The sequence below is a fragment of the Chromobacterium sp. LK11 genome (assembly GCF_001043705.1).
Classification (GTDB): domain Bacteria; phylum Pseudomonadota; class Gammaproteobacteria; order Burkholderiales; family Chromobacteriaceae; genus Chromobacterium; species Chromobacterium alkanivorans.
Genome location: NZ_LDUR01000011.1, coordinates 55,699 through 109,253 on the forward strand (window position 1 = coordinate 55,699; position 53,555 = coordinate 109,253).

General features: G+C 64.1%; 48 protein-coding genes and 1 pseudogene (1 of these 49 running past the window's edge). 23 read left to right on the forward strand and 26 right to left on the reverse strand.

Translation table 11 applies throughout. From position 1 onward, the window contains the following. From VK98_RS07345 to flhB, 7 genes are all read right to left on the reverse strand, one after another. Positions 1-799, reverse strand: the 5' portion of a protein-coding gene (locus VK98_RS07345) for a cytotoxic necrotizing factor Rho-activating domain-containing protein (RefSeq protein ID WP_048413429.1). The gene continues 419 nt to the left of window position 1, outside the view; the window shows 799 of its 1,218 coding nt (coding positions 1-799); the start codon lies at positions 797-799; its stop codon lies beyond the left edge, outside the window. Between the two features lie 226 nt (positions 800-1,025). Beyond that, positions 1,026-1,775 carry a flagellar motor protein gene (locus tag VK98_RS07350; protein ID WP_039756256.1) on the reverse strand — a complete coding sequence of 250 codons (750 nt, stop codon included), beginning with the start codon at positions 1,773-1,775 and terminating at the stop codon, positions 1,026-1,028. A 46-nt stretch (positions 1,776-1,821) separates the two neighbouring features. Then, positions 1,822-2,568 (reverse strand): RNA polymerase sigma factor FliA, encoded by a 747-nt coding sequence (locus VK98_RS07355; protein WP_048413430.1) that lies wholly within the window; start codon positions 2,566-2,568, stop codon positions 1,822-1,824. Continuing rightward, a complete protein-coding gene (locus VK98_RS07360) occupies positions 2,565-3,434 on the reverse strand; it encodes a flagellar synthesis regulator FleN (RefSeq protein WP_048413431.1) in 870 nt (289 codons plus the stop codon). The genes VK98_RS07355 and VK98_RS07360 overlap by 4 nt, the downstream gene beginning before the upstream one ends. A 5-nt stretch (positions 3,435-3,439) precedes the next feature. Then, a complete protein-coding gene (gene flhF / locus VK98_RS07365; protein WP_048413432.1) occupies positions 3,440-4,930 on the reverse strand; it encodes a flagellar biosynthesis protein FlhF in 1,491 nt (496 codons plus the stop codon). A gap of 6 nt (positions 4,931-4,936) precedes the next feature. Then, entirely contained in the window at positions 4,937-7,018 is a 2,082-nt protein-coding gene (gene flhA / locus VK98_RS07370) for a flagellar biosynthesis protein FlhA (RefSeq protein ID WP_048413433.1), read from the reverse strand. A gap of 48 nt (positions 7,019-7,066) precedes the next feature. After that, positions 7,067-8,224 (reverse strand): flagellar biosynthesis protein FlhB, encoded by a 1,158-nt coding sequence (gene flhB, locus VK98_RS07375; protein WP_048413434.1) that lies wholly within the window; start codon positions 8,222-8,224, stop codon positions 7,067-7,069. A gap of 151 nt (positions 8,225-8,375) precedes the next feature. On the opposite strand from flhB, the gene VK98_RS07380 reads away from it, so the two are divergent. Further along, positions 8,376-9,170 (forward strand): thymidylate synthase, encoded by a 795-nt coding sequence (locus tag VK98_RS07380; RefSeq protein ID WP_048413435.1) that lies wholly within the window; start codon positions 8,376-8,378, stop codon positions 9,168-9,170. Next, entirely contained in the window at positions 9,167-9,664 is a 498-nt protein-coding gene (locus VK98_RS07385; protein ID WP_048413436.1) for a dihydrofolate reductase, read from the forward strand. The genes VK98_RS07380 and VK98_RS07385 overlap by 4 nt, the downstream gene beginning before the upstream one ends. Positions 9,665-9,728: 64 nt before the next feature. On the opposite strand, the gene icd is transcribed toward VK98_RS07385, so the two are convergent. After that, positions 9,729-10,973 (reverse strand): NADP-dependent isocitrate dehydrogenase, encoded by a 1,245-nt coding sequence (icd, locus tag VK98_RS07390; RefSeq protein ID WP_048413437.1) that lies wholly within the window; start codon positions 10,971-10,973, stop codon positions 9,729-9,731. Between the two features lie 176 nt (positions 10,974-11,149). Beyond that, positions 11,150-13,387, reverse strand: coding sequence for an NADP-dependent isocitrate dehydrogenase (locus VK98_RS07395; protein WP_048413438.1), 2,238 nt, complete (start codon positions 13,385-13,387; stop codon positions 11,150-11,152). Between the two features lie 330 nt (positions 13,388-13,717). On the opposite strand from VK98_RS07395, the pseudogene VK98_RS07400 reads away from it, so the two are divergent. Further along, positions 13,718-14,260: pseudogene (locus VK98_RS07400) on the forward strand (pseudouridine synthase); the annotation flags it as partial. 147 nt (positions 14,261-14,407) lie between these two features. Then, on the forward strand, positions 14,408-16,198 hold the full coding sequence (aceK, locus tag VK98_RS07405) for a bifunctional isocitrate dehydrogenase kinase/phosphatase (protein ID WP_048413440.1): 1,791 nt from the start codon (positions 14,408-14,410) through the stop codon (positions 16,196-16,198). Positions 16,199-16,271: 73 nt separating this feature from the next. Here the strand turns inward: aceK and VK98_RS07410 are convergent, their stop codons facing one another. Next, on the reverse strand, positions 16,272-16,697 hold the full coding sequence (locus VK98_RS07410) for a hypothetical protein (RefSeq protein WP_048413441.1): 426 nt from the start codon (positions 16,695-16,697) through the stop codon (positions 16,272-16,274). Between the two features lie 66 nt (positions 16,698-16,763). Continuing rightward, on the reverse strand, positions 16,764-19,310 hold the full coding sequence (gene mutS, locus VK98_RS07415) for a DNA mismatch repair protein MutS (protein WP_048413442.1): 2,547 nt from the start codon (positions 19,308-19,310) through the stop codon (positions 16,764-16,766). 317 nt (positions 19,311-19,627) lie between these two features. On the opposite strand from mutS, the gene VK98_RS07420 reads away from it, so the two are divergent. The 4 genes from VK98_RS07420 to ugpQ all read left to right on the forward strand — a co-directional run bounded on the left by VK98_RS07420 (position 19,628) and on the right by ugpQ (position 23,446). Further along, entirely contained in the window at positions 19,628-20,194 is a 567-nt protein-coding gene (locus VK98_RS07420; protein WP_048413443.1) for a GbsR/MarR family transcriptional regulator, read from the forward strand. A gap of 2 nt (positions 20,195-20,196) precedes the next feature. After that, positions 20,197-21,537, forward strand: coding sequence for a cytochrome ubiquinol oxidase subunit I (locus tag VK98_RS07425; protein ID WP_048413444.1), 1,341 nt, complete (start codon positions 20,197-20,199; stop codon positions 21,535-21,537). Next, positions 21,534-22,547, forward strand: coding sequence for a cytochrome d ubiquinol oxidase subunit II (locus VK98_RS07430; RefSeq protein WP_048413445.1), 1,014 nt, complete (start codon positions 21,534-21,536; stop codon positions 22,545-22,547). The genes VK98_RS07425 and VK98_RS07430 overlap by 4 nt, the downstream gene beginning before the upstream one ends. Positions 22,548-22,687: 140 nt before the next feature. Then, the gene (ugpQ, locus tag VK98_RS07435; protein ID WP_048413446.1) at positions 22,688-23,446 is read left to right on the forward strand and encodes a glycerophosphodiester phosphodiesterase; all 759 of its coding nucleotides are present in this window, start codon (positions 22,688-22,690) and stop codon (positions 23,444-23,446) included. Here ugpQ and VK98_RS07440 read toward each other — a convergent pair. Both VK98_RS07440 and VK98_RS07445 read right to left on the reverse strand, forming a co-directional pair. After that, entirely contained in the window at positions 23,433-24,137 is a 705-nt protein-coding gene (locus VK98_RS07440; RefSeq protein ID WP_048413447.1) for an ABC transporter substrate-binding protein, read from the reverse strand. The two genes, ugpQ and VK98_RS07440, sit on opposite strands and share 14 nt — an antisense overlap. Before the next feature lie 5 nt (positions 24,138-24,142). Then, positions 24,143-26,155 (reverse strand): methyl-accepting chemotaxis protein, encoded by a 2,013-nt coding sequence (locus VK98_RS07445; protein WP_156187792.1) that lies wholly within the window; start codon positions 26,153-26,155, stop codon positions 24,143-24,145. Between the two features lie 564 nt (positions 26,156-26,719). Here VK98_RS07445 and VK98_RS07450 point away from each other — a divergent pair. Further along, positions 26,720-28,135: a sodium:alanine symporter family protein gene (locus tag VK98_RS07450; RefSeq protein ID WP_048413449.1), complete on the forward strand. Its 1,416-nt coding sequence runs from the start codon at positions 26,720-26,722 to the stop codon at positions 28,133-28,135. 67 nt (positions 28,136-28,202) lie between these two features. On the opposite strand, the gene hemN is transcribed toward VK98_RS07450, so the two are convergent. Continuing rightward, positions 28,203-29,609, reverse strand: a complete 1,407-nt coding sequence (gene hemN / locus VK98_RS07455; protein ID WP_048413450.1) for an oxygen-independent coproporphyrinogen III oxidase — start codon at positions 29,607-29,609, stop codon at positions 28,203-28,205. A gap of 109 nt (positions 29,610-29,718) precedes the next feature. Between hemN and fnr the strand changes: the two genes are divergently transcribed. Further along, complete coding sequence (gene fnr / locus VK98_RS07460; protein WP_043590811.1) at positions 29,719-30,465, forward strand: fumarate/nitrate reduction transcriptional regulator Fnr; 747 nt, start codon at positions 29,719-29,721, stop codon at positions 30,463-30,465. 47 nt (positions 30,466-30,512) lie between these two features. Here fnr and VK98_RS07465 read toward each other — a convergent pair whose 3' ends face one another. Both VK98_RS07465 and VK98_RS07470 read right to left on the reverse strand, forming a co-directional pair. After that, positions 30,513-31,433 carry a DUF1853 family protein gene (locus VK98_RS07465; RefSeq protein ID WP_048413451.1) on the reverse strand — a complete coding sequence of 307 codons (921 nt, stop codon included), beginning with the start codon at positions 31,431-31,433 and terminating at the stop codon, positions 30,513-30,515. Then, positions 31,423-32,202, reverse strand: coding sequence for an RNA methyltransferase (locus VK98_RS07470; RefSeq protein ID WP_048413452.1), 780 nt, complete (start codon positions 32,200-32,202; stop codon positions 31,423-31,425). The genes VK98_RS07465 and VK98_RS07470 overlap by 11 nt, the downstream gene beginning before the upstream one ends. Before the next feature lie 202 nt (positions 32,203-32,404). Between VK98_RS07470 and VK98_RS07475 the strand changes: the two genes are divergently transcribed. Together VK98_RS07475 and VK98_RS07480 are read left to right on the forward strand one after the other, a co-directional pair. Beyond that, positions 32,405-33,196: an inositol monophosphatase family protein gene (locus VK98_RS07475; protein WP_048411783.1), complete on the forward strand. Its 792-nt coding sequence runs from the start codon at positions 32,405-32,407 to the stop codon at positions 33,194-33,196. Between the two features lie 74 nt (positions 33,197-33,270). Further along, positions 33,271-33,669: a VOC family protein gene (locus tag VK98_RS07480; RefSeq protein WP_048413453.1), complete on the forward strand. Its 399-nt coding sequence runs from the start codon at positions 33,271-33,273 to the stop codon at positions 33,667-33,669. A 349-nt stretch (positions 33,670-34,018) separates the two neighbouring features. Here VK98_RS07480 and udk read toward each other — a convergent pair whose 3' ends face one another. From udk to iscR, 10 genes are all read right to left on the reverse strand, one after another. Further along, positions 34,019-34,639 carry a uridine kinase gene (gene udk / locus VK98_RS07485; RefSeq protein WP_048413454.1) on the reverse strand — a complete coding sequence of 207 codons (621 nt, stop codon included), beginning with the start codon at positions 34,637-34,639 and terminating at the stop codon, positions 34,019-34,021. Positions 34,640-34,734: 95 nt separating this feature from the next. Continuing rightward, positions 34,735-35,367 carry a glutathione S-transferase family protein gene (locus tag VK98_RS07490; RefSeq protein WP_048413455.1) on the reverse strand — a complete coding sequence of 211 codons (633 nt, stop codon included), beginning with the start codon at positions 35,365-35,367 and terminating at the stop codon, positions 34,735-34,737. A gap of 172 nt (positions 35,368-35,539) precedes the next feature. Continuing rightward, positions 35,540-35,734 (reverse strand): Fe-S cluster assembly protein IscX, encoded by a 195-nt coding sequence (iscX, locus tag VK98_RS07495; RefSeq protein ID WP_048413456.1) that lies wholly within the window; start codon positions 35,732-35,734, stop codon positions 35,540-35,542. Between the two features lie 132 nt (positions 35,735-35,866). Next, on the reverse strand, positions 35,867-36,208 hold the full coding sequence (fdx, locus tag VK98_RS07500; RefSeq protein WP_048413457.1) for an ISC system 2Fe-2S type ferredoxin: 342 nt from the start codon (positions 36,206-36,208) through the stop codon (positions 35,867-35,869). A gap of 10 nt (positions 36,209-36,218) precedes the next feature. Then, positions 36,219-38,081, reverse strand: a complete 1,863-nt coding sequence (gene hscA / locus VK98_RS07505) for a Fe-S protein assembly chaperone HscA (protein WP_048413458.1) — start codon at positions 38,079-38,081, stop codon at positions 36,219-36,221. A 109-nt stretch (positions 38,082-38,190) separates the two neighbouring features. Then, positions 38,191-38,724: a Fe-S protein assembly co-chaperone HscB gene (gene hscB / locus VK98_RS07510; RefSeq protein WP_048413459.1), complete on the reverse strand. Its 534-nt coding sequence runs from the start codon at positions 38,722-38,724 to the stop codon at positions 38,191-38,193. A 75-nt stretch (positions 38,725-38,799) separates the two neighbouring features. After that, positions 38,800-39,123 carry an iron-sulfur cluster assembly protein IscA gene (gene iscA / locus VK98_RS07515; protein WP_048413460.1) on the reverse strand — a complete coding sequence of 108 codons (324 nt, stop codon included), beginning with the start codon at positions 39,121-39,123 and terminating at the stop codon, positions 38,800-38,802. Between the two features lie 16 nt (positions 39,124-39,139). Next, complete coding sequence (iscU, locus tag VK98_RS07520; protein ID WP_048413461.1) at positions 39,140-39,523, reverse strand: Fe-S cluster assembly scaffold IscU; 384 nt, start codon at positions 39,521-39,523, stop codon at positions 39,140-39,142. A 61-nt stretch (positions 39,524-39,584) separates the two neighbouring features. Further along, positions 39,585-40,802 (reverse strand): IscS subfamily cysteine desulfurase, encoded by a 1,218-nt coding sequence (locus VK98_RS07525; protein ID WP_019102782.1) that lies wholly within the window; start codon positions 40,800-40,802, stop codon positions 39,585-39,587. A 31-nt stretch (positions 40,803-40,833) separates the two neighbouring features. After that, positions 40,834-41,313 carry a Fe-S cluster assembly transcriptional regulator IscR gene (gene iscR, locus VK98_RS07530; RefSeq protein ID WP_019102781.1) on the reverse strand — a complete coding sequence of 160 codons (480 nt, stop codon included), beginning with the start codon at positions 41,311-41,313 and terminating at the stop codon, positions 40,834-40,836. Positions 41,314-41,742: 429 nt separating this feature from the next. Here iscR and VK98_RS07535 point away from each other — a divergent pair, with 429 nt between their 5' ends. From VK98_RS07535 to VK98_RS07585, 11 genes are all read left to right on the forward strand, one after another. Next, entirely contained in the window at positions 41,743-42,864 is a 1,122-nt protein-coding gene (locus VK98_RS07535) for a beta-ketoacyl-ACP synthase III (RefSeq protein ID WP_048413462.1), read from the forward strand. Between the two features lie 160 nt (positions 42,865-43,024). After that, on the forward strand, positions 43,025-44,623 hold the full coding sequence (locus VK98_RS07540; RefSeq protein WP_048413463.1) for an ABC transporter substrate-binding protein: 1,599 nt from the start codon (positions 43,025-43,027) through the stop codon (positions 44,621-44,623). A 555-nt stretch (positions 44,624-45,178) separates the two neighbouring features. Further along, positions 45,179-46,207 carry an ABC transporter permease subunit gene (locus VK98_RS07545; protein WP_048413464.1) on the forward strand — a complete coding sequence of 343 codons (1,029 nt, stop codon included), beginning with the start codon at positions 45,179-45,181 and terminating at the stop codon, positions 46,205-46,207. Positions 46,208-46,225: 18 nt separating this feature from the next. Further along, complete coding sequence (locus VK98_RS07550; protein WP_048413465.1) at positions 46,226-47,140, forward strand: ABC transporter permease subunit; 915 nt, start codon at positions 46,226-46,228, stop codon at positions 47,138-47,140. Positions 47,141-47,150: 10 nt separating this feature from the next. After that, entirely contained in the window at positions 47,151-48,125 is a 975-nt protein-coding gene (locus VK98_RS07555) for an ABC transporter ATP-binding protein (RefSeq protein ID WP_048413475.1), read from the forward strand. Further along, positions 48,122-49,093 (forward strand): peptide ABC transporter ATP-binding protein, encoded by a 972-nt coding sequence (locus VK98_RS07560; RefSeq protein ID WP_048413466.1) that lies wholly within the window; start codon positions 48,122-48,124, stop codon positions 49,091-49,093. The genes VK98_RS07555 and VK98_RS07560 overlap by 4 nt, the downstream gene beginning before the upstream one ends. A 181-nt stretch (positions 49,094-49,274) precedes the next feature. After that, positions 49,275-49,799 carry a pantetheine-phosphate adenylyltransferase gene (gene coaD / locus VK98_RS07565; RefSeq protein WP_048413467.1) on the forward strand — a complete coding sequence of 175 codons (525 nt, stop codon included), beginning with the start codon at positions 49,275-49,277 and terminating at the stop codon, positions 49,797-49,799. Positions 49,800-49,895: 96 nt separating this feature from the next. After that, positions 49,896-50,840: a class I SAM-dependent methyltransferase gene (locus tag VK98_RS07570; RefSeq protein WP_048413468.1), complete on the forward strand. Its 945-nt coding sequence runs from the start codon at positions 49,896-49,898 to the stop codon at positions 50,838-50,840. A 148-nt stretch (positions 50,841-50,988) separates the two neighbouring features. Then, a complete protein-coding gene (gltS, locus tag VK98_RS07575) occupies positions 50,989-52,191 on the forward strand; it encodes a sodium/glutamate symporter (RefSeq protein WP_048413469.1) in 1,203 nt (400 codons plus the stop codon). A gap of 137 nt (positions 52,192-52,328) precedes the next feature. After that, complete coding sequence (gene trxA / locus VK98_RS07580; RefSeq protein ID WP_048413470.1) at positions 52,329-52,691, forward strand: thioredoxin; 363 nt, start codon at positions 52,329-52,331, stop codon at positions 52,689-52,691. 108 nt (positions 52,692-52,799) lie between these two features. Further along, on the forward strand, positions 52,800-53,345 hold the full coding sequence (locus VK98_RS07585) for a glutathione peroxidase (RefSeq protein ID WP_048413471.1): 546 nt from the start codon (positions 52,800-52,802) through the stop codon (positions 53,343-53,345). The last annotated feature ends 210 nt before the right edge of the window (positions 53,346-53,555 follow it).

Consider the following 53,555-nt stretch of genomic DNA (forward strand, 5'->3'; position numbering starts at 1 on the left):
GATAGGCGTAAAGCATCCCTCCTTTCAGCGCGTAGACCATGGTGCAACCGGAGAGCGCGCCGGCGCTGAACAGGCAGCAATCGCCGTCCTGCATCTTGCCGGTGTCGAATTTCATCCCCACCGTGCCTTGCAGGCCGTTGCCGATTTCGATCAGCCGCAGCGCGTCGCCAAACTGGAATTTATTGTAATGGTTGCCGATCGGCGTGCCGGGAATCAGCTCTTCCGCCTTGGCCTGATCGCCGTGGTAGAACTTGATGAAGTCGGCGGAGACGGCGTCGCCGCCCTTTTTCTCGCCGTCGCGGTCGTAGCGAATGCAGTCGACGACGCCGGCCGGGGCGGCCGCCTGGACGCCGGCTGCGGAGGCGAGCACGCCCTTGCCGATCAGCGGCGCCACGCTGCCGGACAAGACTTGCGCTTTATCCCGCTCGAACAAGAGCTTCTCCTGCGGGGAGGAGGTGGTGACGATTTTGTTCTGTCGGGCGTCCAGCCTGAAATTCGCCGTGGGGTCGCCGTATTGGGCGCGGTCGTGCACCACATGGCTTTGGCTGATCAGCGCTTTCCTGGCGCCGCGAAGATTGGCTTGCGCGGTCGGATCCTGGCAGAGGTGCCGGACGAAAGCTTTGGCGCGTTTGGTCTGGTTCGGGTGCAGCAAGCCGTGCAGCCGGCTGTTGTACACCACCAGGGCGCCGTTCTTGCTCAGACCGAAGCTCGGCTCTTGCGACTTGTCGGGATGTTGGGCCTGGTGCTGCAGCAATTGCGAGTAGATCGATTGGATGGATATCGGGCTCGATATTTTCATCTGTGCTTCCAAGCTGGATTGGGGATGGCGGCGGGCTTGCTCGCGGGGCGGCGCCGATGGGCGGGCGGTCCTGTCGTTTTCCGTTCAGGCCGCGGCAAGTCCGACGCCGGTCATTGCAGCGGAAAAGGATGGGCCCGTCTTTCAAAAAACGGCGACGCGGGGGAAGAAGAGGAGGGCGACGCCGGCTTGGCGTGCGGCGGTGAAGAGCGCGCAGAGCGCGCGCTCATTATTCGTGCATCGCCAGGAAGCCCTTGAGCCGGCTTTCGATGATGCGCGGGTTTTCGCCGTTGGCGATGGAGACCAGGCCTTCCACCACCAGCTCTTTCAAGGCGACTTCCGAGGCGATCAGGTGCTTGAGCTTGTTGGCGATGGGCAGGAACAGCAGGTTGGCGGAGCCGACGCCGTAAACGGTGGCGACGAAGGCGACGGCGATGCCGGCGCCCAGCTTGGACGGGTCGGACAGGTTTTCCATCACGTGGATCAGGCCCAGCACCGCGCCCAGAATGCCCATGGTCGGCGCGTAGCCGCCGGCGGACTCCCAGATCCGCGCCGCCTGTTTGCGCGCGTGCTCGAACATGGAGATCTCCACATCCATCACCGAACGCAGGGTGTCAGGCTCCGCGCCGTCCACCAGCATTTGCAGCGCTTTCTTGATGAAGGGGTCCTTCTGCAGATTGATGTAGCCTTCCAGCGCCAGCAGGCCGCCCTTGCGCGCGGTCTGGCTCCAGTTGATGATCTCGCGGATCATCTTGTCGTGGTCCAGCACCGGCGGCTGGAAAATCCATTTCAGCATGCGCACGCCGGCGGCGAATTGCTTGGGCGTGCTTTGCAGCATCACCGCGCTGACGGTGCCGCCGATGACGATCATGAAGGCGGTCAGCTGCATCAGGGAGCCGATGTTGCCGCCTTCCAGCGCCTGTCCCGCGATAATGGCGGTCAGGCCCATCAGAATGGCTACAATGCTTATCTTATCCACGCGAAGTTCCGGTTTTTAATGTTATGCCGCGTCAGGGCGCGGCGGCTCAGAGCCAGTCCTTGATGCGCGCGCGCAGCCGGGCGATGGCCTGGCTGTGCAGCTGGCTGACTCTCGATTCGGAGACGCCCAGCACCGCGCCGATTTCCTTCAGATTCAATTCCTGCTCGTAATACAGGGACATCACCAGCTGGTCGCGCTCCGGCAACAGCTTGATGCCGTCTATCAGCGCCTGGCGGAAGCCGCCGTCGGCCAGCGCCGCGAGCGGGTCCGGCGAGTCCTCGTCGGCGACATTGGCCACCGCGTCGGGCAGCGCGTCGCCGTCGTCGTTGGAAAAGTCCTCGAAATGCAGCAAGGTCATGCCGCGGCAATCGCCTAGCATGTCCTGATACTGTTCCAGTTCCAGGCCCATCTGCGCGGCGATTTCCGATTCCAGCGGCGCGCGGCCCAACTGGTGCTCCAGCTGGCGCACCGCGTCCTCGATCTGGCGCGAGTGACGGCGCGCCTGGCGCGGCATCCAGTCCTCGCGGCGCAGCTCGTCCAGCATCGCGCCGCGCACCCGCTGGCTGGCGAAGGTTTCGAACATCACGCCCTGGGCCGGGTCGAACTGGCGCGCCGCCTCGATCAGGCCGATGACGCCGACCTGGATCAGGTCGTCGATTTCGACCGAGGCCGGCAGCCGGGCGATCATCATGCCGGCCAGCTTCTTGACCAGCGGCGCGTAGGCCTCCACGTCGATCTCGACGGGAGGCGAGGCGGCGGCGTAGCCGGTGCGGCGTACGGACGGCAAGGTCATAGCGGTTTGACTCCATCCGCCTCGGCCCAATCGCGCGAGGCGGCAATCAACAAATCCATGAATCCGGTGCCGCTGCGCGGCGTTTCCTGGGTGTCCCACTGCGGCAGCACCGCGGCCAGCTGCGAGAAGGCCATCGCGGCCTCGCTGTCCGGAAACGCCTCCATCAGCGGCCGGCGCAGCGTCTGGCTGCGGCGCACCGCGTTGTCCATCGGCACGAAGCCCACCCAGCGCAGCGACACCGACAGGAATTCGCCGGTGGCGGCGGACAGCCGGGTGAACAGCTCGCGCGCTTCCTCCAGGTGGCGCGCGCGGTTGATCAGCACATTGAAGCGCTGGCGGCCGTAGCTGCCGGACAACCTCTTGATATTAGCGTAGGCCGTCGTCAGCGACTCCGCCGCCGGCGTGAGCACTAATACCAAATTGTCGGCCACGCTGGCAGGCACCGGGTCGTGGGCGGGGCTGGGGGCGTCCACCAGCAGCACCGAGGCGTCGCGCTCCAGCGCGGCGAATTCGCTGCCCAGCCGCAGCCACAGCTGGGCGGAGAACAGCGCGCGCTCTTCCGGGCGCGCGTAGAGATTGATCAGCTGAATGCCCTGGCGCGAGCTCACCATCATCTCGTCCAGCCCGCCCAGGGTGATGACCTGGCTTTCCAGCGTGGCGGTGGTGGGCACGCCCAGCCGGCGCGCCTGCACCTGGCCCAGCGTGCAGTCCACCAGCAGCGGCCGCTGGCCGGCGTAGGCCAGGCCCAGCGCCAGTTCGGTGGCGAGGGTGCTGGCGCCGGAACTGGCGGAACCGATGAAGGCGAAGCTGGGCGCGCGCGCGGACCGGGCGCTGAGCAGGCGGAGGCTGGCGGCTTGATCCTGCATCGCGCTTACAACCATCCGGCCTGGGCCGCGTTCATGATGGGCAGTTCGTCGGCCTGAAGGGTGAAGGGGGAGTGCTGTTGCTGCGAGCGCATCGCGCGGTCCACCAGGAAGCCGGCGTGGGCGGCGTGCAGGTCTTCCGGCACGCGCTGGCCGTTGGTGATGTAGAACAGGCGCAGCCGGTTGCGGATGATCACGTCCAGACTGGGGCCCATCGCCACCGATTCGTCTATCTTGGACAGCACGCAGCCGGTCAGGCCGTCGCCGCGGTAGCGGCGCACCACGTCTTCCAGCGTCTGGCCGTCGGCGTTGGAGGCCAGCAGCAGCAGCCGTTCAATCGGCCGGCCGGCGGTGCGGAACATTTCTATCTGCGCCAGCACCCGGGCGTCGCGCTGGCCCATGCCCACGGTGTCGATGAAGACGATGTGGCGGTTGGACAGATCGGCCAGCGTCAGCTGCAGATCGCCCTCGTTCTGGATGGAGAACACCGGGATGCCGAGAATCTTGCCGTAGATGCGCAACTGGTCCTGAGCGCCGATCCGGTAGCTGTCGGTGGTGATCAGCGCCACGTGCTGGGCGCCGAAGCGCATGGTGGCGCGCGCGGCCAGCTTGGCCACGGTGGTGGTCTTGCCGACGCCGGTGGGGCCGACCAGCGCGTAAATGCCGCCGCGGTCCATGATTTCCTTGTCGGAGTCCGCGCACTTCAGATTGTGCATCAGCGCCGAACGCGCCCATTTGACCGCGACGTCGGCCTCGTACTGGGCCGGCATCTTTTCGATCAACTGGCGGATCAGGTGGGCGGAGAAGCCCATCGCCAGCAGGTGCTTGAACAGTTCGAGGCGATTGGGCGCCTTGCCCTCCATGTCGGACCAGGCGAAGCTGGCCAGCTGGCTTTGCAGCAGGCTGCGCAGCAGCTTGATCTCGTCGCCGATCTGCTTCAGCTCCTGCGCCATCACCTCGGGCTCTTCGCCGTTGTTCACGACAGGAGGCGCGGCGGGGCGCGGCGGCGGGGCGCTTGGCGCCGGCGCTTGCGCGCGCGGCGCGGCGGCGGGCTGGGGCGCGGCTTGCGCGTATTGCGGCGGCGGATAGGACGGCTGGGCCGGCCGCGGCGCGGCCTGCGGCTCCGGCGCGAAGGCCGGCTCGATGCGCTGGCGCGGCTGCGGGGCTTCGATGCGCGGCGGAGGCGGGCTGTCCAGCGGCTCCACCGGCATCGCGTAAGTGCGGGCGATGGCACGGTTGACCGCCGCTCCGGCCGGCGTGGGCAGCGGCGACGGCGCGCGGTTGACCACCGGCGGCGCGTTGCGTGGCGGGTGCTTGCTGGAGGAGGTGGCCAGATTGGTGGCGAGGTTGGCGACGTCGGCGTCGGCCACCGCCATGATTTCCACCCCTCCGCCCATGGTGGGGCGGTTGGACAAAATCAGGGCGTCCGCGCCCAGTTCTTCTCGAACTTGTCTGAGCGCGTCACGCGTGGTTTTGCCGAAAAACTTTTTCACCACCATGTTCGATTAGCCCTTGCTTCCCCCAATTACAGCAATTATACGAATTGATTTATTGTCCGGTATCTCATTATGAGAAATAACACGCAGCTGCGGCAACGCGCGGCGCAGGAAGCGCGCCAGCAAGGGCCGCAGCCCCGGCGCGGTCAAGAGTACCGGATTGTACCCTTGAATTTCCACTTGTTCGGTTTCCTGGGCGGCGCTGGCCAGCAGATTTTCCGCCAGGCCCGGTTCCAGGCCGCCGCCGGTCTTGGACTGCACCGCCTGCATCAGCACATTTTCCAATGTCGGCTCCAGGGTCATCAAGGGTAATTCTTGCTCGCCTGGGAATAATTGCTGAACGATGACGCGGGACAGCGCGGTGCGCACGATATTGGTCAGCTCGTCGATGTCCTGGGTGGTGGCCACGTGATCGGCCAGCGTTTCCAGTATGGTGCGGAAATCGCGGATGTGGATGCCTTCGGTCAGCAATTGCTGCAGCACTTTTTGCAGCGTGCCTATCGGCACCACCTTGGGCACCAGATCCTCGATCAGCTTGGGCGATTCCTTGGCCTGGTGGTCGATCAGCGCCTGCACTTCCTCGCGGCCCAGCAGTTCCGCCGCGTGGGTCTGCAGCAGATTGGAGATGTGGGTGGCCACCACGGTGCTGGCGTCTACCACGGTGTAGCCCAGGCTCTGCGCCTCTTCGCGCTTGCCGGCGTCTATCCAGATCGCCGGCAGGCCGAAGGCCGGGTCGGTGGTGGGGGTGCCGGCCAGCTCGCCGTTGACCCGGCCCGGGTTGATGGCCAGATATTGGCCGATGAAGGCTTCGCCGGTGCCCAGTTCCACGCCCTTGAGCAGGATGCGGTAGGCGTTGGGCTTGATTTCCAGGTTGTCGCGGATGTGGACCGGCGGCACCAGGAAGCCCAGCTCCTGCGCGATCTTTTTGCGGATGCCGCGGATGCGGCGCAACAGTTCGCCGTCCTGGCTGCGGTCCACCAGCGGAATCAGCCGATAGCCCACTTCCATGCCCAGTTGGTCCACGTGCTGCACGTCGTTCCAGCTGACTTCGGCCGTGGTGTGCTCCGGCGGCGGCGCCGCCTGTTGCTGCTGCTCGGCCTGCTGCGCCTCGGCCTTCTGGCGCTTCTCCATCATCCGGCCCAGCAGGCCCAGGCTGCCGGCGATCAGCAGGAAGGAGAAGTGAGGCATATTGGGGATCAGACCGACCATGCCGATCACCGCGGCGGTGATGTACAGCACCTGCGGCTTGGTGAACATCTGGCCGATGAGTTGCTCGGACATGTCCTTGTCGGTGCCCACGCGCGACACCACGATGCCGGCGGCGGTGGAGATGATCAGCGCCGGGATCTGCGCCACCAGGCCGTCGCCGATTGTCAGCAGGGTATAGGTCTTGGCGGCGACGCCGGCGTCCAGATCGTGCTGGACCATGCCGACGATCAGGCCGCCGACGATGTTGATGACGATGATCAGAATGCCGGCCATGGCGTCGCCGCGCACGAATTTGGAGGCACCGTCCATCGCGCCGAAGAAGTTGGCTTCCTCGGCGATGGTGACGCGGCGCAGCCTGGCCTCGTCCTCGCCGATCAGGCCGGCGTTGAGGTCGGCGTCGATCGCCATCTGCTTGCCGGGCATCGCGTCCAGGGTGAAGCGGGCGCTCACTTCGGCGATGCGGCCGGCGCCCTTGGTGATCACCACGAAGTTGATGATGGTGATGATGATGAACACCACGATGCCGATGGCGACGTTGTCGCCGATCAGGAAGTGGGCGAAGGATTCGATTACCTTGCCGGCGGCGTCCGGGCCGGAGTGGCCCTCCAGCAGAATCACCCGGCTGGAGGCGACGTTCAGCGACAGCCGCAGCAGGGTGGTGACCAGCAGCACGGTGGGGAAGGCGGAGAAGTCCAGCGGCTTGCGCACATTGATCCCCACCAGCAACACGATCACCGAGACGGCGATGTTGAAGGTGAAGAAGATGTCCAGCAGCACCGGCGGCAGCGGCAGCACCATCATCGCCAGGATCAGGATGATGAGCACGGGGCCGGCCAGCTGGGTGACTTTGAAGCGCTTCAGTATGTCTAGTATGGAGTCCATGCTGGATTTATGGCTCAAGCCGGTCGAATCGTTTCGTCGACCTTGTCATTATGGTGGCGTCGCATCTTGCTGGCGTTTGCTTTGCGGGTCAAGCTCGGCGGGCACCTCCAGTTGATCCGGGAACACCGGCGCCAGGCCGCCGTTGTCCTGATAGCTCTTGAGCTGGAACACATAGGCCAGCACCTGGGCGGCGGCGGCGTAGAGCTTGGCCGGAATGTCCTCTCCCATCTCGGCGTGGAAGTACAGCGCGCGGGCGAAGCTGGGAGAGCGCATCACGATGACGCGGTGCTCCTTGCCGGTGTCTATGATTTTTTCCGCCAGCTTCAGCGAGCCCTTGGCCACCACTTGCGGCGCGCGCATGCCGTCGTCGTACTTGATCGCCACCGCGTAGTGGGTAGGGTTGGTGACGATGACGTTGGCGCTGGGAATCTCCTGCATCATGCGCTTGCGCGCGGCTTCGCGCTGCATCTGGCGGATGCGGCCCTTGACCTCGGGCGAGCCCTCGGCCTCCTTGTATTCCTGCTTGACCTCTTCCTTGGTCATGCGCAGCTTCTTGTGGTAGCTCCACAGCTGGAAGGGCACGTCTATCGCCACCAGCAGAATCATCGCCGAGGTCACCACGAAGAAGGTGGTGATGATCATGTCGGTCATCTTGGCGATGCCGGCGGGCAGGGGCATGGCGATCAGGCCGATGATCTCGGCGCGCTCGCGCCAGATGAACCAGGTGGCGATGCCGCCGATCAGCACGCTCTTGAGAATGGCTTTCAGCGCTTCGGTGGCGGCGTTGACCGAGAACATGCGCTTGACGCCGGGCAGCGGGTTGAGCTTGCTGAATTTGGGCTCGACCGCCTTGAAGGTGAGGTTCCAGCCGCCCACCAGCATGGGCACGAACAGCGCCACCAGCGCCAGTCCGGCCAGGAGCGGCGCCAGGCTCCACAGCGCGTTGAAAATGGTTTCCTTGAAGCGGTTCAGCGCCGGCTCCACACTGTGCACCGTGGTCTGGTCGAAGGTCAGCAGTACGCGCATGGTCTGCGCCAGATTGGTGGCGATGTGGCCGCCCTGGGCCATCAGCAGCGCCACGCCGGCCATGGTGATGGCGAAGGTGGTCAGCTCGCGCGAGCGCGGGATATTGCCGTCTTCTCGGGCGAGGCCCAGCCGTTTCGCGGTGGCGGGTTCGGTGCGTTCTAGGTCGGAATCTTCAGCCATGTCCGGTGTTTCATGCTTCTGTCTTGATTTTAAAGAGAATGGTAGCCGAAGCGGCGAGGCCGGGCCAGCTTTTCCGAGGCGGCTTCAAGTCGAGTCCGAGGCGGGCTTCAAGTCGGGTACAATGGCCGGCGTCAACGATGGAATGAACACAATGCGACAGTATCTCGACCTGATGCGCCATGTGCTGGAACATGGCCACGACAAGTCCGACCGCACCGGCACCGGCACCCGTTCGGTATTCGGCCACCAGATGCGTTTCGACCTGCAACAGGGCTTTCCGCTGATCACCACCAAGAAGTGCCATCTGCGTTCCATCATCCATGAATTGCTGTGGTTCCTGTCCGGCGACACCAATATCCGTTATCTGAAGGAAAACGGCGTGTCGATCTGGGACGAGTGGGCCGACGAAAACGGCGATCTGGGCCCGGTCTACGGCTATCAGTGGCGCAGCTGGCCGGCGCCGGACGGCCGCCATATCGATCAGATTGCCAATGTGGTGGCGATGATCAAGAACAATCCAGATTCGCGCCGCCTGATCGTGTCGGCCTGGAACCCGGCGCTGGTGGACGAGATGGCGCTGCCGCCCTGCCACAGCCTGTTCCAGTTCTACGTGGCCGACGGCAAGCTGTCCTGCCAGCTGTACCAGCGTTCCGCCGACATCTTCCTCGGCGTGCCCTTCAATATCGCCAGCTACGCCTTGCTGACCATGATGATGGCGCAGGTGTGTGGCTTGCAGGCGGGCGAGTTCGTGCACACCCTGGGCGACGCCCACCTGTACAGCAATCATCTGGAACAGACCGCGCTGCAGCTGTCGCGCGAGCCGCGCGTCCTGCCGACGCTGAAGATCAATCCGCAGGTCAAGGACATCTTCGGCTTCAAGTTCGAGGATTTCGAGCTGGAAGGCTACGACCCGCACCCGCACATCAAAGCGGCGGTGGCGGTATGACGGCGGCCGGGAAGCCGCGCTTGACCCTGGTGGCGGCGATGGCGGCCGAGCGGGTGATAGGCATAGACAACCGCCTGCCCTGGCATTTGCCGGAGGACCTCAAGCATTTCAAGGCGGTGACTCTGGGCAAGCCGGTGATCATGGGCCGCAAGACCTGGGACTCCATCGGCCGGCCCTTGCCGGGCCGCCGCAACATCGTGGTGACGCGCCAGGCGGACTGGCGCGCCGACGGCGCGGAGGCCGCGCATTCGCTGGAGCAGGCGCTGGCCCTGGCCGGCGCGGTGGAGGAGGTGTGCCTGATCGGCGGCGCCGAGCTGTACCGCCAGGCGATCGCCAGCGCCGACTGCCTGCGCCTGACCGAGATCGCCGGCGCGTATCCGGGCGACGCCCATTTTCCCGAGGTGTCCGCCGAACTCTGGCGCGAGGACAGCCGCGAGGCCCACGTCAGCGCCGAAGGCCTGGCTTACGCCTTCGTCGATTATCTGCGGCGCTGAGACGTGCTTCCCCCAATCAAAAAGCCCGCGGCAACGCGGGCTTTTTGATTATCTGCACGCTCTTTTACATGCGCGCGATCATCGCGTCGCCGAAGGCGGAGCAGCCGACTTCGACGGCGCCGTCCATCAGGCGGGCGAAGTCGTAGGTCACCTGCTTGTCGGCGATCGCGGCTTCCATCGCCTTGATCACCAGATCGGCTGCCTCCTTCCAGCCCAGGTGGCGCAGCATCATCTCGGCGGACAGGATCAGCGAACCGGGATTGACCTTGTCCTGGCCGGCGTACTTGGGCGCGGTGCCGTGGGTAGCTTCGAACACCGCGTATTGGTCCGAGATGTTGGCGCCGGGCGCGATGCCGATGCCGCCCACCTGCGCGGCCAGCGCATCGGAGATGTAGTCGCCGTTCAGGTTCAGCGTGGCCACCACGTCGTATTCGGCCGGGCGCAGCAGGATCTGCTGCAGGAAGGCGTCGGCGATGGCGTCCTTGACCACGATGTCGCGGCCGGTCTTCGGGTTCTTGAACGCGCACCACGGGCCGCCGTCGACAGGCGTCGCGCCGAACTCCTCCTTGGCCAGCGCGTAGGCCCAGTCGCGGAAGCCGCCCTCGGTGTACTTCATGATGTTGCCCTTGTGCACGATGGTCACGCTCTTGCGGTCGTTGTCTATCGCGTAGCGGATGGCGGCGCGTACCAGGCGTTCGGTGCCGTCCTTGGACACCGGCTTGACGCCGATGCCGGAAGACTCGGGGAAGCGGATCTTCTTCACGCCCATTTCGTCCTGCAGGAAGGCGATGACCTTCTTGGCGGCCTCGCTGCCCGCCTGCCACTCGATGCCGGCGTAGATGTCCTCGGTGTTCTCGCGGAAGATCACCATATCGGTCAGCTCCGGCTGCTTCAGCGGCGAGGGCACGCCCTTGAAGTAGCGCACCGGCCGCACGCACTGGTACAGGTCCAGTTCTTGGCGCAGCGCCACGTTCAGCGAACGGATGCCGCCGCCCACCGGGGTGGTCATCGGGCCCTTGATCGATACCGAATAGGTTTTCAGCGCGTCGAAGGTTTCCTTGGGCAGCCATTCGTCCGGGCCGTAGAGCCGGGTGGATTTTTCGCCGGCGTACACCTCCATCCAGTGGATCTTCTTCCGGCCGCCGTAGGCCTTGGCCACCGCGGCGTCTATCACCTTGATCATCACCGGGGTGATGTCCACGCCTATGCCGTCGCCTTCGATGAAGGGGATGATCGGATGATCGGGCGTCGGCCGGCCGGGGATGATCTTCTCGCCGTCTGCCGGAACCTTGATATGGGTGACGCTCATGCTTTCTCTCCTGAGGGTGGCGCGCGCGGCGCGCGGCCGGACAAGCCTGTGTTTCGATTATCAATGAAACGGTCATGAAAAGCTTGCCGCCGGCGCAGCCGGGACGGCGCAAAAAAAACGCCAAGACATCTGTCTTGGCGTTTTGTCGGGCGGGAAGTTCCCGCCGGGGGAGAGACTTAGCCGAGCACTGCCGCCAGCGCGGCGTTGAAGCTGGCGCTCGGGCGCATCACCGCGCCGCACTTGGCGGTGTCCGGGTGGTAGTAGCCGCCGATGTCGGCCGCCTTGCCCTGCACCGCTTTCAACTCGGCCAGAATCTTCTGCTCGTTGCCGGCCAGGTTCTGGGCGATAGGCGCGAAGCGGGCCTGCAGCTCCTTGTCGTCGGACTGGGCGGCCAGCGCCTGAGCCCAGTACATGGACAGGTAGAACTGGCTGCCGCGGTTGTCCAGTTCACCGGTGCGGCGCGACGGGGACTTGTCCTCGTCCAGCAGCTTGCCGGTGGCCAGGTCCAGCGTCTTGGCCAGAATCTTGGCCTTGGCGTTGCCGGTCTTGATGCCCAGCTCTTCCAAGGACACCGCCAGCGCCAGGAACTCGCCCAGGCTGTCCCAACGCAGATGGTTTTCTTCCAGCAGCTGTTGCACGTGCTTGGGCGCGGAGCCGCCGGCGCCGGTCTCGTACATGCCGCCGCCGGCCATCAGCGGCACGATGGACAGCATCTTGGCCGAGGTGCCCAGCTCCATGATGGGGAACAGGTCGGTCAGATAGTCGCGCAGGATGTTGCCGGTCACCGAGATGGTGTCCAGGCCGCGGGCCACGCGTTCCAGGGTGTAACGCATCGCGCGCACCTGGGACATGATGTGGATTTCCAGGCCGCTGGTGTCGTAATCCTTCAGGTAGGCGTGCACCTTCTTGATCAGCTCGTTTTCGTGCGGGCGGTACGGGTCCAGCCAGAACACCGCCGGCATGCCGGAGTTGCGGGCGCGGGTGACGGCCAGCTTGACCCAGTCGCGGATAGGCGCGTCCTTCACCTGGCACATGCGCCAGATGTCGCCTTGCTCGACGCTCTGCGACAGCAGCACTTCGCCGCTGGCGAGGTCGACGATGTTGGCGACGCCGTCTTCCTGGATTTCATAAGTCTTGTCGTGGGAGCCGTACTCTTCCGCCTTCTGCGCCATCAGGCCGACGTTGGGCACGGTGCCCATGGTCTTGGGATCGAAGTTGCCGTGCCATTTGCAGAAGTTGATCATCTCCTGGTAAATGCGGGCGAAGGTGGATTCCGGCATCACCGCCTTGGCGTCGTAAGGCTTGCCGTCGGCGCCCCACATCTTGCCGCCGGCGCGGATCATCGCCGGCATCGAGGCGTCCACGATCACGTCGTTGGGCGAGTGGAAGTTGGTGATGCCCTTGGCCGAATCCACCATCGCCAGGCGCGGACGGTGCTCCTGGCAGGCGTGGAGGTCGCGGATGATTTCTTCGCGCTTGGAGGCCGGCAGGGTTTCGATCTTCTCGTACAGGGTGGCCATGCCGTTGTTGACGTTGACGCCCAGTTCCTCGAACAGCTTGCCGTGCTTCTCGAAGGCTTCCTTGTAGTAGATCTTGACGCAGTGGCCGAACACGATGGGGTGGGACACCTTCATCATGGTGGCTTTGACGTGCAGGGAGAACAGAATGCCGGATTCGCGGCAGTCTTCCATTTCACGTTCGTAGAACTCGCACAGCGCCTTCTTGCTCATGAACATGGAGTCGATGATCTCGCCGGCCTGCAGCGCGACCTTGGGCTTGAGCACGATGGTCTGGCCGCTCTTGGTGGTCAGCTCCATTTTTACGTCGCGCGCCTTGTCCAGCGTCATCGACTTTTCGCCGTGGTAGAAGTCGCCGTGGTGCATGTGGGAGACGTGGGTCTGCGACCATTGCTTCCATTCGCCCATCGAGTGCGGGTGCTTCTTGGCGTAGTTCTTCACCGCCAGCGGCGCGCGGCGGTCGGAGTTGCCTTCGCGCAGCACCGGGTTCACCGCCGAGCCCAGACACTTGGCGTAGCGGTCCTTGATCGCCTTGTCGGCGTCGGAGGCCGGGTTTTCCGGATAGTCCGGCAGCGCATAGCCCTTGGCCTGCAATTCCTTGACGCAGGCGATCAGCTGAGCCACGGAGGCGCTGATATTGGGCAGCTTGATGATGTTGGTGTCGGGGTGCTGGGTCAGCTTGCCCAGCTCGGCCAGGGTGTTCGGCACTTTCTGTTCGTCGGCCAGATAGTCGGGGAATTCGGCCAGTACGCGCGCCGCCAGCGAAATGTCGGCGGTGGCGATTTCAATGCCGGCGGAGCCGGCGAAGGCTTGCACGACCGGCAGGAAGGCGCTGGTGGCCAGCGCCGGCGCTTCATCGGTCAGGGTGTATATGATTTTGGGCTGTTCCGAAGGCATTACTCTATCTCCTTTTATCTTGTGACGACAGAACGGTTGCGCAGGGCGCTGCCGGCGCATGGAAAGACCTTGGAAAGGCGGATGGCGGCTCAGGCGACGCGGCCTGAACGCGATCCGGAGACTCTCGGGCAATTTTCAAAAGCGAATTATACCTCTCCGCGCGCGCTTGGCTCGCTGCGCATTTGAACTTTTATGCTTGATAACTGCGCGGCGGCGGTTCGAATGCGAATTATAGGCCGCGTTCGGAGCGTCTTCGTCGGCAAACTTGCGGCGCGCGGCGGCCGGCTCTTGTATCATTCGCCTCATTCTTTACCTCGCCGTTTTCACGCCATGTCCCGACTCATCCTGCTCAACAAGCCCTATGGCGTCATCTGCCAGTTCTCCGAGCATCCCAAGCATCCGACGCTCAAGTCCTGCGTGCCCTTGCCGGGCGTGTACCCGGCGGGCCGGCTGGACACCGACAGCGAAGGCCTGCTGCTCTTGACCGGAGACGGCGAATTGCAGCACCGCATCGCCAATCCGCGCTGGAAGTTGCCCAAGACCTATTGGGTGCAGGTGGAGGGCCAGATCCGCGAGGAGCAGCTGGAGCAACTGCGCCGCGGCGTCGATCTGGGCGATTTCACCACCCAGCCGGCGCAGGCGAGGCGCATCGACGCGCCGGCGCTGTGGGAGCGCACGCCGCCGGTGCGTTTCCGCAAGACGGTGCCGGACGGCTGGCTGGAGATCGTCATCAGCGAAGGCAAGAACCGCCAGGTGCGGCGCATGACCGCCAAGGTGGGGCTGCCGACGCTGCGCCTGGTGCGGGCGGCGATAGGGCCGTGGACGCTGGACGGCCTGCAGCCGGGGGAGATGCGCGAGCTGGAGGTGGACCTTGCGGATTTGCCGCGGGTGCCGCATGCTCAGCGCATCGCCAAGCCCGGCGTGCAGCCGCGCGGCGCCGGCGGTTTCCGGCGCGGAGGCCCGCGCAAACCCTGAGCCGGCGTCCGGGCGCGACCGTTGGCGACTCCAGAGGGCGAGCGCATGCAGATTCCCGAGTACTACAACCCGGTGGCGCGCGATATCGCGCAGGCGCTGGTGGACGGCTTCGACAAGCATTACCGCCTGTTCCGCGAGTGCAATCGCGGCGCCAAGGACTTGTTCGAGTCCGGTGACTGGCAGGGAGTGCAAAAGGCGGTGCGCGACCGCATCCAGTTCTACGACGAGCGGGTGGCGGAGACGGTGGCGCGGCTGCACGGCGAGTTCCACGCCGATCTGCTGGACGACGAAATCTGGCAGCAGGCCAAGCTTTACTTCATCGGCCTGCTGGCCAACCACAAGCAGCCGGAGTGCGCGGAGACCTTCTTCAACTCGGTGTTCACCCGCATCCTGCACCGCGACTACTTCAACAACGACTTCATCTTCATCCGCCCGGCGATCTCCACCGAGTACATCGAGTCCGACCCGCCGTCCTACCGCAGCTACTACCCGGCGCGCGACGGCCTGCGGCAGGCGCTGCTGCGCATCGTCGAGGATTTCGGCTGGCGGCGGCCGTTCACCCGGCTGCGCCGGGACGTCGTCCTGCTGCTGCGCCAGGCGGAAGCCTTTCTGGAGGGGCGCTGGCCGCAGCCGGAGGCCAATTGCCAGATCCAGGTGTTGTCGTCGCCGTTTTACCGCAACAAGACCGCTTATGTGTTCGGCAGGGTGATCAACGGCGGCGCGCATTATCCCTTCGCCGTGCCGGTGCTGCACGACGAGCTGGGCGGGCTCTATCTGGACACCTTGCTGCTGGAGCCCTGGCGCATCGGCGTGCTGTTCTCCTTCAGCCGCGCTTACTTCCTGGTGGACATGGAAGTGCCGTCCGGCTATGTGCAGTTCCTGCGCGGCATGCTGCCGGGCAAGACCAAGGCCGAGCTCTACACCATGCTGGGGCTGCAGAAGCAGGGCAAGAACACCTTTTACCGCGACTTCATCCAGCATCTCAAGCATTCCAACGACAGCTTCGTCATCGCGCCCGGCATCCGCGGCCTGGTGATGCTGGTGTTCACGCTGCCGTCCTATCCCTATGTGTTCAAGCTGATCAAGGACGTGTTCGGCGGGCCCAAGGAGGTGGACCGGGCCACGGTGAAGGCCAAGTATCAGCTGGTGAAGCGCCACGACCGGGTGGGGCGGCTGGCGGATACGCTGGAGTTCTCCAATGTGGCCTTTCCCAAGGCGCGCTTCACCGAGGAGTTGCTGCGGGAGCTGCGCGCGCAGGCGCCGTCGATGATGGAGGAGGGCGAGCAACAGGTGGTGATCAAGCACCTGTATATCGAGCGGCGCTTGAAGCCGCTCAACCTTTACCTGACGAGCTGCGATCCGGCGGAGAAGGCGCGGGTGGTCCGCGATTACGGGCTGGCGATCAAGGAGCTGGCGGCGGCGAACATCTTCCCCGGCGACATGCTGTTCAAGAACTTCGGCGTGACGCGCTACGGCCGGGTGATTTTCTACGACTACGACGAAATCGAGTATCTGAGTGACTGCCAGTTCCGCCGGATACCGGAAGCGCCGAACCCGGAAATGGAGATGTCGGGCGAGGTCTGGTATCCGGTGGCGCGCAACGATGTGTTTCCCGAGGAATTCGGCACTTTTCTGCTGGGCGACGCCGAGATCAGGCAGGTGTTCCTGCGCCATCACCGCGATTTGCTGAGCCCCGAGTTCTGGCAGCTGCGCCAGCGTCGCATCCGCGCCGGCCATCTCGAGGATTTCTATCCCTATCCGGAGGAGATGCGCTTCATCAACGGCTATCCGCGCTTTTACCGGCGAGAGCTGGCGGTCTTGCCGCGGGGGGAGTAAGGCAAGAAAAACGGGGAAGCCTTGGCTTCCCCGTCCTGGGTGTCGAACGCGGCCCGGTTGGCCGGGCCGGCGTTTAGGCGCGGTGGCTGTCCTCGAAGTAGGCGATGGGCCCGGCGCTGGTTAAGCCGATGTGGAAGGTCGAGCTTTCCGGGAAGGTCTCGCCTATGCTTTCCGCGGCGCGCACGATCTCGTACAGCACTTCCACTTCCTTGAATTTTCGGGTGATGTTGTCATTGCCCTGCAACCAGGCCCGGATTTCCTCGGCATGCGGGTGGTTGTTTTCCAAGTCCAGCTGGCAGGCCGGCGTGCTGATCAGGCTGATCGCAGGCGGCATGCTGATGTCCAGTTGTTGCAATTGTTGGCTCGCCAGTTCGGCGAAGCTGGACAATTCGAGGTTGGCCCGCTCGCGGATGGAGGAAAGGGCAATGCTTCCATCGTCCGTGACCTGACTGAACAGCGTGACCAGGCCCGGGGCGGTGGCAGTGTTTTCAAGCGACATTGTTGTTGCTCCTGTCTCGGATGTTACCTTCTAGTAATATAGGAAACGTCACCGGGTCTGGCCTGGTCATTTGGCCAGTTTCTTTAATTCATAGAGCAGAGCCTGGGCTTCCCGTGGCGAGAGATCGTCTAGATCGACCTCCAGAAGGCGTTCGACCGCCGGATTCGGTTCCGGTTCCACAGTTGCCGTCGCGGGTAAACTGATAAATAGGTCTGGCTGCACGCGGCTGGCTGAGTGGTTCTCCAGTTCGGTCAGATAGCGGCGCGCCTCGCGGATCACTTTGCCGGGCACGCCGGCCAGCTGGGCCACCGCCAAGCCGTAGCTCTGGCTGGCCGGGCCTTCCTCCACATGGTGCAGGAACACGATGCGGTCCTTGTGCTCCACCGCGGACAGATGCACGTTGGCGACGCTGGGGTACTCGCTTTCCAGGCTGGTCAGCTCGAAATAATGGGTGGCGAACAGCGTGTAGGCGCGGCTTTTCTCTATCAGCGCCTTGGCGATGGCCCAGGCCAGCGCCAGGCCGTCGAAGGTGGAGGTGCCGCGGCCCACTTCGTCCATCAGCACCAGCGAGTGTTCGCTGGCGTTGTTGAGGATGTTGGCGGTCTCGGTCATTTCCACCATGAAGGTGGAGCGGCCGCCGGCCAGGTCGTCGGAGGCGCCGATGCGGGTGAAGATGCGGTCTATCGGACCGATCACCGCGCGCTGGGCCGGCACGAAGCTGCCTACGTGAGCCATCAACGTGATCAAGGCGTTCTGACGCATATAGGTGGATTTACCGCCCATGTTCGGGCCGGTGATCAGCAGCAGTTTGCGGGTGTCGGACAGCTTGGTGTCGTTGGCGATGAAGCGTTCCACTTCCGCCTCCACCACCGGGTGGCGGCCTTCGATGATTTCCAGTCGTGGTTCCGCGACGAATTCCGGCTCCACGTAGTTGTTGACGTTGGCGCGCTCGGCGAAGGCGGACAGCACGTCCAGCCCGGCCACCGCCTGGGCGATCAGCTTCAGGTCGGGAATGTGCGGGGCCAGTTGGTCCAGCAGGTCTTCGTACAGCTGCTTCTCCAGCGCCAGCGCGCGGTCCTGCGCAGACAGCGCCTTGTCTTCGAATTCCTTCAGTTCCGGCGTGATGTAGCGCTCGGCGTTCTTCAGCGTCTGGCGGCGGCGGTAGTCGTCAGGCACCTTGTCGCCCTGGGCCTTGGTGACTTCGATGTAGAAGCCGTGCACGCGGTTGAACTCCACTTTCAGCGTGGGGATGCCGGTGCGTTCCTTCTCGCGGGCTTCCAGCGCCAGCAGGAAGGCGCCGCAGTCGGTCTGGATCGCGCGCAGCTCGTCCAGCGTGGCGTTGAGGCCGTGGTTGATCACGCCGCCGTCGCGCAGGAAGGTGGAGGGCTCGGGCAGGATGGCCTGGCTGAGCATGGTTTCCACCGGGGAATCGTCCGGCAGCAGACGCGCCAGTTCGCCCAGCAGCTCCGCGTCCAGGCCGGCGGCCAGCCGCTTGACCCCGGTCAGCGCCTTCAGCGAATCGCGCAGCGCGGCCAGGTCGCGCGGGCGGGCGCTGCGCAGCGCGATGCGGGCGGTGATGCGTTCGATGTCCGCCACTTCGCGCAGCTGGGCGTGGGCGTCGTCGTAGGCCGGCAGCAGGGCGCGCACCGCCTCCAGCCGGCGCGCCAGCTTGCCGTGGCTGCGGATGGGGTGGTGCAGCCAATGGCGCAGCAGGCGGCTGCCCATGCTGGTGGCGCAGCCGTCCAGCAGCGAGGCCAGCGTCGGCGACGGCTCGCCGCGTATGGTTTCGGTCAGTTCCAGGTTGCGGCGGGTGGCGCCGTCCATGCGGATCAGCTCGCCGGTGTCCTCCACCGCCAGGTTGGCGATGTGGGCCGGGTTCACGCTCTGGGTGGTCTTGACGTATTCCAGCAGCGCGCCGGCGGCGCCCACCGCCACCGGCAGGGTGTCGGCGCCGAAGCCGGCCAGGTCGCGGGTGCCGAAGTGCCGGGTCAGCGTCATCTGCGCCGACTCGATGTCGAACTGCCACGGCGGCAGCTTTTTCTTGGGCGTGGCCACGGTCTCGAACACATTGAGGCCGGTGTCGTCCGGAATCACCAGTTCGGCCGGCTTCAAGCGTTCCAGTTCGCTGTGCAGGTCATCGACCCGGGTCTGCAGCACTTTGAATTCGCCGCTGGCGAGCGACAGCCAGGCCAGGCCCAGCACGCCCTTGACCATATTGACCGCCATCACCAGATTGTCGCGCTTGTCGTCCAGCAGCGCGGCGTCGGTCAGGGTGCCGGGGGTGACGATGCGCACCACCTTGCGTTCCACCGGGCCTTTGGACAAGGCCGGGTCGCCGATCTGCTCGGCGATGGCGACGGATTCGCCCATCTTGACCAGCCGCGCCAGATAGCCTTCGGCGGCGTGATAGGGCACGCCGGCCATCTTGATCGGGTTGCCGCCGCTGGCGCCGCGGGTGGTCAGGGTGATGTCGAGCAAGCGCGCAGCCTTCTCCGCGTCCTCATAGAACAGTTCGTAGAAGTCCCCCATGCGATAGAACACCAGCTTGTCGGCGTGTTCGCGTTTGATGGCTAGGTATTGCTGCATCATCGGGGTGTGCTGTGGCGTGCTCATCGGCTATGGGCTCTTATGTTTTCTAATGGACAACAGGATGCCGTGGCCGCCGCCCGCGCATCAAGGCCGCGCGGGCGCCAGGGCATCCCTGATTAATGTTTCGGCCCCGCGCGCGGCGGGGCTTTGGAGAGTCGGCGCTATTTTAGCGCAGCCCGCCAGCGGCGTCAGCCGCGCCGGCTCAGCTTGCGAAAATGCGATTGGCATGGTGAGCGGCTTTGTCAAGCGGGCCGCTCAACGATGGTTGTGATTGACTTGGTTTCATTGCGAATTTATGATTTATATCAAAGTTTCAGAAATTCCTGAAAATTGAGAACGTCATGAATTTATCGCCACTCGTCCAGTCCTTCGTGCTGCATTTCGGGGAAATGGGCAGCCGCTGGGGCATCAATCGCACCGTCGGGCAGATCTACGCGCTGCTCTATGTCTCGGAGAAGCCGCTGAACGCGGATGAAATCGCCGAGAGCCTGAGCTTTTCGCGCTCCAACGTCAGCATGGGCCTGAAGGAGCTGGAGTCCTGGCGCCTGGTCAGGCTGCAGCACTTTCCCGGCGACCGCCGCGAATATTTTTCCACGCCCGACGATGTCTGGGCCATCTTTAAAACGCTGGCCGAAGAGCGCAAAAAGCGCGAGGTGGAGCCGACGCTGACCATGTTGCGCGGCGCCATCATGGAAAGCCCGGCCAGCGACGCCGAACGCCACGCGCAGCAGCGGATGAAAGAGATGCACCAGTTGATCGAACTGGTGACCACCTGGTTCTCCGACATCCAGCACATGGATGTGGAGACCTTGCAGCGCTTGATGAAATTGGGCTCGCAGGTGCAGAAGATCCTGCAGTTCACCCACTCGCTTTCGAAACTGACCAGTCGCGACGGCGACAGGGAGTAGCTATGGACTTTGACCCGCTGGTATTGGCGCGCATTCAGTTCGGCGCCAATATTTCCTTTCACATCTTGTTTCCCACCATCAATATCGCGATGGGCTGGGTGCTGCTGTTCTTCAAGCTGCGCTATCTCAAGACCGGCCAGCAGGGCTGGATGGACGCCTATGGCTTCTGGGTGAAGATTTTCGCTCTGTCCTTCGCCCTGGGCGTGGTCAGCGGCGTGACCATGAGCTTCCAGTTCGGCACCAACTGGCCCGGTTATATGCAGACGGTGGGCAATATCGCCGGCCCCTTGCTGGCCTACGAGATCCTGACCGCCTTCTTCCTGGAGGCCACCTTCCTCGGCGTGATGCTGTTCGGCCGTTCCAGGGTGTCGGAGCGGGTGCATACCTGGGCCACCTTCCTGGTCGCCTTCGGCAACACGGTGTCGGCGTTCTGGATCCTGGCCCTTAATTCCTGGATGCAGACCCCGGCCGGCTTCAAGATGGTGGACGGCAAGGCGGTGGTGACCAGCTGGCTGGAGGTGATTTTCAACCCTTCGCTGCCGTACCGGCTGACCCATATGCTGATCGCCTCCGGCCTGACCACGGCCTTTCTGGTGGCCGGCCTGTCGGCTTACCGCCGGCTGAAGGGCGACCGCAGCGACGGCGCCAAGATGGCCTTGAAAACCGGCGTGATCACCGCGGCGCTGCTGATTCCGCTGCAGATCCTGGTGGGCGACATGCACGGCTTGAACACCTTCAAGCATCAGCCGGCCAAGCTGGCGGCGATCGAGGGCGTCTGGCATACCGAGAAGGGCGCTCCGCTGCTGTTGTTCGCGCTGCCCAACGCGGAAACCCGCCAGAATGATATGGCGGTGGGCATTCCCAAACTGGCCAGCCTGATCATCACCCATGATCCGAACGGCGAGATTCGCGGCCTCAACGAGTTCGCCCAGCATCCGCCGGTGGGCAAGGTGTTCTGGAGCTTCCGCGTGATGGCCGGCGTCGGCGCGCTGATGCTGCTGGTGTCCTGGCTGGCCTGTTGGCAACTGCGTCGCCGCGGCCAGCTGGCGCCGCTGATGTTGCGGGCGCTGGTGGGCATGACCTTCGCCGGTTGGGTGGCGACGCTGGCCGGCTGGTACGTGACCGAGATCGGCCGCCAGCCGTGGCTGGTGGAAGGCGTGCTGACCACGGCGCAGGCGGCGGGCCCGGCGACCGGGGGCATGGTGGCGTCCACGCTGGCGATGTACCTGGGCCTGTACCTGGTGTTGCTGACCGCCTATGTGTCGGTCTTGTTCTACATGGCCGGCAAGGCGGCCGGCCAGTCCGGCGGCGAGGCCGCGCATCTTGAGGAGAAACTGGCATGAGTGGCGCTGTGTACTGGTTGCCGGTGGTGTTCGCCGGCCTGATGGCCCTGGCCATGCTGATTTACGTGGTGCTGGACGGCTACGATCTGGGCGTGGGCCTGCTGCTGCCCTTCGCCGAGGACGACGAGAAGGACATGATGATCGCGTCGATCGGCCCGTTCTGGGACGCCAACGAAACCTGGCTGGTGCTGGGCGTGGGCCTGTTGCTGGTGGGCTTCCCGCTGGCGCACGGCATCATCCTGGGCGAGCTCTATCTGCCGGTGGCGCTGATGCTGGCCGGCCTGATCGTGCGCGGCGTCGCCTTCGACTTCCGCGTCAAGGCGCGCGAGCCGCACAAGCCGTGGTGGAACGTCGCCTTCGCCGGCGGCTCCCTGCTGGCGGCGTTGACCCAGGGCGTGATGCTGGGCCGCTATCTGACCGGCTTCGCCGACGGCTGGCTGGCCTGGGGCTTCGCCTTGCTGGCCGGCATCGGCCTGGCGGCGGCCTACACGCTGCTGGGCGCGGGCTGGCTGATCATGAAGACCAGCGGCGCCTTGCAGGCCAAGGCGGTGGCCTGGGCGCGGCGCAGCCTGGCCGGCGCCGGCCTGTCGGTGCTGCTGGTGTCGGCGGCCACGCCGCTGGCCAGCAGCCATATCGCCGCCAAGTGGTTCGCCTTGCCGGAGTTCCTGCTGTTGCTGCCGCTGCCCTTGGGCTGCATCGTGCTGTTCGCCACCTTGTGGGTGATCCTGCCGCGGCTGGCGGTGCGCCAGGCCGCCGGCAACGACAATTGGTGCTGGGCGCCGTTCGCCTGCACCGTCGGCATCGTGTTGCTGTCGTTCTGGGGCCTGACCTACAGCGTGTTCCCTGAGGTGGTGATCGGCCGGCTGAACATCTGGCAGGCGGCCAGCGACACCGCGGCCCTGTGGGTGATCTTCTGGGGCGCGGCGGTGGTGTTGCCGGTGATTCTGCTGTACACCGCCTTCGTCTATCGGGTGTTCCACGGCAAGGCCAATGCGCTGACTTACCAATAAGTCCGCAACAGACCTCGCGCTTGATGAAGCCGCTTTTGCTGTGCAGAGGCGGCTTTTGCCATACTGGGAGCGCGTCATCCGCCTGCAATCCGCAGAGGCGACAATGACGCCTTTTGTCCGAGCTTTGCAAGGAAGCGCCCATGCCTCATTCCACGCCCGGCCGGCCATGGCCTTATCCCCGTTTCATCGCCCACCGCGGCGGCGGCGTTCTGGCGCCGGAGAACACCCTGGCGGGATTTCGCGAAGGCCTGCGTTACGGCTACCGCGGCGCCGAGTGCGATGTGAAGCTGTCGGCGGACAATGTCTGCTTTCTGCTGCACGACGACACGGTGGAGCGCACCAGCAACGGCCGCGGCGCGGCGGCGGCGCTGAGCATGGCGCAGTTGGCGCGGCTGGACGCCGGCGGTTGGAAGGGCGCGGCTTTCGCCGGCGAGCCGATGCCGACGCTGGACAATGTCGCCGCTTATTGCCTTGCGCACGGCATCGCCTTGAACATCGAGATCAAGCCCTGCCCGGGGCGGGAGGCGGAGACCGGCGCGGCGGTGGCGGCGGAAGCCGCGCGGCTGTGGGCCGGCGCCGCGCAGCCGCCCTTGCTGTCGTCTTTTTCCGCCGAGGCGCTGCGCGCCGCGCGCGAGTCCGCGCCGCAGCTGCCGCGCGCCTGGCTGGTGGAGCGGGTGCCGGCGGACTGGCTGGCGCGCTTGCGCGAGCTGGGCTGCGTCGCGCTGCACTGCGACCACCTGGGCCTGGACGCGGCCTTGGCGGCCGGCGTCAAGCAGGCCGGCTTTCAATTGCTGTGCTACACGGTGAATCTGCCGGCCGACGCCGAGCGCCTGCTGGCTTGGGGCGTGGACAGCGTCTGCACCGACCGTTTGGATCTGCTGCGGCCTATTTCAGATTGAAGGCCTTGAAGCTGCCGTCCGCCTTCATCGCCAGGATGGCGTGGTTCAGCCGCCGCATCGCCTCGTCGCTCAATTGCGGGTGGCAGGCGAAATAGATGTCGGTTTCGTTCACCACCAGGGCGACGCGCGGCGTCGCCATTTTCATTTTGTCGGCCAGGCTCTGTATGCCCACGTCCAGCGTGGCCAGCAGGTCGATGCGGCCCAGTTGCAGCTTGCGCAGATTGGTCTCCGCGTCCGCGCTTTCGTCCAGCGTCCAGCCCTGCTGTTTCAGCCGGCTGGCCACGGCGGTGCCGCGCACGGCGCCGATGTGGAATTGCCGGGCTTGCTCCACGCCGCCGAAGTCGCGGGTTTCGTCTTGGCGCGCCAGCAGCACCAGCCGCAGGCGGATGACTGGCTCGCTCCAGCGGAACAGCGCTTCGCGCTCGGGAAAGCGGGCGGCGGTCAGGCAGGTGTCCGGCGTTTGCCGAACCAGCAGCACGGCGCGGGCGGAGGGGTAGGGCGCGAACTTGAACGGCAGGCCGGCGCGCTGGGACAGCGCGCGCATCAGGTCGATGGCGGCGCCGGAGACGTGTTGTTGATCGGCGGAGACTTCGATGATGGGAGGCTGAGGGCTGACCAGTATGGTCAGCCCTGCCGCGGCGGCGGGCGCCGAGGCCAGCGCCGCGATCAGTGTTCCCGGCAGGCGCGGCATGCGGTCTAGACGCTGAAGCGGCCGGCGAGCTGGCCCAGCCGTTGCGACACCGATTGCAGTTCGCCGGCGGTCTGGGCGCTGGCTTCTACGGCGCTGGCGTTGGTTTCCGACATCCGCGCCACGCTCTCCACGTTCTGCGCCAGCGACTGGCTGGCGCTGCTCTGCTCCTTCAGCCCCTGGGTGATTTGATGGATGCTGTCCAGCACCTGGTCCACGCATTGGCGGATGGAGGCGATGCTGGCGCCGGCGTTGCGGGTGTTTTCCTGGCCTTGCATGATGGCGCTCATGCCGGTCTGCATATTGGCGATGGCCTGCTGCGAGGTGCGTTGGATGTCGGAGACGATGGTGCTGATCTCGGTGGTGGATTGCGCGGTGCGCTCCGCCAGCTTGCGTACTTCGTCGGCCACCACGGCGAAACCTCGGCCCTGTTCGCCGGCGCGCGCGGCCTCGATGGCGGCGTTCAGCGCCAGCAGATTGGTTTGATCGGCGACATCGCGGATCACGTCGACGATGCTGGCGATGGACTCCGATTGCTGGCCCAGCGCGCCTATGGTTTCCGAGGCCGAGGACACGTCGCGCACGATGCTGTCCATGCTGGCGCTGGCGTCGTGGATGATGGCGTTGCCCTCGCTGGACTGGCTGACCGCGGCGCGCGACAGTTGATTGGCTTGTTCAGATTGCTCGGCGCTGACCATCAGGCTGGTGCTCAGCTCTTCGATCGCCGCCGCCATGCTGGCCGCCGCCTGAGTTTGCCGGGTGCTGCTGTGGGACACGTTCTGGGCGCTTTGCGCCATCTGGTCCGCGGCCGCGTTGACTTCGCGCGAGGTGTCCAGCAACTGGGTCACGGTGTCGCGCAATTGGTCGCGCATCTGGCCGATGGAGGCCAGCAAGCTGCTGTTGTCCTGTTCGCGCAGCTGGATACGGGTGCCCAGCTGGCCGGCGGCCAGTTGCTCGACCACGCTTTGCACGTAGAAGGGCTCGCCGCCCAATTGCAGCGTGATGGACAGATAGAGCTGGTGGAACAGGAAGCTGGCCAACAGCATCGCGGCCAGGCCGATGCCGATGTAGAAATTGCGCTGGGCCTGCATCCGTTCGATGCGGGCCTGCAACAGCGCCTCCAGGTTTTTCAGCGTCACATCGCTGAAGCGGGCGCCGATTTCGGCGTTTTTCGCCGCCATCCCGCCCAGGGCCACGGCGGCGCCGGTTTGCCCGGCGATGGCCTTGTCGATGGACGCGGCCTGGCTTTGATGAAAGGCGGTCAGCGCCTGGGATTCGGCGTTCAGCTCGTTTTTCAAGGCCGGGTTGTAGGCCAGCGCCTTGGCCAGATCGCTGTTCAAGCCGTCCAGCGCGCCGTTGATCAGCGGGCGCAATTCCACCAGGCGGTCGCGCTCCGCCGGCGTCAGCGCCTGGCCGGCTTCCGATTTGGCGGCCCAGGCCAGCGCTTCGCCGATGTAGTTGCTGAGCGAGGGCAGTTTGGCGGTGGCGGCGTCCATCAGGTAATAGCTGTCGATGTCCGGGTCCAGCGTCAGGTTGGAGTTGTCGCTGGCGGCGCCGAGCAGGGCGTTGAGCTTGTCCGCCGTGCTGTCGAAGCTGGCGATCACTTGCGGCGGAGGGGCCGCGCCGATCCGCGACAGCGTGCCTCGCGCGGCGCTGGCGGTTTTCCAGGCTTCGTCGGTCTGCAGGACGGCGCCGTATTGTTCGTGCGCGCTTTGCAGCCGGTTCCAGCCTTGTTCCAGCTGCGCCTGGGCGGCGGGCAGCGCCGCCTTGGCGGCGGCCTCGCCCTGAGCCGCGCGCACGGCCAGGTCCTGCGCCTGCTCCAGCGCGCCCAGCAAATGGTGCAGCGGCTGGATATAGGACACCCCGACTCTTTCTTTTTGCGAAAAATCGATATTGTCCTGATTGGTTCGATACAGACCGTACACCATATACAGTAAGGCGACGGCAAAGACCGTGCCGATCAGCGCAAAGCGGCTGGGGTAGCTCAAGCGCTGCATCAGCCTTACCACGGGTGTTGTCATGATCTCGCTCCTGACTGTGGCGGCGACGCCCGCAATGTGGACGTCCGCGTCGCCAGTTCCAGAATAGGCAATTTTCACGGGCTGCGATTGCCGCATGAAATGCGATGACTTGTCATAGGGGTCGCGTATCAGTTCCTCGCGGGCGAGAGTATGAGCTTTGCCTTGTCTGGCTAAGCTGGGCAACCGGCAATAATGCTTGGGTCATCAAAAATGACTTTTGATTGTTTTGTGCTTGGATAAATAGGCGAAGCTACGGCTTGAATCAATGACAAAGGCGTTGGCCGGGGCGGCGAAAAGCCGGCGGGCGCGGCTTGGCCCAAAACCTTTCGGCATTGCCAGCAATCACTCTATTTTGCTAAATTCGCCGGGTTTTGCATCGAAACAGTCTGACGAAGCAGTGTCCTGAATCAGGCGGCCAGACGGCCGCGGGGTGCTGTTTCGCCAAGGCCGCAAGCTAGAAGCCCGGCGCCAAGACCGCGGCGAAGTCAACCTTCCAGTCTGAAATCCTTCCGGCGCGCGTCGCCCATTTCCAGATTGCCACGCTCAGAGCTTTATAGAGGATCCATGGACTTGCTTCATTCGTTTATCAATGCCGCCAATGATGTGATTTGGGGCAAGGTGCTGATCGGCCTGCTGTTGGCCGTCGGCTTGTATTTCTCGCTGCGTTCCGGCCTGCTGCAACTGCGGCTGTTCGCGCGCGGCTGGCGCGAAATGATGGGCGGCCGCGGCGGCCATCGCAGCAAGGACGACATCTCGCCGTTCCAGGCCTTCGCCACCGGCCTGGCCAGCCGGGTGGGCACCGGCAATATCGCCGGCGTGGCCATCGCCATCGCCGCCGGCGGTCCCGGCGCGGTGTTCTGGATGTGGCTGACCGCGATGCTGGGCATGGCCAGCGCCTTCGCCGAATCGACGCTGGCGCAGCTGTTCAAGACCAATCACCATGACGACACCTTCCGCGGCGGTCCGGCCTATTACATCCAGAAGGGCCTGGGGCAACGCTGGCTGGGCGTGATCTTCGCCCTGTGCCTGATCCTGGCCTTCGGCCTGGTGTTCAACGCGGTGCAGGCCAACTCCATCGTGGCGGCCACCGAGGGTGCTTGGGGCTGGAACCGCTATATGGTGGGCATCGCCCTGGTGGCGATGACCGCGCCCATCATTTTCGGCGGCGTGCGCTCGGTGGCGCGGGTGGCCGAGTGGCTGGTGCCGGTGATGGCGGCCATCTATCTGCTGATGACCTTCTACGTGTTGGCGGCGCATGCGGCCGAGCTGCCGGGTCTGATCGTGCTGATCGTCAAGAGCGCCTTGGGCCTGGAGCAGGCGGCGGGCGGCTTCGCCGGCTACGCGGTGAGCCAGGCGATGATGCTGGGCATCAAGCGCGGCCTGTTCTCCAACGAGGCCGGCATGGGTTCCGCCCCCAACGCGGCGGCGACGGCGACTTCGCGCCACCCGGCGAGCCAGGGCGCGATCCAGATGTTCGGCGTCTTCATCGACACCATGGTGATCTGCACCGCCACCGCCGCTATCATTCTGTTGTCCGGCGTGTACGACCAGGGCTTAAGCGGCGTGGCGCTGACGCAGAAGGCGATCGAATCGCAGTTCGGCCCGATCGGCGCGTCCTTCCTGGCGGTGGCGATGTTCTTGTTCGCCTTTTCCACCATCATCGGCAATTACGCTTACGCCGAGGGCAACGTCGAATTCATCCGCAGCAACAAGGGAATCTTGCTGGCCTTCCGCCTGATCGTGCTGGCGATGGTGATGTTCGGCGCGGTGGCCAGCCTGCCGCTGGTGTGGGACATGGCCGACTTCGCCATGGGCCTGATGGCCTTGATCAATCTGGTGGCCATCGTGCTGCTGTCGCGTTACTTCTTCATCGTGCTGAAAGACTACGAGCGTCAGCTGAAGCGGGGCGAGTCCACGCCGGTGTTCAAGGTGGCGGATTACCCGGAACTGGCGGCCAAGGTGGAAAAAGACATCTGGTAAGCCCAGGTCCGACACCGACAACAAACAGCCCGCGTTCAGACGCGGGCTGTTTTGCTGCGGGGCGGGCTCAAATGGTCTTGGAGTAGCGCGCCTGGGTGCGGCGCTCGCGCAGGTGCTTATCGAAGATCATCGCGATATTGCGGATCAGGAAGCGTCCTCTCGGCTCCACCATGATGAAGTCGCCGTCGAAGGACAGCAGGCCCAGTTGCTGGAACTCGCGAATCTGCGGCAGCTCCTCGGCGAAATATTCGGCGAAGTTGATGCCGTGAATCTCCTCCAGCGCTTCCACCGACAGCGAGAAGCGGCACATCAGGCCCTGGATGATGCTGCGGCGCAGGATGTCGTCGTTGTCCAGCGTCAGCCCGCGCAGCACCGGCAGGTGGCCGCTGTCCAGCGCCGCGTAGTAGCCGTCCAGGTCCTTGGCGCTTTGGCTGTAACAGGGGCCGACCTTGCCGATGGAGGACACGCCCAGGCCTATCATGTCGCAGTCGGCATGGGTGGAGTAGCCCTGGAAGTTGCGTTGCAGCCGGCCTTGGCGCAAGGCGGCGGCCAGTTCGTCGTCAGGCTTGGCGAAGTGGTCCATGCCGATGAACACGTAGCCGGCGTCGGCCAGGCGCTGCACCGAGTCCTGCAGGATGTCCAGCTTGGTTTCCGGCGACGGCAGCTCCGCCTCGTTGATGCGGCGTTGCGGCATGAACACGGTGGGCAGATGGGCGTAGTTGTACAAGGCCAGCCGGTCCGGTCCGATGGCGATCACCTTGTCCAGCGTGCGGCGCACCGATTCGCGAGTCTGCAAGGGCAGGCCGTAGATCAGATCGACGCTGACGGACTTGAAGCCGGCGTCGCGCGCGGCCTGGATCACCTCCAGCGTTTCCTCCTCGGACTGCACCCGATTCACCGCCCGCTGCACCTCCGGTTCGAAATCCTGGATGCCGACGCTGATGCGGTTGAAGCCGAGTGCGGCCAGTTTGAAGATTGTCTCCGCGCTGACTTTGCGCGGGTCTATTTCTATGGAATACTCCCCCTCCTTCAAGAACTCGAAATGAGTCTTGAGCAAGGTCATCAATCGTTCCAGTTGCGCGTCGGACAGGAAAGTCGGCGTGCCGCCGCCGAAATGCAGCTGTACCACTTGCTCGCGGCGGCCCAGACAGGAGGCGACCATCCGGACTTCCTTTTCCAGGTAGTCCAGGTACAAATCGGCTTTGCCGCTGTCCTTGGTGATGATTTTGTTGCAACCGCAGTAGTAGCAGATAGTGTTGCAAAATGGTATATGAGCGTACAATGATAAAGGTTTCCGGTTGGCGCCGATGCTGCGCTGCCGTAGCCAGTGGATGTAGTCTCTTTCGGCAAAACCCGGCGTAAAGCGATCCGCTGTCGGGTATGACGTATATCTAGGACCTGTCCCGTCGAGGCGCTCGATCAGAGCGCGGTCGAATTCAAAATGGGCAGGAGAAAATGGGTGGGTGGTCTTCATGTCGTATTTGGATGGCAAAACCTCTGGTGGACTGGTAAATTTGCGGAAATCCTGCGAATTTCGCTTTGATAAGGGTCAAGCTTCGTCGCAAGCTTGTACTAAACATGCCATGTCCGATCAGAACCATATCTCTTTGCATAACCTGAAGGTCTCCTGCTCCAACTGCAGCCTGAAGGAACTCTGTCTGCCTGTGGGGCTCAACCGCGAGGAACTGACCCAGCTCGACGCGGTGATCCGCCAAAGCCGCCGTCTGAAGCGCGGCGAGTATCTGTTCCGCAGCGGCGAGGGCTTCCGCTCGCTGTTCGCGGTGCGCACCGGCTTCTTCAAGACCAGCGTCGCCAGCCAGGACGGCCGCGAGCAGGTCACCGGCTTCCACATGTCCGGCGAACTGATGGGCCTGGACGGCATTTCCGCCAATGTGCACGGTTGCGACGCCATCGCGCTGGAGGACAGCGAGGTGTGCGAACTGCCGTTCAGCCGCATGGAGAGCCTGGGCCGCGAAATTCCCACCCTGCAGCACCATTTTTACCGGTTGATGAGCCGCGAGATCGTTCGCGATCAGAATGTAATGTTGCTATTGGGCAACATGAAGGCGGAAGAACGGCTGGCCGCCTTCCTGCTGAATCTGTCGCAGCGTCTGTCCACTCGCGGCTTCGCCGCCAATGATTTCATCCTGCGCATGAGCCGCGAGGAAATCGGCAGCTTCCTGGGCCTGAAACTGGAAACCGTCAGCCGCACGCTGTCCAAGTTCCAGCAGCAAGGCTGGATCACCGTCGATCACAAGCACATCCAGCTGGTGATGGTGGACGAGTTGAAGGCGCTGATTTCCGGCTGCGCCCACGCCAACGGGCATTGAGCGCGCAGCGCCGTATTGCTAAAGGCAGGCCATGGGCCTGCCTTTTTTCATGGGCTCGGGCTGCCGGCGATTTGCTGCAATAGCCGCGACAAGGGCGCTTCCTGCGGCCAGCCGGGCGGCACGGCGAAGCCGCGCGCCACTTCATGCCAGCAGCCGTCGGCGCCGGCTTGCAGTTCGGCCAGCAATTGCGGCGCCGCCGCCTCTTCCAGCTGCGCGCGCAATGCCGCCGCGGTGTGGGTCTGTTCGAAGCCAAGCCGCGCCGGCGCCAGCCAGCTGAGCCGGGGCAGCCAGGCCCAGCGCGAGTCCGCGTTCAGCGCCGGCCAGTCGCCGCGCAGCGGCCAGTATTGCCCGTACAGCGGCCGGGCGCCGGGCGGCGCTTGCGGCGAGGTGTCCCGGGCGTGGAACAGCCAGCCGCTGAGCCGGGCGCCGACCGCGCAGCCGTCGAAGCCCGCCGGCAGCATCGCTTGCGCCGCCGGGTGGCGGGACAGGCGCAGCTGGGTCTGCAGCTTGCGGGCTTTCAGCGCCCAGGCGTCGCGCAGGCTGGGGCCGGTCAGGGTGTCGGCGCTGCGGCCCAGTTGCAGGTAGAACTTGCTGGCGGCTTCCAGGTGCAGCGGCTGGCCGTCCAGGCGCAGCAGGAAGTCGAACTCGCCGACGGTGCGGCCGTCCGCGTCGCGCACCGGCAGATTGCTGGCGACCAGTTCGATGTGCGGCGCCAGGCGGAACCAGAACGACAGCAGCCGCTCGGCGTAATGGCCCAGGCGGCGGGTGGGCTGGCGCGCCAGCCAGTGCTGCAGCTCGGCGGGATCGGCGTCCAGCGCTTGCAGCAGCGCCGGGCCGTCGGCGCCCAGCAGCCGTTGCGGCGCGATGTCGGCGCCGCTGCGCCAAGGGGAGGGCGCGGAGAGCAGAAAAGCCAGATCGCGCACCGCCGGGTGCGCGTAGGGCAGGGGGAACGGCGGCTTATTCGCCATCCCGCTCGGGCGCGTCGCGGCGGACTTCGCCGTCGGCGGCGCGCTGCACCTGTTTGAGGAAGCCGCGCAGAATGTCGATCTCCTCGCGCAGCAGGCCGGCGCGGTTGAACAGGGTGCGCATCCGGCGCATCATGCGCTCGCTGTTGCGGCGGCGGAAGTAGCCTATCTTGTCCATGGTCTGTTCCAGGTGGCCGCAGAAGCCCTCCACCTCGCCCAGCGCCGCCGCGTCGCTGTCGGCGCGCAGGTAGTCGATGTCCACGCCGGTGTGGCTGAACAGCTCGTAGGTCATCACCTGCACCGCCATCGCCAGGTTCAGCGAGAAGTAGTCCGGGTTGCCGGGGATGGTGACCAGGCGGTTGCACTGCTCGACTTCTTCGATGGACAGGCCGAAGGTCTCGTTGCCGAACACCAGGGCCACCTGTTCGCCGGCCTGGGCGCGCGCGACCAGTTCCGGCGTGGTCTGGCGCGGGGTGGACAAGGGGGTGGTCAGTTCGCGGCGGCGGCTGGTCAGCGCGCAGGCGATGGTGACGTCTTGCAGCGCCTCGGCCAGGCTGGACACCACGGTGGCCTGCTCCAGGAGATCCACCGCGCCGGAGGCCAGCGTATTGGCTTCGTCGCTGGGAAACACTTTGGGTTCAACCAGATACAAGCGGCTCAGGCCCATGGTCTTCATCGCCCTGGCGGCGGAGCCGATATTGCCCGGATGGTTGGGGCGAGCCAACACCACGCGAATGTTTTTCAGAAAATCAGGTACTTGGGGTTTATTCATCAGCAGTTTCACATTAAAATAGCCGGCTTATCGAAAAGCCCGCGCGCCGTTTTGCGCGCAAGGCCAGCGCTTGCCGGATGGGCAGGCATGCCGCCTTGCCCGATTGCGCCGGGTTTTTCTTGTTCCTTAACCCAGATTGTTACTAGCAGGCGTCGCGTCATGTGGCGGACGTCTGTCATGGTTGAAAGTGTAGAGGCCGTCAATGCATCCGATGCTCAATGTCGCGGTGAAAGCCGCTCGCCGCGCCGGCAGTGTCATCCAGCGCGCGTCGCTGAATCTCGACGCGGTGCGCGTAGAGCGCAAGAAACACAATGACTTCGTGACCGAAGTGGACCGCGCCGCGGAAGAGTCCATCATCGCTTCCATTCTGGAAGCTTATCCCAAGCACGCGATTCTAGCAGAAGAGTCCGGCGCGAAAGGCATCGGTTCGTCGGAATACGAGTGGATCATCGATCCCATCGACGGCACTACCAACTTCCTGCACGGCCACCCGCAGTACGCGATCTCCATCGCGCTGGCGCACAAGGGCCAGGTGCAGCAAGCCGTGGTCTTCGACCCCAACCGCAACGATCTGTTCACCGCCTCGCGCGGCGTCGGCGCCTTCCTCAACGATCGCCGCATCCGCGTGTCCAAGCGCTTCATGATGAATGAGTGCGTGATCGCCACCGGTTTCCCGGTGTCCGACCAAAGCTATATCGACCAATACCTGGGCATGCTCAAGGACGTGCTGGCCAAGACCGCCGGCGTGCGTCGCGAAGGCGCGGCCTCGCTGGACCTGTGCAATGTGGCCTGCGGCCGCGTGGAAGGCTTCTGGGAGCTGAACCTCAAGCCCTGGGACATCGCCGCGGGCAGCCTGATCGTGCAGGAAGCGGGCGGCATCGTCACCGATCTGTCCGGCGAGCAGGGCTGGCTGGAGTCCGGCGACATCGTCGCCGCCAATCCGAAAGTGCTGGCGCAGCTGTTGCACACGCTGGCGCCGCATATTGGCAAATAAGCGCCGCCAGAGGGTTTTAGCGGTTAAGCGCATCACGGCGTCCCTGGGGACGCCGTTTTGGTTTGGAGCGTGATATGAAGCAGTTTTTGGGTTCGGTCGCCCTGGTGGTGGCGGATTACGACGAGGCCATCGCCTGGTATGTGGACAAGCTGGGCTTTGTCCTGCTGGAGGATGAGCATCAGGGCGAGGGCAAGCGCTGGGTGCGCGTGGCGCCGCCGGGGGCGAGCGAGTGCGCGTTGCTGCTGGCCAAGGCGAGCAATGCGCGGCAGCAGGCGGCGGTGGGCGCGCAAACCGGCGGCCGCGTCGGCTTCTTCCTGCATACCGACGATTTCTGGCGCGATTACCGCCGCATGGCGGCGGCGGGGGTCAGCTTTAGCGAGCAGCCGCGCGAGGAGGAATACGGCAGCGTGGTGGTGTTCGAGGATTTGTACGGCAACCGTTGGGATTTGCTGCAGTTGAAGTCCGACGTTTAAACGCCGGCTGGGCCCCGTTAACAACAAAGAGCCGCGCATTGCGCGGCTCTTTGTTGTTAACGTCGCCAAAAACCGCCGGCTCGTCGTCGGCAGCGGCTTGCGGCCGCGGCGGATAGGCGTCCGCTTCGTTCCAATCCAGATCCCAATCCAGATCCAGTTCGGCCAGCATGGCCTGGCGTCCGGCCTGGCGCTGTCCGGAGCGGCTTTGTCCGTGGGCCCCGCCTTTTTTCATGATGGGCGCGCAAGCGTGCGGATTGCGCGGTTTGATCGTGTGCATGGAATGCTCCTGTGCGTGAAGCCCGCTGCCGACAGCGGGCGGAAAACGGCGGCGCGGACGCCGCCGGGTAAATCAGTTGTGCACCATCAGGCTGGCCACCTTGGTGGTGATGATGTCCACCGCCGGATCATTGGCGCCGTGCGGCAGGATCACGTCGGCGAAGCGCTTGGTCGGCTCGATGAACTGGTTGTGCATCGGCCGTACCGTGGTCAGGTATTGCTCGATCACGCTGTCGGTGGTGCGGCCGCGCTCGGTGATATCGCGCTTGAGGCGGCGGATGAAGCGCACGTCGGAATCGGTGTCGACGAAGATCTTCAAGGACATCATGTCGCGCAGCGCGGCGTCGTACAGCGGGAACAGGCCTTCGATGACGATGACCGGCGCCGGCTGCACGGTGATGGTTTCCTCGGCGCGGGTGTGGTTGGCGAAGTCGTAGACCGGCATTTCGATGGCGCGGCCGTTGCGCAGATCGTCGATGTGTTCGATCAGCAGCGGCCAGTCGAAGGCTTGCGGGTGGTCGTAGTTGGTGGCCAGCCGCTGTTCGAAGGTCAGATGGCTCTGATCGCGGTAGTAATAGTCTTGAATGATCACTGCCGCCATCTCGGAGCCAATGGTTTCCAGCACTTGATTGGTCACCGTGGTTTTACCGCTGCCGCTGCCGCCTGCAACGCCGATGATGAACGGGGTGGTCATGAAACTATCCTTCTACGCGTAAAAATGATAAAAAAACGCGCCATTCTAATGAGTTATGGCGCGTCCTTCCACTCTAATTGCGACATCGGACGTTATTAGACGCGCTGACCTTCCGCTTGGGCGGCGCCGTACCACTCCCGCATCGCCGGCAAAGCCAGCAGACGGTCGACGTAAGCCTGCGACTGTTCCGGCAATTTGACGTTGTAAGTGTGGAAGCGGGTGGCGATGGGCGCGAAGAAGGCATCGGCGATGCTGAAGCCGCCGAAGATGAACTCGCCGTCCGCCTGGTGGCGCGGCAAATGCTCTTCCCACAGCGAGATGATGCGGGCGATGTCGAACTCCACCGCCGGCGTGCTCTGGTAATTGATGTGGCGCAGCGTCAGATTCATCGCCAGGTGTTCGCGCAGCGCGGAGAAGCCGGAGTGGATCTCGGCGACGATGGAGCGGGCGACGGCGCGCAGTCCGGCGTCGTCCGGCCACAGCTTGGCGGCGGGGAAGCACTCGGCCAGGTATTCGCAGATCGCCAGCGAATCCCAGATCCGCAGCTTGCGGTCTATCAGCACCGGCACCTTGCCGGCCGGGTTGGCGGCCAGGATGCGGGCCTTGGTGTCGGACAGGTAGAGATCGATCTGCTGCTCTTCAAACGGCTCGTCCAGCATTTTCAGCACCAGCCAAGGGCGCAGGGACCAGGAGGAGTAGTTTTTATTGCCGATGATGAGGGTAAACATCAGGGAGCTCCGTTTCGAAAGAGGAGGCTGCCGGCGGGCTGTCGCAGCCTTTGTCCGATGATACCGCCATCGTCCCGGTTTTTCCTATGCGGCGGCCGCGGGTTTTTGGCGTCGGGCGGCAAAAAGGCCGCGTCAGGGGACGCGGCCTTGCCGAAACAGGGGAGCGGGAGGCTTACTCCAGCTCGTCGATCCAGGCTTGCTGGATCGCCTCCAGCACGCGTTCGCCGCCGCGGCTGTGGTCGTCGTCGAAACCCGGCAGCTCGACCACCCAGTTGTGCAGATCAACGAAGCGCACGGTCTTGGGGTCGATTTCCGGGTGGGTTTCCGCCAGTTCGATGGCGATGTCCAGCACGTCGGTCCATTTCATCTTTTTATCTCCAGAGCGTGGAACCGTTCATAAAATCCAGCGCAGCGACTGTAGCAAGGCGCGCCGCCGCAGACAGTACATGAGGTACGGCAAGGCGGCGCAACGCGGCTACAGGGATTTTAGGGCGTGTTCCTAGTGGTGTTCGCGGGCGTGGTTGATCGTGTACCGAGGGATGTCTATCACCAAATCCTCATCGGCGACAATCGCCTGGCAGGACAGCCGGGACTGGGCTTCCAGCCCCCAGGCCTTGTCCAGCAGGTCTTCCTCCAGCTCGTCGGCCTCGTTCAGGGAGTCGCCGCCTTCGCGGACGATGCAATGGCAGGTTGTGCAGGCACAGGACATCTCGCAGGCGTGCTCGATCTCGATGTCGTGATCCAGCAACACCTGGCAGATGTTCTGGCCCGGTTCGGCGTTGTCGATGACCACGCCTTCCGGGCAGAGGTCGGCGTGGGGCAGTACGATGATTCGCGGCATTGGCGGATCCTTACAAATCGGAAATGTTGTGGCCTTTGAGCGCGCGCCGGATATTGCGGTCCATGCGGCGCGAGGCGAATTCTTCGGTGGCGCGGTTGAGGCGGCCGGTGGCCTCGTTGACCTCGCGGGCCACCTGGGCCGCGGCGATGGCCGCGTCCACGGCGGCCAGCGCCTCGTCCACCGCGGCGCGCTCGTCGGCGTCCAGCAGGTCGCCGTCGCTGGCGAGCGCGACGCGACAGGCTTCGCTGAGGCTGGTGGCGTCGACGACGGCTTCGCGCAGCTTGCGCGCCTCGATGTCTTCATGCACGTGGGTCATCGACTCGGTCAGCATGCGGCTGATTTCCTCGTCGCTGAGGCCGTAGGAGGGCTTGACCTCGATGCGCGCCTCCACGCCGCTGGTCTGTTCGCGGGCGGAGACTTCCAGCAGGCCGTCGGCGTCCACCTGGAAGGTGATGCGGATGCGCGCCGCGCCGGCCACCATCGGCGGAATGCCGCTCAAGGTGAACTTGGCCAGCGAGCGGCAATCGGCCACCAGTTCGCGCTCGCCCTGCAGCACGTGGATGGACATCGCGGTCTGGCCGTCCTTGAAGGTGGTGAAGTCCTGGGCGCGCGCCACCGGGATGGTGCTGTTGCGCGGAATGATCTTCTCGGTCAGGCCGCCCATGGTTTCGATGCCCAGCGACAGCGGGATCACGTCCAGCAGCAGCCACTCGTCGTCGCCCTTGTTGCCGGCCAGCACATTGGCCTGGATGGCCGCGCCCAAGGCGACGACCTTGTCCGGGTCTAGATTGGTCAGCGGCTCCTGGCGGAAGAAGTCGCCGACGGCTTTTTGCACCTGCGGCATGCGGGTGGCGCCGCCCACCATCACCACGCCCTTGACCTCGTCCGCCGAGATGCCGGCGTCGCGCAGCGCCTTGCGCACCGGCAGCAGGGTCTTGTCCACCAGGTTCTTGGTGATGCCGCGGAAGGTGTCCTGATCCAGCGTCAAATTCAGGGCCTGGCCGTCGGACAGCAGCGTGGTGATCTGGGTCTCCGCGTGCTCGGTCAGCGCTTCCTTGGCTTCGCGGGCGCGGGTCAGCAGCAGCCGGGTGTCCTGGGCGCCAAGCCCGGACAGGCCGGCCTGCTCCAGCATCCAGCAGTAGACGCGGTGGTCGAAGTCGTCGCCGCCCAGCGCGGAGTCGCCGCTGGTGGCCAGCACTTCGAACACGCCGCGGCTGAGTTTGAGAATGGAAACGTCGAAGGTGCCGCCGCCCAGATCGTATACGACGTATATGCCTTCGCTGCCGTTGTCCAGGCCGTAGGCGATGGCGGCGGCGGTGGGTTCGTTCAGCAGGCGCAGCACGTTCAGGCCGGCCAGGCGCGCGGCGTCTTTGGTGGCTTGGCGCTGGGCGTCGTCGAAATAGGCCGGCACCGTGATCACCGCGCCGGTCAGTTCTCCGCCCAGGCTGGTTTCGGCGCGCAGCTTCAGGGTGCGCAGAATGTCGGCGGAGATTTCCACCGGGCTCTTGATGCCGCCGCGGGTCACCAGCTGCAGCATGCCGGGCGCGTCGACGAAGCGGTAAGGCAGATTGCGTACGTCAGGCAGATCCGCCAGACCGCGGCCCATGAAGCGCTTCACCGAGACGATGGTGTTGTGCGGGTCCTTGTTCTGCTCTTTCTGGGCTTCGTAGCCGACGCTGACGTCGCCTTCGTCGGCGTAGCGCACCACCGAGGGCAGCAGGCTGCGGCCGTGCTCGTCCTTGAGCACGGCGGCGGAGCCGCTGCGCACCGAGGCCACCAGCGAGTTGGTGGTGCCCAGATCGATGCCGATCGCCAAGCGGTGTTGGTGAGGGGCGGCGGAAAGGCCGGGTTCGGCGATTTGCAGTAAGGCCATATTCAGTTCAAATCAGTTCGAGGTAAGCCGCCTGCTGCGGCGGAAGCGGACACGGAGGGCGGGGCCGGGGCGCGGTCCCCACGACGGGGAAGGGCCGGCGGCCGAGGGCTCAGTCGAGCAAAGCCTCGATGGCATCGCCGATTTCCTGGTCCAGTTTTTCCAAAAACCGCAATTTTCGCACCAGAAGCGCGGCGGCGTCCAAGTCGGCGCGCTGATCCAGCGCCTGCTCCAACTCCGCTTGATGCGCGCGGCTCTCGTCCCGCAGCTGGCGCGACAGCGCCTCCAGGCGGTCGAGTTCGCGGTCGGCGCGGGCGTCTTCTATGCTCTCGCGCCATTCCATCTGCGCCATCAGGAAGGCGGCCGGCATCTGGGTGTTGGTGTCTTCCTGGGTGTCGACGCCGGCGAGCGTCAGCAGGTAGCGGGCGCGGTTCAGCGGCGACTTCAGCGTTTGATAGGCTTCGTTGACCCGGGTGGCCTGCATCAGCGCGCTGCGTTTTTCGGCGTCGGAGCTGCTGGCGTAGCGGTCGGGATGGACCTGGGCCGCGGCGGTGCGCCAGGCGTGCTCCAGCGCTTGGCCGTCGATGGCGAAGCGGCGCGGCAGATTGAACAGGGAGAAGAAGTCTTGGCTGAAATCGGTGCTCATAGGGACGGGGCCGGAAAACCTAGCGTACAGTTGGACGACGGGCGGGCGGCGCCGGGGCGCGCCCGCCTGCCGGGGTCAGACGTTGAAGCTTTCGCCGCAGCCGCACTCGTTCTTGACGTTGGGGTTGTTGAACTGAAACCCCTCGTTCAAGCCTTCTTTGGCGTAATCCAGTTCGGTGCCGTCGATGTAGGCCAGGCTTTTGGCATCGGTGAACACGGTGACGCCATGGCTTTCAAAGGTCACGTCCTCGTCGCTGGCCACGTCGACGAACTCCAGCTTGTAGGCCATGCCGGAGCAGCCGGAGGTTCTGACGCCCAGACGAATGCCCAAGCCCTTGCCGCGCTTGGCGATGAAGGCGCTGACGTGAGCCGCGGCGCGTTCGGAAAGGGTGATAGCCATGATATGTCCCCGCTGATTATTTGCCGTGCTTTTGCTTGTAGTCGTTGACCGCGGCCTTGATCGCGTCTTCGGCCAGGATGGAGCAGTGGATTTTCACCGGCGGCAAGGCCAGTTCTTCGGCGATGGCGGTGTTCTTGATTTCCAGCGCTTCGTCCAGCGATTTGCCCTTGACCCATTCGGTCACCAGGGAGGAGGAGGCGATGGCGGAACCGCAGCCGTAAGTCTTGAACTTGGCGTCCTGAATCACGCCGTCCTCGCCCACCTTGATTTGCAGCTTCATCACATCGCCACAGGCCGGCGCGCCCACCATGCCGGTGCCCACGCTGTCGTCGCCTTTTTCGAAAGAGCCCACGTTGCGCGGGTTTTCGTAGTGATCCATTACCTTGTCGCTGTATGCCATGATTGTCTCCTTCAGCGCCGCGCCGGTCGGGCCGGCTCGGCGCTGGATATTGCTGTCGCCCTTAGTGGGCGGCCCATTGAACCGAATTCAGATCCACGCCGTCCTTGAACATTTCCCACAACGGAGACAGTTCGCGCAGCTTGCCGATCTTTTGGTTTAGCAGATTCACCGCGAAGTCGATTTCCTCCTCGGTGGTGAAGCGGCCCAGCGTGAAGCGGATCGAGCTATGGGCCATTTCGTCGTTGCGGCCCAGCGCGCGCAGCACGTAGGACGGTTCCAGCGAGGCCGAGGTACAAGCCGAGCCGCTGGACACGGCCAGCTCCTTGATCGCCATGATCAGGCTTTCGCCTTCGACGAAGTTGAAGCTGACGTTGAGGTTGTGCGGCACGCGTTGGTCGATGTCGCCGTTGATGTAGACCTCTTCCATGTTCTTGATGCCGTTCCACAGGCGGTCGCGCAGCATGCGGATGCGCTCGCGCTCGCTGTCCATCTCTTCGCGGGCGATGCGGAAGGCTTCGCCCATGCCGACGATCTGGTGGGTGGCCAGGGTGCCGGAGCGGAAGCCGCGCTCATGGCCGCCGCCGTGCATCTGCGCTTCCAGGCGCACGCGCGGCTTGCGGCGCACGTACAGCGCGCCGATGCCCTTGGGGCCGTACACCTTGTGAGCGGACAGGCTGAGCAGGTCCACTTTCTGCTTTTCCATGTCGATGACCACTTTGCCCGGGGCCTGGGTGGCGTCGACGTGGAAGATCACGCCGTTGGCGCGGCAGATCTCGCCCAGTTGCTCGATGTCCTGAATCACGCCGATTTCGTTGTTGACGAACATCACCGAGGCGACGATGGTGTCCGGACGAATGGCGGCCTTGAATTCTTCGATGTCCAGCAGGCCATCGTCCTTCACGCCCAGATAGGTCACTTCGAAGCCCTGGCGCTCCAGCTCGCGCATGGTGTCCAGCACCGCCTTGTGTTCGGTCTTGACCGTGATCAGGTGCTTGCCCTTGCTCTTGTAGAAGTGGGCGGCGCCCTTGATCGCCAGGTTGTCGGACTCGGTGGCGCCGGAGGTCCAGACGATTTCCTTGGAGTCGGCGTTGATCAGCTTGGCCACTTCAGCGCGCGCGTTCTCCACCGCTTCCTCCGCGTCCCAGCCGAAGCTGTGGCTGCGCGAAGCCGGGTTGCCGAACTTTTCGTAAAGATAGGGAATCATCTTGTCGGCAACGCGCGGGTCTACCGGCGTGGTGGCCGAGTAGTCGAGGTAGATCGGAAGCTTGAGCTGGCTCATTTATATTCTCCACAGAAGATGGGTCCGCGCCTCACAGGGCGCCGGAGGCGGCAGAAGCGTGAACCACGCTGCATTCGCGCTTATCCTGCAATACAGTGTTTTCCTTGGTCTTTTGCTGCTCAACCAGACTGGCGAGGCTGACCTTGGACAGGTAGTCGAAAATGGTGACGTTCAGATTGGTCCACAAATCGTGGGTCATGCAGCGCTGATTGCCGCGACAGTTCTCGCGGCCGCCGCACTGGGTGGCGTCCACCGGTTCGTCCACGGCGGTGATGATGTCCGCCACGGAAATGTCTATCGGGGCCTTGGCCAGGGTGTAGCCGCCGCCGGGGCCGCGCACGCTGTCCACCAGTTCGGCGCGCCGCAGCTTGCCGAAGAGTTGTTCCAGGTAGGAGAGCGAGATGCCTTGGCGCTCGCTGATGCCGGCCAGCGTGACCGGGCCGCCGCTCTCGCGCAACGCCAGATCCAGCATCGCGGTGACGGCAAAACGGCCTTTGGTGGTTAAACGCATGTCTCTGGTCTCCAAGAGTGGGTATTTGGAGGAGGATGAATTCCTGATGCAGACGATTATACCTAATATCCGACTGTTTTAGTCAACTATTATCGGCGGAGGCAAGAGGATGCGGCTGCGCAAAGCCGATCATTTTACTCGGTTTTTAAGCGTAGGGGTAGTTTTGCCGACGGCGCCGGCCCCGCGGCAAGAGCGTCCGCGCGCGCGGCGTCGGGGGCGGGGAGGGCCGCGGGCCGCGCCAGGGCGGCGTTTGCGGTTTTATTACTTTCAGATGAAGGGCTTGGTGTAGAATCCGGCGACGGATAAGGATCGTCCGCGGACGGGCCGAGACGGGGCGGGCATTTCCGCCCTGGCGGCGCAGCGAGGACTGTCGTCGCCGCAACAAAAATCTACACTTACCCGGGTCACGGGGGGCTAAAAGGACAATTCATGCACAAGGTCGTCATTAGCGGAACCGGCTTGTTCACGCCGCCGCACGCGGTCAGCAACCAGGAACTGGTCGCGGCTTTCAATGCCTTTGTACACGCTCACAATCAGCAGCACGCGGACCGGATCGCCGCCGGAGAGATGGAGCCGCTGGCCGAGTCCAGTTCCGAGTTCATCGAAAAGGCTTCCGGCATCAAGCAGCGTTTCCTGATGGACAAGAGCGGAGTGCTGGATCCGGCCAGGATGGCGCCGCGCTTGCCGGAACGCGGCAACGACGAGCTGTCGATTCAGGCCGAAATGGCGGTGTCCGCCGCGCGCCAGGCGCTGGAACGCGCCGGCCGCAGCGCGGCGGACATCGATATGGTCATCGTCGCCTGCTCCAATATGCAGCGCCCGTATCCGGCGGTGTCCATCGAGGTGCAGCAGGCCTTGGGCATCCAGGGCTACGCCTTCGACATGAACGTGGCCTGCTCGTCCGCCACCTTCGGCATTCAGACCGCGGTCAACGCCGTCGCCTGCGGCCAGGCGCGCGCGGTGCTGATGGTGAACCCGGAAATCTGTTCCGCCCACCTGAATTTCCGCGACCGCGACAGCCACTTCATCTTTGGCGACGCCTGCACCGCGGTGGTGCTGGAGCGGGCCGAGGCGGCGAGCTCGGCGCAGCGCTACGAGGTGCTGGGCAGCAAGCTGGCCACGGTGTTCTCCAACAATATCCGCAACAACTTCGGCTTCCTCAATCGTTGCGACGAGGCGGGAATCGGCCAGGCGGACAAGCTCTTCGTGCAGCAGGGCCGCAAGGTGTTCAAGGAAGTCTGCCCGATGGTGGGCGATCACATCGCCGCGCATCTGGAGAGCCTGGGCATCGCGCCGGCCGAAGTGGCGCGCTTCTGGCTGCACCAGGCCAATCTGGCGATGAACCAGCTGATCTCCCGGCGAGTGCTGGGCCGCGAGGCCGGCGACCAGGAGGCGCCGGTGATTCTGGACCGTTACGCCAACACCAGTTCCGCCGGGTCCGTGATTGCATTCCATCTGCATTCCGATGACTTGCGCAGCGGGGATGTCGGTGTCATTTCATCTTTCGGCGCGGGCTATTCGGTGGGCAGCGTTGTGCTGAGGAAAATCTGATAAGCCGGAAAAAATAGTCCTAGCGCGAAGGGCCCTTGGCAGAAAAAAGCAGAGGACGCTTGTCAAAAGCGTCCTCTCTGCATAATGTATCCCCCCATGGCGGGCTTGGATCCCGCTGACAAGAAAGACCGATGAGTCTGTACAAGGGAAAGGAAATAAGATGCAAACTGTCAAGAAAGCGCTGCTGGCAGCCGGCCTGATCGCCGGGACCGCGATGGCCGCCCAGGCCGCCGGCACCCTGGTGTACTGCTCTGAAGGCAGCCCGGCCGGCTTCGACCCCGGCCAATACACTACCGGCACCGATTTCGACGCTTCCGCCGAAACCGTATTCAACCGCCTGGTGCAATTCCAGCGCGGCGGCACCAAGGTGGTGCCGGCGCTGGCTGAGAAGTGGGACGTGGCCGCCGACGGCCTGAGCTACACCTTCCACCTGCGCAAGGGCGTGAAGTTCCAGACCACCGACTACTTCAAGCCGACCCGCGAATTCAACGCCGACGACGTGGTGTTCACCTTCAGCCGCATGGTCGACAAGAACCACCCGTTCCGCAAGGCGTATCCGACCGAATTCCCGTACTTCACCGACATGGGCCTGGACACCAATATCGTCAAGGTGGAGAAGATCGACGCCAACACCGTCAAGTTCACCTTGAAGAGCCTGGACGCGGCCTTCTTGCAGAACCTGGCGATGAGCTTCGCCTCGGTGCAGTCCGCCGAGTACGCGGACAAGCTGCTCAAGGCCGGCAAGCCGCAGCTGATCAATCAGCAGCCGGTGGGCACCGGCCCGTTCATCTTCAAGCGCTATCAGAAAGACGCGCAGATCCGCTTCGCCGCCAACAAGGAATACTGGAACAAGGCAGACGGCCCGAAAGTGGACAACCTGGTGTTCGCCATCACCACCGACGCCTCGGTGCGCTATCAGAAGCTTAAGGCCGGCGAGTGCCAGATCACCGTCAACCCGCGTCCGACCGACCTGGCCGCGATGAAGGCCGATCCCAAGCTGTCGGTGACCGCGCAGCCGGGCTTCAACCTGGGCTACCTGGCCTACAACGTCAAGCACAAGCCGCTCGAGAAGCTGGAAGTGCGTCAGGCGCTGGACATGGCGATCAACAAGAAAGCCATCATCGACGCGGTGTACCAGGGCGCCGGCCAGCCGGCCACCAACCCGATGCCGCCGACCCAGTGGTCGTACAACAAGAGCCTGAAAGACGCGCCTTACGATGCGGCCAAGGCCAAGGCCCTGCTGGCCAAGGCCGGCTATCCCAACGGCTTCGAACTGAGCCTGTGGGCGATGCCGGTGCAGCGTCCGTACAACCCCAACGCCAAACTGATGGCGGAAATGGTGCAGTCCGACTGGGCCAAGATCGGCGTCAAGGCCAAGATCACCTCCTACGAGTGGGGCGAGTACATCAAGCGCGCCAAGGCCGGCGAGCATGACTCCATGCTGATCGGCTGGACCGGCGACAACGGCGACCCGGACAACTGGCTGGGCGTGCTGTTCGGTTGCGACGCGATGAACGGCAACAACTTCTCCAAGTGGTGCTACAAGCCGTTCGAAGACCTGATCCAGAAGGGCAAGCGCACCGCCAACGTGGCCGAGCGCACCAAGCTCTATATGAAGGCTCAGGAGATCGTCAAACAGCAAGTGCCGATGACCACCATCGCCCACTCCACCGTCAATCAGCCGATGCTGAAATCGGTGCAGGGCTTCAAGGTCAGCCCCTTCGGCCTGAACTCCTTCTACGGCGTCAGCGTCAAGTAAGCCTGAATCCAATAAAAACAAATCGGCACCGGGGGCCTGGCTCCCGGGACTTTGACTAAAAAGAGCTGACGAAATCCCGGGTACGGACGGGTTTCCTCGCCGCGCGATGGCCGCCGGCGCGGACTCGCCCAGGACGCGGCGCGGGGTTTTGTCGGCTACTCTAAGCCTTGGGTTTCCAGCCGCACGCAGAGGCGGCGGGCCCAATGGCGGCGGAACGTCTACTGGGTGGTTTTCAGAGGGTAGTCAGTCACAGCGTGGAGAGGCTGTGCGTCCGGCTTGACCTGGGTCAAGCTTGTCTGCGGCGAGGGGTGCTATCTTGCACTTGCCGTAGCGGTGGCGCAGCTGATGTGGGTGGGTGGTTCAGTTGCATGCCATCGCTCCGGCGCTCTTCTTGCTGTTTTCCTAGCTTCTTCTCCGTTCGATTCCGGTAACGTCTCCCCAAAACGCATTAGAGCCGTCGCTCGCCGTTTGCCATGCAAGGCGTCGTCGCTCTGGGTCTCTAGTTGAGTATTGCGCCCAGTCGCCCAGCGGGGCCGGCGCAAGGGAGAAGTTCTCATGTTTTCCTTTATTCTGCGAAGGTTGGGCTTATTGGTGCCAACCTTCTTCGGCATCACGCTGCTGACCTTCGGCCTGATCCGCATGATTCCGGGCGACCCGGTGGAAGTGATGGTGGGAGAGCGCGCGCTTGACCCGCAAATGCACGCCGAAGCCTTGCATCGCCTGGGTCTGGACAAGCCGTTGTACGCTCAGTACTTCGACTACGTGCTCAATCTGCTGCACGGCGACCTGGGCGAGTCCCTGGTCACCAAGACCGGGGTCTGGACCGAGTTCAAGACCCTGTTCCCCGCCACGCTGGAGCTGGCGGTTTCCGCCTTGATCTTCGCCACCGTGCTGGGCCTGCTGGCCGGCGTCATCGCCGCCATCAAGCGCGGCTCGCTGTTCGATCACGGCGTGATGGGCATTTCGCTGACCGGTTTCTCCATGCCCATCTTCTGGTGGGGCCTGATCCTGATCATGTTCTTCTCGGTCAAGCTGGGCTGGACCCCGGTGTCCGGCCGCGTCGATCTGACCTTCGACATCGCGCCGCACACCGGCTTCATGCTGATCGATTCCTGGATGGCGGAAGCCGCCGATCCGGAAGTGAACGCCGGCGCCTTCAAGAACGCGCTGATGCACCTGATCCTGCCGGCCATCGTGCTGGGCACCATTCCGCTGGCGGTGATCGCGCGGATGACGCGCTCGTCGATGCTGGAAGTGCTGCGCGAGGACTATGTGCGCACCGCGCGCGCCAAGGGCTTGTCGCCGGTGCGGGTGATCTTCATCCACACCCTGCGCAACGCGCTGATCCCGGTGCTGACCGTGATCGGCCTGCAAGTGGGCACGCTGATGGGCGGCGCGGTGCTGACCGAAACCATCTTCTCCTGGCCGGGCATAGGCAAATGGCTGATCGACGCCATCAGCCGCCGCGACTATCCGGTGGTGCAGAACGGCATCCTGATGGTGGCGACGCTGGTGATCGTCACCAACTTCATCGTCGACATCCTGTACGGCATCGCCAATCCGCGCATCCGTCACGCCAAGTAACAGCCAGTAGGTGGACTTATGACTCAGACTACGCAAGTCAACGCCGGCCCGGACCTGGCGCTGACCTATCCCTCGCCGCTGAAGGAATTCTGGCAGGGCTTTTCCCACAACAAGGGCGCGGTGGCCGGCCTGATCTTCATGCTGATCGTCACCTCCTGTGCGCTGCTGGCGCCGCTGGTGGCGCCCTATAGCCCGATCGAGCAATACCGCGACCATCTGCTGACCCCGCCGGCCTGGGTGGACGGCGGTTCGATGCAGTTCCTGTTCGGCACCGACGAACTGGGCCGCGACATCCTGTCTCGCTTGATCCACGGCGCGCGGCTGTCCTTGTTCATCGGCCTGTGCTCGGTGCTGATGGCCTTGCTGCCGGGCGTGGTGCTCGGCCTGTTGGCCGCCTTCTTTCCCAAGGCGCTCGGCGGCGCGATTATGCGGCTGATGGACATCATGATGGCCTTGCCCTCGCTGCTGCTGGCGGTGGCCATCATGGCCATCCTCGGGCCCGGCCTGGTCAACGCGATGATCGCCATCGCCACCGTGTCCTTGCCCGCCTATGTGCGGCTGACCCGCGCGTCGGCGATGACCGAACTGAACCGCGACTACGTCACCGCCTCGCGCGTGGCCGGCGCCGGCCTGCCGCGGCTGATGTTCGTCACCGTGCTGCCCAACTGCATGGCGCCGCTGATCGTGCACGCGACGATGAGCTTCTCCTCGGCCATCCTGGAAATCGCCGCGCTGGGCTTTCTCGGCCTGGGCGTGCAGCCGCCGACCCCGGAGTGGGGCACCATGCTGGCCTCGGCCCGCGATTACATTGAAAGCGCCTGGTGGGTGGTGACGCTGCCCGGCCTGACCATTTTGTTGTCGGTGCTCGCCATCAATTTGATGGGCGACGGCCTGCGCGACGCGCTGGACCCGAAACTGAAGCGCGCGGCGTGAGGGGATGGAAATGAGTTTGCTGCAAATCAAGAACCTCTCGGTGGAGTTCGGTTCGGAAAAGAATCCCTTCCGCGCGGTGGAAGGGCTGGACCTGACGGTGAATCAGGGCGAGATCGTCGGCATCGTCGGCGAATCCGGTTCCGGCAAGTCGGTGACCATGATGGCGATGATGGGGCTGCTGGAAGGCCAGGGCCGCATCGTGGCCGACGAACTGAGCTTCGACGGCAAGAACCTGCTGACCATCTCCGCGCGCGAACGCCGCAAGATCGTCGGCAAGGACATCGCGATGATCTTCCAGGACCCGATGACTTCGCTGAACCCCAGCTACACCGTCGGCTACCAGATCATGGAAGTGCTGAAGCTGCATCAGGGCCTGCGCGGCGCGGCGCTGAAGCGGCGCGCGCTGGAATTGATGGAACTGGTGGAGATCCCGGCGCCGGCCTCGAGACTGAACGCCTACCCGCACCAGCTGTCCGGCGGCATGAGCCAGCGCGTGGTGATCGCGATGGCCATCGCCTGTAGCCCCAAGCTCCTGATCGCCGACGAGCCGACCACGGCTCTGGACGTGACCATACAGGCCCAGATCATGGAACTGCTGGTCAGCCTGCAGAAAAGCCAGAACATGGCGCTGATCATGATCACCCACGATCTGGCGGTGGTGGCCGAGGTGGCGCACCGGCTGGCGGTGATGTACGCCGGCCAGGTGGCGGAAATGGGCGCGGTGCCCGGAGTGTTCAACCATCCGACCCATCCGTACACCGAAGCGCTGTTGTCGTCGATTCCGGAACACAGCAAAGGCGCGCATCGCCTGAACACCTTGCCCGGCATCGTGCCGGGGCAGTACGACCGCCCCAGCGGCTGCCTGTTGTCGCCGCGTTGTCCCTATGTCAAGGACAACTGCCGGACCCAGCGTCCGGGCCTGACCCCGGTGGAGGGCGGCGCCGTGCGCTGCCACTACCCGTTGCTGGACAAGGAGGCGAAATGAGCACCGTATTGCAAGCGCGGGATCTGACCCGCTACTACGACGTGTCGCAGGGCTTCCTCAAGCCCTCGGCGCAGGTCAAGGCGCTCAACGGCGTCTCCTTCGAACTGCAGGCCGGCAAGACGCTGGCGGTGGTGGGCGAGTCCGGCTGCGGCAAGAGCACGCTGGCGCGGCAGCTGACGCTGATCGAAGCGCCGACCTCCGGCTCGCTGCTGCTGGACGGCCAGGACGCGGCCCAGGCCGGCAAGGCCGAATTGAAAGCGATGCGCACCAAGGTGCAGATGGTGTTCCAGAACCCCTATGCCTCGCTGAACCCGCGTCAGAAAATCGGCAGCCAGCTGGCCGAGCCTCTGCAGATCAATACCTCGCTGAGCGCCAAGGAGCGCGAAGACAAGGTGCGCGGCATGATGCAGCGGGTCGGCCTGCGGCCGGAACACTTCTTCCGCTATCCGCACATGTTCTCCGGCGGCCAGCGCCAGCGCATCGCCATCGCCCGCGCAATGATGCTGAACCCCAAGATCGTGGTGGCGGACGAGCCCACCTCGGCGCTGGACGTGTCGATTCAGGCGCAGGTGCTCAATCTGTTCATGGATTTGCAGGACGAGTTCAAGACCGCCTATGTGTTCATCTCCCATAATCTGTCGGTGGTCGAGCATGTGGCCGACGATCTGATGGTGATGTATCTGGGGCGGGCGGTGGAAGTGGGGGAAAAGAACCGCGTCTACGAGCGGCCGCTGCACCCTTACACCCAGGCCTTGTTGTCGGCGACGCCGTCCATCCATCCGGAGCAGCGCCGCATCAAGATCAAGATCGAGGGCGAATTGCCCAGCCCCTTGAAGCCGCCGTCCGGCTGCGCCTTCCACAAGCGCTGTCCGCACGCGAACCAGCGGTGCGCGGAGGAGGTGCCTGAGTTGCGCGAGCTGGACCAGCGCATGATCGCCTGCCATCGCGCCGAAGACATCAACGTCTGAGCGCGTATTGTTCTATCGTCAGCGGGGCCGCCATGCGCGGCCCGCTTTTTTTTGGCGGCGCATTGCCGATAATGAGTGAAATGGACAGATTCTGCCGCGGATAGTCCAGGTGGAAGCGAAACATTTTGCGCAATGCACAAAAATTGCTTTACCCGCCCCCAACGACCACGATACATTCGCCATGGCACACACAGTCAAAGGAAAACGAGAATTGAAGCGAGCCGTGTACGCGGGCAGCTTCGACCCGGTGACCAACGGTCACCTATGGATGATTCGCGAAGCGGTGGAACTGTTTGACGAATTGATCGTAGCGGTCGGAGTGAACCCGGAAAAACACTGTACCTTCAGTGTCGAAGAACGAGTGGCTTTGCTGCGCGACGTCACCGGCGGCTTCAGCAAGCTGCGGGTGGATGTGTTCGAGAACCAGTTTCTGGTCAACTACGCGCAAAGCATAGGCGCCAACTACATCATCCGCGGCATCCGCACCGCCAGCGATTACGAATACGAGCGCACCATGCGCTACATCAATTCCGATCTGCATCCGGACATCACCACTATCTTCCTGCTGCCGCCGCGCGAATACGCCGAAGTGTCGTCGACGATGGTCAAGGGCCTGGTGGGGCCGCGCGGCTGGGAAAGCGTGATCCGCCAATACCTGCCGGAGCCGGTCTACCGCAAGCTGATCGAGATGTATTCGTCCGAATAGCCGCGGCTGTAATAGAATTGGATATCCGTTCGCGCGCCGCCTGCAGTCAGCGGCGCGTTTGTTTTGTGTTTTGCCCATCGCCAATATCGAGGACTCATGCTGGACGTCAGCCCATTCGCCAATCGCCTGGCCAAGAATTTCAAGCACCAAGCCAAATGGGCGCGTCGCCAAGGCTTGGACGCCTGGCGCGTTTACGACAAGGACGTGCCGCAGTTCCCGTTCGCGGTGGACATGTACGGCGAGCGCGTTCATCTGCAGGAGTACGATACCGGTTGGGAGATGGAGGACGACGCCTACCGCGACTGGATCAACGCGGTGGTGGACAGCCTGTGCGCTGTGACCGGCGTCGCCCCCGCCGCGGTGACGCTGAAGAACCGTCGCCGGCAGAAGGGCGTCAGCCAGTACGAGAAAGCGGGGCAGTCGGGCGACGACTTCGTCATCAACGAGTTCGGCCAGCGCTTCATCGTCAATCTGGACGCCTATCTGGACACCGGCCTGTTCCTGGATCACCGCAACACCCGCAAGCGGGTGCGGGAGGAGGCGGCCGGCAAGCGCTTCCTCAATCTGTTCGCCTACACCGGCAGCTTCACCGTCTACGCCGCCTGCGGCGGCGCGATCAGCTCCGAGACCGTGGACATGTCCAATACCTATCAGGACTGGTCGCGCCGCAATTTCGAGCTGAACGGTCTGGATCTCGGCAAGCACCAGCTGGTGCGCGCCGACGTGTTCCAGTATCTGGAAGAGGCGGTGGACGCGGGCAAGCAGTTCGACCTGATCGTGATGGACCCGCCCACCTTCTCCAACTCCAAGAAGATGCGCGACATCCTGGACGTGCAGCGCGACCACGTCTGGCTGATCGACTACGCGATGGCGTTGCTGGCGCCGGGCGGCACCCTGTACTTCTCCAATAATCTGCGCAGCTTCACGCTGGACGAGAGGCTGGCCGACGACTACCAGATCCGCGACATCAGCGCGCAATCGGTGCCGGAAGACTTCCGCAACCGCGCCATCCATCAGTGTTGGCAGATCAGCCGCGGCTAGCGGTCTGCGTCTTCTATATAAGGCTTCGGTTAATTAGAGGCCGAACTTTATCGCCGGGTTTCCTATCGTATTGCATGGCGCGACAACATTCCGACAGCTGCTAGTCTGAATCAAGCGCGCCTTCGCTCATCAAACAATAGGAGACTCGATGATCCAACTCGATTTCTACGGCACCCTGGTGGCCGCGTCGCTGGTTTTGCTGCTCGGGCGCAAACTGGTGGCGCATGTCGGCGCGCTGCGCACCTACAATATCCCCGAGCCGGTGGTCGGCGGTTTGCTGATCGCCGCCTTGCTGCTGCTGTTCCGCCAAATCACCGGCAGCGAAGTCCGCTTCGACGCCTCGCTGCAAACCCCGCTGATGCTGGCCTTCTTCGCCTCCATCGGCCTCAACGCCAATTTGAAAAGCCTGCGCCAGGGCGGCAAGACCGTCGGCGTCTTCCTGGCGGTGGTTGTCGGCCTGCTGCTGGTGCAGAACACCTTGGGCATCGCCCTGGCCAGCCTGCTGGGCCTGGATCCGCTGATGGGCCTGCTGGCGGGCTCCATCACCTTGTCCGGCGGCCACGGTACCGGCGCCGCCTGGGGCGGCACCTTCGCCTCCAAATACGGCCTGGCCTCAGCGTCGGAACTGGCGCTGGCCTGCGCCACCTTCGGCCTGGTGCTGGGCGGCCTGATCGGCGGCCCGGTGGCGCGCTTCCTGGTCAAGAAAGTCAAGACTCCCGGCGCCGAGCACAACGCCGACGATCCGCCGCTGGCCTTCGAACAGCCGGACGCCCAGCGTCTGATCACGCCGCACTCCTTCATCGAGACGCTGGCGCTGATCGCCGTCTGCCTGCTGGGCGGCACCTTCCTCGGCGGCCTGCTCAAAGGCACGCCGCTGGAGCTGCCCACCTTCGTCTGCGTGCTGTTCGTCGGCGTGCTGATCAGCAACGGTCTGGCGGCCTTGGGCTGGTATCAAATCTTCGAGCGCGAAGTGTCGGTGCTGGGCAACGTCAGCCTGTCGCTGTTCCTGGCGCTGGCTTTGATGTCATTGCGCTTGTGGGACCTGGCCGCGCTGGCGCTGCCCATCTTCGTGCTGCTGCTGGCCCAGACCGCGGCGATGGCGATGTACGCGATCTTCATCACCTTCCGGGTGATGGGGCGCAATTACGACGCGGCGGTGCTGGCCGCCGGCCACTGCGGCTTCGGCCTGGGCGCCACGCCCACCGCCATCGCCAATATGCAGGCGGTGACCGAACGCTTCGGCCCCTCGCATCTGGCCTTCCTGGTCGTGCCCATGGTCGGCGCCTTCTTCATCGACATCGTCAACGCCATCGTGATCAAGCTCTACCTCGCGCTGCCCTTCATCGGCTAAGCCTCGCGGCGACGGCGGCTATCGCCTGGATTGATAAATTCAACCAGGCGACAGTCTTGCAATGCCGTGGCCGCGTACCTATCTTTGCTGCAACAGCCCGCCGTTGGCGGGCGCTTCAGACAGCGAAAGACATCCACATGGCTTACCTCAACCTCAACGCCGACAACTTCAACACCCATATGAAAGAGGAAGGCTTGGTCATCCTCGATTTCTGGGCACCGTGGTGCGGTCCGTGCAAGATGTTCGGTCCCACGTTCGAAGCCGCGTCGGAAAAACACGCCGACATCGTGTTCGGCAAGATCAACACCGAAGACGAGCGCGACCTGGCCGCCCACTTCAATATCCGCTCCATTCCCACCTTGATCGCCATCAAGGACGGCATCATGGTGTTCAACCAGGCCGGCGCGATGATGGCGGCTCAGTTCGAGCAACTGATCCAGGGCCTGCGTGAACTGGACATGGACAAGGTGCGCGCCGACATCGCCAGCCAGCAGGAATGACAGCAGACGCCGACGCATGGCGGTCGAGACAATAGATAAGGCAATGCTTTGAGCATTGCCTTATCATTTTGTCTGGCATCAATAGACGGCGCAGCGGAGGAGAGGCGAATGAAACGATGGGGCGCAATGCTGATTTTTTGCGGCCAGGCGGCGATGGCGGCCTGCCCGGCTTTGTTGAACTACACCGTGCCGGGCTTGATGGGCGGTCAGATCAATCTATGTCAATACGCGGACCGACCGCTGCTGGTGGTCAACACCGCCAGCCATTGCGGCTTCACGCCGCAGTTCAAGCAACTGCAATCGTTGTACCAGACTTACGGGCAACGCGGTCTGATGGTGGTCGGCTTCCCCAGCAACGACTTCTTTCAGGAACTGGACAGCGATAAAGAGATCGGCGCGTTCTGCGAGGCCAATTACGGGGTGACTTTCCCTATGGCGGGAAAAGGGCATGTGCGCGGCGCCGACGCGCAACCGTTCTTCAAGGCCTTGATCAAGGCCACCGACGACGCGCCGGTATGGAACTTCCACAAGTATCTGATCCTGCCGGGGGCGAGCAAGGTCGTCAGCATAGGCACGCGCACCAAGCCGGACGATCCGGAACTGGTCAACGCCTTCCTGCCTTATCTAAAGCCGGCGGAGAGCGTGAAAAACTAGAAGATTTGCGCGCATCCCGCAGCGGGCCGGCGTTTAGCCGGCCCGTTTTTCATGGTTTCGCGGGGCGGGCGGCGGGTGCGGGCAAATACCCCGTCCGGATATCCGTTGCCGCATCAAGGGTTTGCCCGGCACGACCCGCTTTTGTTGAGGTTTTTCTCGCAAAAGGTGTTGACGGGTTTAGGGGGCTGACGTATAGTTCGCCTCCTCAGC

Coding starts and splice junctions, on each gene's coding strand:
- VK98_RS07355 (WP_048413430.1), bottom strand. CDS start 2,568: ATGACCTTGCCGTCCGTACGCCGCACCGGCTACGCCGCCGCCTCGCCT.
- VK98_RS07360 (WP_048413431.1), bottom strand. CDS start 3,434: ATGCAGGATCAAGCCGCCAGCCTCCGCCTGCTCAGCGCCCGGTCCGCG.
- flhF (WP_048413432.1), bottom strand. CDS start 4,930: ATGGTGGTGAAAAAGTTTTTCGGCAAAACCACGCGTGACGCGCTCAGA.
- flhA (WP_048413433.1), bottom strand. CDS start 7,018: ATGGACTCCATACTAGACATACTGAAGCGCTTCAAAGTCACCCAGCTG.
- flhB (WP_048413434.1), bottom strand. CDS start 8,224: ATGGCTGAAGATTCCGACCTAGAACGCACCGAACCCGCCACCGCGAAA.
- VK98_RS07380 (WP_048413435.1), top strand. CDS start 8,376: ATGCGACAGTATCTCGACCTGATGCGCCATGTGCTGGAACATGGCCAC.
- VK98_RS07385 (WP_048413436.1), top strand. CDS start 9,167: ATGACGGCGGCCGGGAAGCCGCGCTTGACCCTGGTGGCGGCGATGGCG.
- icd (WP_048413437.1), bottom strand. CDS start 10,973: ATGAGCGTCACCCATATCAAGGTTCCGGCAGACGGCGAGAAGATCATC.
- VK98_RS07395 (WP_048413438.1), bottom strand. CDS start 13,387: ATGCCTTCGGAACAGCCCAAAATCATATACACCCTGACCGATGAAGCG.
- aceK (WP_048413440.1), top strand. CDS start 14,408: ATGCAGATTCCCGAGTACTACAACCCGGTGGCGCGCGATATCGCGCAG.
- VK98_RS07410 (WP_048413441.1), bottom strand. CDS start 16,697: ATGTCGCTTGAAAACACTGCCACCGCCCCGGGCCTGGTCACGCTGTTC.
- mutS (WP_048413442.1), bottom strand. CDS start 19,310: ATGAGCACGCCACAGCACACCCCGATGATGCAGCAATACCTAGCCATC.
- VK98_RS07420 (WP_048413443.1), top strand. CDS start 19,628: ATGAATTTATCGCCACTCGTCCAGTCCTTCGTGCTGCATTTCGGGGAA.
- VK98_RS07425 (WP_048413444.1), top strand. CDS start 20,197: ATGGACTTTGACCCGCTGGTATTGGCGCGCATTCAGTTCGGCGCCAAT.
- VK98_RS07430 (WP_048413445.1), top strand. CDS start 21,534: ATGAGTGGCGCTGTGTACTGGTTGCCGGTGGTGTTCGCCGGCCTGATG.
- ugpQ (WP_048413446.1), top strand. CDS start 22,688: ATGCCTCATTCCACGCCCGGCCGGCCATGGCCTTATCCCCGTTTCATC.
- VK98_RS07440 (WP_048413447.1), bottom strand. CDS start 24,137: ATGCCGCGCCTGCCGGGAACACTGATCGCGGCGCTGGCCTCGGCGCCC.
- VK98_RS07445 (WP_156187792.1), bottom strand. CDS start 26,155: ATGACAACACCCGTGGTAAGGCTGATGCAGCGCTTGAGCTACCCCAGC.
- VK98_RS07450 (WP_048413449.1), top strand. CDS start 26,720: ATGGACTTGCTTCATTCGTTTATCAATGCCGCCAATGATGTGATTTGG.
- hemN (WP_048413450.1), bottom strand. CDS start 29,609: ATGAAGACCACCCACCCATTTTCTCCTGCCCATTTTGAATTCGACCGC.
- fnr (WP_043590811.1), top strand. CDS start 29,719: ATGTCCGATCAGAACCATATCTCTTTGCATAACCTGAAGGTCTCCTGC.
- VK98_RS07465 (WP_048413451.1), bottom strand. CDS start 31,433: ATGGCGAATAAGCCGCCGTTCCCCCTGCCCTACGCGCACCCGGCGGTG.
- VK98_RS07470 (WP_048413452.1), bottom strand. CDS start 32,202: ATGAATAAACCCCAAGTACCTGATTTTCTGAAAAACATTCGCGTGGTG.
- VK98_RS07475 (WP_048411783.1), top strand. CDS start 32,405: ATGCATCCGATGCTCAATGTCGCGGTGAAAGCCGCTCGCCGCGCCGGC.
- VK98_RS07480 (WP_048413453.1), top strand. CDS start 33,271: ATGAAGCAGTTTTTGGGTTCGGTCGCCCTGGTGGTGGCGGATTACGAC.
- udk (WP_048413454.1), bottom strand. CDS start 34,639: ATGACCACCCCGTTCATCATCGGCGTTGCAGGCGGCAGCGGCAGCGGT.
- VK98_RS07490 (WP_048413455.1), bottom strand. CDS start 35,367: ATGTTTACCCTCATCATCGGCAATAAAAACTACTCCTCCTGGTCCCTG.
- iscX (WP_048413456.1), bottom strand. CDS start 35,734: ATGAAATGGACCGACGTGCTGGACATCGCCATCGAACTGGCGGAAACC.
- fdx (WP_048413457.1), bottom strand. CDS start 36,208: ATGCCGCGAATCATCGTACTGCCCCACGCCGACCTCTGCCCGGAAGGC.
- hscA (WP_048413458.1), bottom strand. CDS start 38,081: ATGGCCTTACTGCAAATCGCCGAACCCGGCCTTTCCGCCGCCCCTCAC.
- hscB (WP_048413459.1), bottom strand. CDS start 38,724: ATGAGCACCGATTTCAGCCAAGACTTCTTCTCCCTGTTCAATCTGCCG.
- iscA (WP_048413460.1), bottom strand. CDS start 39,123: ATGGCTATCACCCTTTCCGAACGCGCCGCGGCTCACGTCAGCGCCTTC.
- iscU (WP_048413461.1), bottom strand. CDS start 39,523: ATGGCATACAGCGACAAGGTAATGGATCACTACGAAAACCCGCGCAAC.
- VK98_RS07525 (WP_019102782.1), bottom strand. CDS start 40,802: ATGAGCCAGCTCAAGCTTCCGATCTACCTCGACTACTCGGCCACCACG.
- iscR (WP_019102781.1), bottom strand. CDS start 41,313: ATGCGTTTAACCACCAAAGGCCGTTTTGCCGTCACCGCGATGCTGGAT.
- VK98_RS07535 (WP_048413462.1), top strand. CDS start 41,743: ATGCACAAGGTCGTCATTAGCGGAACCGGCTTGTTCACGCCGCCGCAC.
- VK98_RS07540 (WP_048413463.1), top strand. CDS start 43,025: ATGCAAACTGTCAAGAAAGCGCTGCTGGCAGCCGGCCTGATCGCCGGG.
- VK98_RS07545 (WP_048413464.1), top strand. CDS start 45,179: ATGTTTTCCTTTATTCTGCGAAGGTTGGGCTTATTGGTGCCAACCTTC.
- VK98_RS07550 (WP_048413465.1), top strand. CDS start 46,226: ATGACTCAGACTACGCAAGTCAACGCCGGCCCGGACCTGGCGCTGACC.
- VK98_RS07555 (WP_048413475.1), top strand. CDS start 47,151: ATGAGTTTGCTGCAAATCAAGAACCTCTCGGTGGAGTTCGGTTCGGAA.
- VK98_RS07560 (WP_048413466.1), top strand. CDS start 48,122: ATGAGCACCGTATTGCAAGCGCGGGATCTGACCCGCTACTACGACGTG.
- coaD (WP_048413467.1), top strand. CDS start 49,275: ATGGCACACACAGTCAAAGGAAAACGAGAATTGAAGCGAGCCGTGTAC.
- VK98_RS07570 (WP_048413468.1), top strand. CDS start 49,896: ATGCTGGACGTCAGCCCATTCGCCAATCGCCTGGCCAAGAATTTCAAG.
- gltS (WP_048413469.1), top strand. CDS start 50,989: ATGATCCAACTCGATTTCTACGGCACCCTGGTGGCCGCGTCGCTGGTT.
- trxA (WP_048413470.1), top strand. CDS start 52,329: ATGGCTTACCTCAACCTCAACGCCGACAACTTCAACACCCATATGAAA.
- VK98_RS07585 (WP_048413471.1), top strand. CDS start 52,800: ATGAAACGATGGGGCGCAATGCTGATTTTTTGCGGCCAGGCGGCGATG.